A 49497-nucleotide genomic window follows, 5' to 3' on the forward strand; every position below is an offset into this window, starting at 1 on the left:
TCTCCCCCCCCACCTGTACTGTTGGGGGACAAGACAAACCCGTCTGGGGTGTCTCCCCCGATCGGGGAAAAAATCACGCACGGGCGCGAAGCGCATGAAGGAGAAGTGAAGTGGCAGCAGACGAGTCGAACTACCTCGTCGGTCTGAATCTGACCGGCCGCCGGGTGGTCGTGGTCGGTGGCGGCACCGTGGCCCAACGCCGCCTCGGCCTGCTCGTCGCGTCCGGTGCAGCGGTGCACGTGATCGCGCGGACCGTCACGCCCGCGGTCGAGGGCATGGTCACCGCCGGACAGATAACCGCCGACCTCCGCGCCTATCGGGACGGCGACCTGGACGGCGCCTGGTACGCGATCGCCTGCACCGACGAGCCGGAGACCAACGCCGCGATCGTCGCGGAGGCCGAACGCGGCCGCATCTTCTGCGTCCGCGCCGACAGCGCCGTCCAGGGCACCGCCGTCACCCCGGCCAGCGCCTCGTTCGACGGCCTCGAGATCGGCGTGCTCGCGGGCGGGGCACACCGACGGTCGGCGGCGGTCCGCACCGCAATCGTCGAGTCCCTGCAGGCGGGCACCCTCACCGACGAGGAGACCCGCGCCCCCGGCGTCGCGCTGGTCGGCGGCGGCCCCGGCGACCCCGACCTGATCACCGTCCGCGGACGCCGACTGCTCGCCCGCGCCGACGTCGTGGTCGCGGACCATCTGGCGCCGCAGGAACTGCTCGCCGAGCTGCCGCCGCACGTCGAGGTCATCGACGCGTCGAAGCTGCCCTACGGGCGGGCGATGGCGCAGCAGGCGATCAACGAGACCCTGATCGACGGGTACCGGGCGGGTCGGTTCGTGGTCCGGCTCAAGGGCGGCGACCCCTACGTGTTCGGGCGCGGCTACGAGGAACTCGAGGCCTGCGCGGCCGCCGGGGTTCCGGTGACCGTGGTGCCCGGCATCACCAGCGCGATCGCGGTGCCGTCCGCGGCCGGGATCCCGGTCACCCATCGGGGGGTGACGCACGAGTTCGTCGTCGTCAGCGGCCACGTCGCGCCGGACCACCCGGACTCGCTGACCGACTGGTCGGCACTGGCGCGGCTGCGCGGCACCATCGTGATCCTGATGGGCGTCGAGCGGATCGGCGCGTTCGCCACCGCACTCGTCGACGGCGGACGGCCCGCCGACACCCCGGTCACGGTGATCCAGGAGGGCACCACCCGGGGGCAGCGGGAGGTGCGGGCCGACCTCGCGACCGTCGCCGACCGGATCAAGGAGGAGGGCATCCGCCCGCCGGCGATCATCGTCGTCGGTCCGACCGCGGGCTTCTCGGTAAACGATCGGTAACGTGAACGCTTGTGTCTGACTCACGCGCCACCGAAACCGCCACCGCCTCCCCCGCGAAGGCGGCCGCGACGCGGGTGATCGGGCTCGCCATCGTCGTCCTCAGCGGCCTGCAGATGATGGTGGTGCTCGACGGTACCGTCGCCAACCTGGCGCTGGCGCCGCTGCAGCAGGACCTCGGGCTGTCCGACAGCGGCCGGAACTGGGTGCTCACCTCGTACGCGCTGGCCTTCGGTGGCCTGATGCTGCTCGGTGGGCGGCTCGGTGACGCCTTTGGCCGCAAGCGGATGTTCATCGGCGGTGTCGCGGTGTTCACCGTCGCCTCGTTGGCGTGCGGCCTCGCGGTCAACGAGATCACCCTGGTCCTGGCACGGTTCCTGCAGGGTGCCGGCGCCGCGGTCGCCTCGCCGACCGCCCTCGCGCTGGTCGCGACGACGTTCGCCGCGGGACCGGCGCGCAACCAGGCGATCGCCATCTTCGCCGCGATGACCGGCATCGGGTCCATCGCGGGCCTGATCATCGGTGGCGCGTTGACCGAGGTGTCGTGGCGGCTGATCTTCCTGATCAACGTCCCGATCGGACTGCTGATCGTGGCGTGCGCGGTCGTCGCGCTGCGTGAGACGGAGAGTGAGCGCCTGCCGCTCGACGTGCCGGGGGCGATCCTTGCGACCCTCGGCTGCACCGGGATCGTGTTCGCGATGAGCGAGGGCCCCGAACTGGGCTGGACCAGTGCACCGGTGATCGGCACCGCGATCGGCGGCATCGTGCTGCTCGCGGCCTTCCTGCTCGTCGAACGCAGGGCCGACAACCCACTGCTGCCGTTCACCCTGTTCCAGGACCGCAACCGGGTCGCCACCTTCATCGCGATCTTCTTCGCGGGCGCGGTGATGTTCTGCGTTGCCGCCTACGTTGCGCTGTTCGTACAGGACATCCTCGGCTACAGCCCGCTGCGGGCGGGCATGGCGTTCATCCCGTTCGCGTTCGGGCTCGGCGCCGCCGCCGCGATCGCCTCCAAGCTCGTGGTGCGGATCCAGCCGCGCTGGCTGGTGCTCACCGGCGCCGTGATCATGGTCGTCGGACTGCTGTACGGGTCGACGCTCGAGGGGTCCGCGACCTACTGGGCCAACCTGTTCGTTCCGGTCATCGGCATCGGGTTCGGGGTCGGTCTCGCGGTGGTGCCGCTGCCGCTGTGCGCAATCGCCGGTGTCGGGCCGTCCGAGATCGGTCCCCTCGCGGCGATCGCCCAGGTCGCGCAGACGCTCGGCGGACCGCTCGCCCTTGCCGTCGTCGGGGCGATGGCGACATCGCGGACGCTGTCCCTGGGCGGGGTCAAGGGTGCGGTGGCGGACATGACCGCGGACCAGGTCGTCGCCCTCGGCAACGGCTACACCTTCGCGCTCGTTGGCAGCGCGGCCTGCGCGGCGATCGCCGGCATCGCAGCCCTGTTCATCCGGTTCACCCCCCAGCAGGTCGCGCAGGCGCAGGCCGCGGAGAAGGCGGCGCAGCAGGCGTGACCCACCGGGATCGACCGGTCAGTGGTCGTCCGCCGGCTGCAGGTGCGCGCGTTGGCCGTCGCGGTCGAGGATCGACAGGATCTCGGTCGGACCGTCGGCGGCGGTGATCGCATGCGGGGTCATCGTCGAGAACTGGGCGGCCTGACCGGCCTCGACGCGGATCGTGCGGTCGCCGAGCTGCAGGCGCACCGTCCCGGACAGCACCGTGAACCACTCGAGGCCGGGGTGGACGCCGAGCGCGTCCGCGGGCAGCGGTGTCATGTCGGTGATCCGCAGCTTCGCGACGGTGACGCCGGGCAGCGTGTTCTCCCGGGAGAGGAGCCACGTCGTGACGCCGCGCCTGCGTTGCGGTTCGGGCCGGATCACGACGTCCTCGTCGTCGGGGGACTCGACGAGCTGGTCGAGCGTGGTGTCGAGGGCGCGGGCAATCGGCACCAGCTGGTCGAGGGCGATCCGTCGGTGGCCGGTCTCGATGCGGCTGAGCGTGGACGGGCTCATGTGGCAGCGCGCGGCGAGGGCGTCCAGGGACCAGCCGCGGGCCGTTCGCAGGCTGCGGATGCGGCGGCGGACCACGTCCTCTAACACCTGATCTTGCGTCATGGGCAAGAGTGTATGCCGGATAGGCATTGTCCGGCTAGCGTGGGGCCATGGATCGACACTCGCACGCACACCATTCCGACCGTCACGGCCACGGTCACGGCCACACAGATCACGGTCACGACGAGTCCGGGCTCGCGGAGATGCTCGACCTCGACGCCGAGGTGCTCGGATCGTTCCTCGATGACCTCACCGAGTGGGCCGCACGGCGCGCACCGGCCGAGGTGCACCTCGTCGCGGACATCGGAGCGGGCACCGGCACCGGCACCCTCGCGCTGGCGCGGCGGTTCCCGGACGCGGGCCTGGCCGCGATCGACCGATCGGCGGTGATGCTCGACCGGGTCCGGGTGGCCACCGCGGCGGCCGGGCTGGGGGATCGGGTGCGCACCATCCGGGCCGATCTCGATGCGGCATGGCCCGACCTCGATTCCGTCGATGTCGCCTGGGCCGCGCTGGCGATGCACGAGGTCTCCGACCCGGATCGGGTGCTCGCCGATGTCCGGGCCGCGCTGAACCCCGGCGGCCTGCTGGTGGTCGTCGAGATGGAGGGCTTCCCGCGGTTTCTCCCCGACGACCTCGGATTCGGCAGGACCGGACTTGAGGCCCGCTGCCACGCCGCGCTGCTCCGGGCCGGGTGGAACGCTCACCCCGACTGGCGGGAGCACCTCGAGGCGGCCGGGTTCGAGGTCGCCGACCAGCGCACCTTCGCGATCGAGTGCGCCGCGACACCGAACACGGCCCGCTACGCGTCGACCTTCCTGCGGCGCGCCCGCGGCGTCCTCGCGGAGACCCGCGCCGCCGACGACCTGGCCGCCCTCGACCGGGTCCTCGGGGACGGACCGGACGGGTTGGCGGGCCGTGCCGACCTGACCGTCCGCGGCAGTCGCACGGCCTGGGCGGCGCTCCGCCCCCGGTGAGCGGTCCCGCTATCCGCGCCTGCGCAGCAGCACGGCCCCGACGCCGACCGCGGCGATGACCACCGCCGCGATGCCGACCGCGATCGGAGCGATCGGGCTGCCGTCGTCCGCCGGCTCGGCTTCGGTGTCCGCGAGGGTGCGGACCTCGGGTGCGGCCGGGGTGGTCGACGGTGCGGCGGGCGACGCCGACGCCGCGGTCCCGAAGGTCACCGGGGTGCGGGTGTCCTGGCTGCGGTCCGCCGAGCCGTGCGCGGCGACGGTGTAGATCGAGCAGGGGTTGCGGGTGCAGTCCGAATCGCCCCGGACCGCAGTCAGATCCAGTTCGGTCGTCCACCCGCCGTCGGCGATCCGGTCCGGTGTCAGGTAGGCCGTCGTGATCCACGCGGACGCGTCGGTTGCCGAGTAGCGGTCGTCCTGGATCAGCCCGACGTAGATGCCCGCCCCCGCACCGGAGAAGCCGGTCCCGGTGACGGTGACGGTCTCGCTTGCGGCGGCGAGCCCGTCGGTGCGGGACACCGTCACCGCGGCGGTTCCGGTCGGGTCGGGCACTGCGGTGATGGTGGTTGGCGCGGCGCCGACGAACGTGATCGGGGTGGCGGTGTCCTGGCTGCGGTCCGCCGAGCCGTGCGCGGCGAGGGTGTAGATCGCGCAGGCGTTGCGGGTGCAGTCGCTGTCACCGAACGCCCCGGTGACGTTCAGCGTGGTCGACCACGCGCCGCCCGGCATGTCGGCGGCGCGAATGTAGCGGGCGTCCTGGAACGCCGACGCGTCGGTGGTGGAGAACCGGTTCGACTGCGCGACACCGACGTAGATGCCGGGACCGTCGGTCGCGAAGCCGGTGCCCGACACGGTGACGCTGTCGCCTGCGGCGTCGAGTCCGGAGGTGCGGGATGCGGTCACCGCGGGCGTGCCCGCCCGCGCCGACGGCGCCGGGTGGTCGGCGGCGGGCGTCGCGGCGGCGGGCGCGCCTGCCGGGTCGAACGTCACCGGCGTGACCGTGTCCTGGCTGCGGTCCGAGGAGCCGTGCGCGGCGAGGGTGTAGATCGCGCACGGCCGGTCGAGGCAGTCGGTCCCGCCGACCTGCGCCTGCACTGGAAGGTCGACACTCCATGCGCCGCCGGTGATCTCGGCGCTGCGCACGTACACCGTGCTGGCGAACGAGTCCGCGTCGAGCGGGTTGTAGCGGGCTGTTTCGGCGAGGCCGACGTAGAGGCCCGCGCCGGCAGCGGAGAACCCGGTACCCGACACCCGAACGGTCTCCCCGCCGGCGCTGATCCCGGTCGTCTTCGCGACGGTCGTCACCGGACCACCGGTTCCGGGCGCTGCCCCCGACCCCTCGGTCGCCACCTCCGCGTCGGACGCGAACGAAATCGGATTCCACACGTCCTGGCTGCGGTCGGTGAAGATCGACGGGAAGGCCGCGAAGGCTGCGACGAAGCAGTCAGCGGCGAGGCAGTCGACGCCCTTGAAGGTGCGGGCGACCTCGATCTCCGCGGTGAACGTGCCTGCGGCGTCGGTGGTGACCTTCGCCTCCTGCCCGTACACGGTGGGGAACCCGACCACGGGCTTGGTGACGGTCTGCGCCAGGTACAGCGGGGTGTCCGGCTTGAATCCGTTGCCGGAGACGGTGACCCGCTCACCGGTGTGAAGTCCGGTGGTTCGGGACAGCGCCAATGCGCCCGCGCCGGGGGCGAAGTCGATGTCGATCGGGCCGATCGACATCGGACCCCCCGACGACCCGAATGGCAACTCGTTGGCCGCCGCCTGACCGAGCGGCATCGCCGCCGACAGCGCGACGACCGCCGCCGCGACCGCGACTCGACCGAACACCCGCATTCCCAACTCCCTGGCTCGGGTCGCCGACGCGACACCACAAGCGAACAGCAGGTGAGGCTAACCTATGTGCTGGACGGATGTTCAGGCGGACCGGTCGGCGTGGACGCCGCTCAGGTCAGGATGACCAGTTCGTTGGGGGACGCGATCTCGACCGTCAGGCCCGCCTTCGCCGCCACCCGCGCAACCCCCTGCACGTCGGTCGGCTCGGCGCGGGAGACAACGAGGGCGCGCGCGAGCAGTCCCTTGTGGTGCTTGTTGAAATGGCTGACCACCGACCGGCTCCCGTCGGGCTTCTCGGTGAGCACGGTCGCCGTCACCGCGCCGGGGACCGGTCCGAGCTGCTGGTAGGTGCCCGACCGCAGGTCCAGCACCAGGCCCTCGTCCTCCGCCTCCAGCGCCGACGTGAGCTCCGGCTTCCACAGGGACTGCAGGGTGCCCATGCCCGGCAGCCGCGACCCGCCGGAGAGTCGGTACGCGGGAATCGGATCGCCGGCCCGGACCACGCCGAACAGCGCCGAGCCGATCGCCAGCCGGGCCAGCGCCTTCGCCCGCTGGGCGCGGGTGAACGATGTCGCGTCGAGGGCGTCGAACAGGACGCCGGTGTAGCGCTCGAGCGCGGGCCGGGTCGGCGAGGTCCACAGCGCGGCGTTGCGGGCGATCTCGTCGGCCTGGCCCGCGCTCAGGCCGAGAGCCCGGCTCGACGCGTCCACGTCCGCCGCGAGGGCGACGAGGGTGTCGACCAGCAGTTCGCGGGTCGCGGTGAGCTTCAGCAGCGACAGTTCCCCGAGGTCGAGCGGGGCACCCCTGCCGCCGTCGGACTTGGTCTCGGAGGGGGGCAGCAGTACCAGCACGAGCGGTAACGGTACCGGGCCGCGGCGAACGGCAGGCGCCCCGACTATCCTGGTACCCCGTGATCACCCGCCTGTCTCAGCTGTTCCTGCGCACCCTTCGCGACGACCCGGCCGACGCCGAGGTCCCGAGCCACAAGCTGCTCGTCCGCGCCGGCTACGTCCGCCGCATCGCGCCGGGCGTCTATTCGTGGTTGCCGCTGGGCCTGCGGGTGCTGCGCGAGGTCGAACGTGTCGTCCGTGAGGAGATGGACGCCATTGGCGCCCAGGAGATCTCGCTGCCCGCGCTGCTGCCGCGTGATCCGTATGAGACGTCGAATCGGTGGACGGAGTACGGCCCCGACCTGTTCCGCTTGCAGGATCGCAAGGGTAACGACTACCTGCTCGGTCCGACGCACGAGGAGATGTTCGCGCTCACCGTCAAGGGTGAGTACAACTCGTACAAGGACTTCCCGGTCACCCTGTACCAGGTGCAGGCGAAGTACCGCGACGAGCAGCGTCCGCGCGCGGGCATCCTGCGCGGCCGCGAGTTCGTGATGAAGGACTCGTACTCCTTCGACCTCACCGACGAGGGGCTTGCCGACTCGTACCAGGCGCACCGCGACGCCTACGAGCGGATCCTGCAGCGGCTCGACGTCAAGTACGTGATCGTCTCCGCGACCTCCGGGGCGATGGGCGGCTCCGCCTCCGAGGAGTTCCTCGCCGAGTCCGAGATCGGAGAGGACACCTACGTCCGCTGCGTCGAGTCCGGCTACGCCGCGAACGTCGAGGCCGTCACCACACCCGCGCCCGCACCGATCCCGTTCGCCGGGCTCCCTGCGTCCGAGGTTCGGGACACCCCCGACGCCGCGACCATCGCCGCACTGGTGCACTGGGCGAACGAGTCCGGCGTCACGGTCGATGACGGGCGTCCGGTCACCGCAGCCGACACCCTCAAGACCATCGTGGTCAAGACCCAGCTGCCCGGCAGCGAGGAATGGGAACTGCTCGGGATCGGGGTCCCCGGCGACCGTGAGATCGACGACAAGCGGCTCGAGGCCTCCGTCTCGCCCGCCGAGTTCACCCTCCTCACCGACGCCGACTTCGCCGCCCACCCGTTCCTCGTCAAGGGCTACATCGGCCCGAAGGCGCTGCTCGACAACGGGGTCCGCTACCTCGTTGACCCGCGGGTCGCGGAGGGCACGTCCTGGATCGCCGGTGCCGACGAGGCGGGCAGGCACGTCGTCGGCATGGTCGCGGGCCGCGACTTCACCCCGGACGGCACCATCGAGGCCGCCGAGGTCCGCGACGGCGATCCCTCCCCGGACGGCGCGGGGACGCTCGTCGCCGCCCGCGGCATCGAGGTCGGGCACGTGTTCCAGCTCGGACGCAAATACACCGACGCGTTCGAGGTCAACGTGCTCGGGGAGAACGGAAAGCCGGTCCGCCCGACGATGGGCTCCTACGGCATCGGTGTCTCCCGCCTGGTCGCGGTGATCGCCGAGCAGCAGCACGACGACAAGGGCCTGCGCTGGCCCGCCGAGGTGTCCCCGGCGGACGTGCACCTGGTCATCGCGAACAAGGATGACGCCGCCCGTGCCGGCGCCGAGGTGCTCGCCGCGCAGCTCGACAAGGCGGGCCTGTCGGTGATCCTCGACGACCGCAAGGCCTCGCCGGGTGTGAAGTTCAAGGACTCCGAGCTGATCGGTGTCCCGCTGGTCGTGGTCGTCGGCCGCGGCTACGCCGACGGCAATGTCGAACTGCGTGACCGCTTCACCGGTGCGTCCCGCGAGGTGCCCGCCGACTCCGCCCTCGACGAGGTCCTCGCGATCGTCCGCGGCTGACCCGTGGCGTGAACCGTGCGTGATGTGCACCCCGACCGGGGTGCACATCACGCACCGGGCGCCGCAGGCGCGCTCAGTCGGTGGCGATGCGCCGCTCGTAGGCCGCTCGGTCGCTGCTGACCTCGAGGAACACCCGATCGAGGCCGATCCACCGACGCAGCAGCCGGGCGGCGGGGCGCGGAAACAGCTGCCACAGTGCGCTCCCCGCCGACAACCTGCCCGGCACCACCGCGTGCCTGCTGCCGCGGCGCAGCACCCGCACCACCGCGGCCGCGACCTGCTCCGGCGGGATCGGCCGGGTCAGCGGGCCCGGCGTCGTTCCGGCGATCAGTTCGGTGTTGGTGAACGACGGCAGCACCGTCGACACCCGAACCCCGCGGTCGGCGAGCTCGGCGTCGAGCGCCTCACCGAACCCGACCACCGCGAACTTGGTGCCGGTGTACACGGCCATGCCGGGGGCGGGCATCCGCCCGGCGATCGACGCGACGTTCACGATCCGTCCACCGCCGGCCGCGGTCATCCGGCGCGCCGCGGCCCTGGCACCATTCAGCACGCCGAGCACGTTGACCTCGACCGCCCGACGGACGATCGCGTCGTCCTGGTCGAGCAGCGGCCCGATCGGCATAATGCCCGCGTTGTTGATCCACACCGAGACCGGCCCGAGCGTCGACTCGACCTCGTCGAGGAACGCGGCCACCGACACCGGATCGGTCACATCGAGGCGGGCGCCGAGGACCCCCAGGTCGGCGGCCGTCGCCGCGACCCGGGCGGTGTCCACGTCCCCGATCGCGACCCGGGCCCCCGCGGCCTGCAGCGCGGCGGCGACGGCCCGACCGATGCCGCGGGCTCCGCCGGTGACGACGGCGACCCGGCCGTCGAGAACGATTCCCCTCACGCGTGCCCCTCCCGCACCTCGTCGATGGTGCGGCACGCGGTGGCGGCGGCCTCGCCGCGGTCCCGGGCCGCCGTGCCGATCGGACTCATCGTCGTCCCCCTCGGTGCGGGCGCAACGTCAGCCGGGCGCGCAGCGTCATCGCGCGCAGCAGCGTGGCACGGAAGCGGTCGGGGTAGGCGGTGGCGACCCGCTGCGTGGTGACCGTCTGCGGCTCGGTGTGCCGGACGATGCCGTCGCGGCCGTGCCGCCGTCCGACGCCGCTGGCCCGCATCCCGCCCATCGGCGCGTCGAGCGCCGCGATCGCCGACAGGTACCCGTCGTTGACGTTCACCGCACCGGCGACCACCCGCTCCGCGATCCGCCTGCCCCGGTTCAGGTCCCGCGTCCACACACTGGCGCTCAACCCGTAGTCGCCGGCGTTGGCGCGGGTGATGGCCTCGTCATCGGATGCCACCCGGTACAGCGACACCACCGGCCCGAAGGTCTCCTCCGCGCAGACCGCCATGTCGGGGGTGACGTCGGCGAGGACGGTCGGCTCGAAGAACAGCGGACCAAGGTCGGGTCGCGGTCGGCCGCCCGCGAGCACGGTCGCGCCCTTCGCGACGGCATCCTCGACGTGCGCGGCGGTGGCCGCGAGCTGACGCGGCGAGGTGAGCGAGCCCATGTCGATGTCGTAGGTGTAGTCGGCGCCGAGCCGCATCCGCCCGACCCGCTCGGCCAACCGGGTCGCGAACCGTGGATACACCCGGTCGTGCACGTAGATGCGTTCGATGCCGATGCACATCTGCCCGGCGTTCGAGAAGCACGCCTGGACCGCACCCATCACCGCGGCGTCGATGTCGGCGTCGGCGCAGACGATCATCGCGTTCTTGCCGCCGAGTTCGAGGGACGCCCCGATCAGCCGGTCCGCGCAGTGCCGGGCGATCTCCCGGCCGGTGGCGGTGGACCCGGTGAAGCACAGGTGGTCGACGGCATCGATCACCGCGGGCCCGATCCGGCTGCCCGGCCCGGCGACCACCTGCCACACCGCGGGCGGAATCCCGGCATCGGTGGCCAGCTTCCTGGCCAGCAGCAGCGTCAACGGCGCCTGCGAGTCGGCCTTGCTCAGCACCGCGTTGCCCGCGATGAGGGCGGGGATGACGTCGCCGACGGCGAGGAACAGCGGATAGTTCCACGGGGCGATCACCCCGACCAGGCCCTTCGGTCGGTACCCGACCGTGGCGCGCACCACGCCGGGCATCGCGGTGCGGGCAGGCCGGGCGCGCAGATGCCGGGCCCCGGTGCGGCCGTAGTACGCGGCCACCGACACCACGCCCTGCACCTCGACCGCCGCGTGCACGCGGGCCTTGCCGGTCTCCCATTGCATCAGGTCGCACAGCAGGTCGTGGTGGCCCAGCAGCGCCCGCCCGAACCGCAGCACCGCCCGCTCCCGGTCCCGGATCGGGGTCTGTGCCCACGCGGTCTGCGCGGCGCGTGCGGCCGCGGCCGCGGCGGCGATGGCGGCCGGGGTGGACTGCGGGACCGCCGGAAGCGCGCGACCGGTGAACGGTGCTCGGGCCCGGTGCATCTCGTCTCCGGGTGGCAGCTGACCGCGCAGCGCGGTGAGCAGGTCCGCCCCGACGCGCGGGGGCGGCGCTTCCTGGTTGGGGTCGGTGGCGCGCTCGCCGGTGGGCGAGGGGGACGGCAGCGGTGCGGATCTCATGGTCTCCTCGGTTCGGGAGAGCGGAGCGACGGGGTTGCGTGGACGGGACCGAGACGCGGGTCGGTGAACGCGGTGGATCGGCGGAGCGTCCCGGTCAGCGGTGGGTGCGGGTCACCAGACCAGCCGGACGAGGTAGCGCTCGGCGTACCTCCGTACCGCATCCTGGTCCGAGATATCCAGTTGGCCTTGTGGATTGAGCATCAGCGACACCGCGATCCGAACCAGGATCTCCGCGACCGCGTGCAGGTCCCCGTCCGACATCGTGACGCCGCTGCGTCGCAGCGTCGTCGCGACCTGCGCGGCGGCCTGGGCGATCGGGGCGCCGTCGGTGCGGTTGGTGAGCCCGAGGATCAGCTCCGGCTCGCTCTCGAGGATCCGCGTGACCAGCGGCATCTCTTGGGTGAGCCGGACGCCGCGGGTGAAGCACTCCACCACCGCGCTGCGCGGATCCCGGTCCGCGGCAACCCGGTCCAGTTCGGCGAAGAAGGCCGTGGTGTCGCGAAGGACGAGGGTCTCGACGAGGGCGTCCTTGTTCGGGAAGCGCCGGTAGAGGGTGCTGCGGGAGATCCCCGCCCGGCGGGCGATGTCGTCCATGTTGGTGCGCCGGATCCCGTACCGCTCGAACTCGTCCCGCGCGGCGTCGAGCATCGCCGTCTCGGGGGACGCGGACCGCGGACCGGGTTCGACTGGTGTTGGCATCGTGTGCAGCATATCCGTCGCCTGCGCGCATGTCGGTGTCCGCCTACAGTGCGCGAAGGCGCACCGGCAGACCGTCCTTCGGCACCGGGAGGGTGGAGTTGTCGAGTGTCCACCGGTACTCCTCAGGGGTGGACCACTCGTACCGGAGCAGCATGTTGTGCATGATCGTCTTGACCTCCATCTGCGCGAAGTACAGGCCGATGCACTTGTGCACCCCGCCGCCGAACGGCATCCAGGCGTAGCGGTGCACCCGGTCCTCCGCGCGGTCGCTCGCGAAGCGATCCGGGTCGAAGCGCTCCGGGTCGGTCCACAGCGCCGGGTTGTGGTGATTGACCAGGCCGATCGCGGCGACGTAGGTGCCGGCCGGGATGTGATGCCCGCAGATCTCGGTGTCCTTGATCGCCCGGCGCGGCAACCCGGGGACGGGCGAGTTCAGTCGCAGCGACTCCCGCATGACGCGGTCGAGGACGGTGAACTCGTCGAGGGTGTCGTAGGAGATCTCGGTGGGGAGGGCGCGGGACTGCGCCCGCGCCGTCTCCTGCCATTGCGGGTGCCTGGCCAGGTAGTACGCCATCGTGGTGAGCGTGATCGTCGAGGTGTCGTGCGCGGCCATCAGCACGAAGATCATGTGGTTGACCACGTCCTCGTCGGTGAACGTGTGCCCCTCCTCGTCCTGCGCGTGGCAGAGCACCGAGAACAGGTCCGGGGTCGGGGTGGCGCGCTTGGCGGGCAGGTGCTCGTGGAAGAAGTCCTCGAGGACCCGGCGTCCCGCCAGCCCACGGGCCCAGCGGGTGCCCGGGATGTTCTTCCGCACGATCGACAGCCCGGCGCCGACGCAGTCGACGAACGCCCGGTTGATCCGGTCGGCCTCGTCGCGCGGTAGGTCGAGGCCGAGGAAGATCTCCAGCGCCAGGTCCAGGGTGATCTGCTTGAACTCGTCGAGCAGGCGCACGGCGCCGGTGGCTCCGCCGTCGCCGAGCGGCAGCTGGGCAACCCGCTCGGCGAGCATCGGTTGCATGTCCTGCAGGTAGCCCTTGAGATGGGTGTTGCTGAAGGCCTGCTGCATGATTCGCCGGTGGTGGCGGTGCTCCTCGAAGTCCATCAACAGGATGCCGCGGCGGAAGAACGGTCCGATCAGGAAGCCCCAGGCGGGCTCGTTCGCGAACGCCCTGTCCCGGTTCATCGCGACGGCCTCGCAGCCGTCGGCGTCGAGGGGGATCACGAATCGGAGGCCGAACGAGTTGATGTAGGTGATGTCACCGTAGGCGGCGCGGCGTTTGGCGACCATGGCGACGGGGTCCCGGAAGAACCGGAGCACCTCGATCACGCCGGGGTCACCGGTGCCGTGGATCGGTTTCAGCCCGCTGCCCGTGGGGACGGTGGCCAACTGCTTGCGACGCATGGCAACTCCTGGGATGTCGGTCGGCGGGGGACGGTCAGACGGGCGTGTTGTGCAGCGGCCGCGGGTCGACGCCGACCCGTCGCCAGGCCTGGCTCGCCCACGGCAGGTACAGCACCCGCACCGGCAGCCGGTTCAGCAGCGGGTTCAGTGCCCGCATCGCCGCGGCGAAGCGCTGAAAATGCTTCTCCTTCCTGTCATCCCAGTCGAGACCGCACACCGCACGCATCTGCGGGGGGACGGTGCCGACGACGATGGTCCGGGTGAACGCGTTGAGCGGCGCGGACAGCACCCGCCAGACCGGCCTCGGGATCCGCCGGGGTCCGGGGATGCCCCTGCGGATATACCCGGTGGCGTAGACGATCGTCCGGGTCGGAACGAACCGGTCCAGCATCGCGTCCCAGTACTCGACGAACTCGGCGTAGGTGTGCGGCTGGCTGCGATCGCTGACCCCGTACAGCCGGTACCAGGCCTTGCTCTCCTCGAAGATTCGCGCCTTCTCGGCGTCCGAGAGACGGCGGATGAACGTGTCGGTGATGTAGAGGACCTGGTCAACGAACGTCGCGTGCGCCCAGTAGAACAGCTCCGGGTTCAGCGCGTGGTAGCGCGAACCGTCGGCGATGGTGCCCTTGATCGGCGTGTGGAAGTCGCGGACCGTGCGGCCCCAGCCGTGCGGGTCCGCGCTGTAGACCGTCTTCATGATCGGTGGCCCGCTGCGCCGCGCCCGGCCGAGGGTGTCGGCGAAGATCACCGAATGGTCCTCGACGGCCTTGCCGAGCTGTTCGATGCAGTTCTCGGTGCCGGCGAGCCGTTGGAAGCCGAGCAGTCCGCGCACGTCGCCGTAGTACTTCCACACCAGCGAGTCCGGGCCGAGCGGCGTCACCGGCTCCGCGGACCCGTCGTCGACGGGCATTGGCAGGGCCTCGCGGATGCCGTCCTCGAAGGTGGGTCGCCCCGGCGCGGTCGGGCCTGCGTCGCCGACGGGCGCGCGGAGTGGCGTCATGCGAACTCCTGTCGCCTGGAACGTTGGAACAAAACAATGTTTGTGTGTCATGACCGTACCTGCGTGGCCCCGGTCACACAAGTAGCTTGGGTGGGGGACGCCGACGAAAGGGCCGCGCCGTGACCGAGCTGTTCAATCCGAGCACCTACGACCCGCAGGAATTTGATCCGGAGACCCGTCGACTGCTGCGTGCGACCGTCGACTGGTTCGAGGCCCGCGGCAAACGGCAAGTGCTGCATGATGATTTGAACGCGGTCTGGGCGGAGGACTTCCTGGACTTCGTCCGCAGGGAGAAGCTGTTCGCCACCTTCCTGACACCGGCCGCGTACGGCGACGGCGACGAGAACCGACGCTGGGACGCGGCCCGCAACGCCGCGCTCAGCGAGATCCTCGGCTTCTACGGCCTCCCGTACTGGTACGCCTGGCAGGTCACCGTCCTCGGCCTCGGGCCGATCTGGATGAGCACGAACACCGAGGCTGGCCGCCGGGCCGCCGCGCAACTGGTGCACGGCGGCGTCATGGCGTTCGGGCTGTCCGAGCGGGATCACGGCGCCGACGTCTACTCCACCGACATGGTGCTCACGCCCGCCCCGCCCGGCGGCGAGCTGGCCTTTCGGGCCACCGGCGACAAGTACTACATCGGCAACGGCAACGTTGCGGGCATGGTGTCGGTGTTCGGGCGTCGCGCCGACGTCGACGGCGCCGACGGGTACGTCTTCTTCGTCGTCGACAGTCACCATCCCGGCTATCACCTGATCGACAACGTGCTGCACAGTCCGATGTACGTGAGCGCCTTCCGGCTCGAGGAGTATCCGGTGCGGGAGGCGGACGTCCTGCACACCGGCGTCGCGGCGTTCGAGGCAGCACTGAACACCGTCAATGTCGGCAAGTTCAACCTGTGCACCGGATCGATCGGCATCTGCGAGCACGCCTTCTATGAGGCGATCACCCACGCGCACCACCGGGTTCTGTACGGCAGGCCGGTCACCGAGTTCGCGCACGTGCGGGCGAGTTTCGTCGACGCGTATGCCAGGACGGCCGCGATGAAGCTGTTCAGCGCCCGCGCCGTCGACTACTTCCGGAGCGCGTCGCGGGACGACCGGCGCTACCTGCTGTTCAACCCGATGACCAAGTCGAAGGTGACGATGGAGGGGGAGAAGGTCGTTGGGCTGCTGCATGACGTGATCGCCGCGAAGGGCTACGAGAAGAGCACCTACTTCCAGGAGGCGGTCCGGTACATCGGGATGCTGCCCAAACTCGAGGGCACCGTGCACGTCAATGTCGGGCTGGTTCTCAAGTTCATGCCGAACTACCTCTTCGCGCCCGCCGAGCGTCCGGAGGTCGGGACGCGGCAGGAGGCCGCCGACGACATCTTCTTCTGGGATCAGGGTCCGACCCGCGGCGCCGCCACGGTGACGTTCCACGACTGGACCACCGCCTACCGTCGGTACGCGGACGTCCCCAACGTGGCCCGGTTCTTCGAGCAGGCGCGGGCGCTGACGGTGCTGCTGACCACCGCACCGCCGGATGAGGGGCAGCGCGAGGACCTCGATTTCATGCTCGCCGTCGGGCACCTGTTCTCGCTGATCGTGTACGGCCAGCTGATCCTCGAGCAGGCCGCCCGCACCGCGCTCGACCACGACGTGCTCGACCAGATCTTCGACTTCCAGGTCCGGGACTTCTCCGGCCACGCAACCGTGCTGCACGGGAAGGCGTCGTCGACGCCCGCGCAGCAGCAGTGGGCGCTCGGGGCGATCCGCAAGCCCGAGGTCGACGCGGCCCGCTTCGACCGGATGTGGGAGCGCGTCGTCGCCAACGACGGTGCGTACGAGATGCGCCCGTAGCGGGGCGTCCCGCGCCGCGCGTGGGTCCTCCCTGCGTTCCGGACGCCCTGCGCCGGACACCGTGATAAACAGGTGTCCGGCACTGAGGGTCTGGGCCTTCGAGCGACGGCATGAGGAGACGACGGTGGAGTTTGGCATCACCCTGTTCACGAGCGACCGCGGCATCACCCCCGCGGCCGCGGCGCGCGCGGTGGAGCAGTTCGGGTTCGACTCGTTCTATGTCCCCGAGCACACCCACATCCCGGTGCGCCGCGATGCCGCCCACCCGCAGACCGGTGACGAGTCGCTCCCCGACGACCGCTACATGCGGACCCTCGACCCGTGGGTCTCGCTCGGCACCGCGGCCTCGGTGACGTCGCGGATCCGGCTCGGCACCGCCGTCGCGCTGCCCGTCGAGCATGACCCCATCACCCTCGCGAAGACGATCGCGTCCCTCGACCACCTGTCCGGTGGCCGCGTGACGCTCGGCGTCGGCTACGGCTGGAATCTGGACGAGCTCACCGACCACGGCGTCCCGACGAACAAGCGCCGCACGATGCTGCGCGAGTACCTGGAGGGCATGCAGGCGCTGTGGTCGCAGGAGGAGGCGTCCTACGAGGGCGAGTTCCTCTCCTTCGGTCCCAGCTGGGCGTGGCCGAAACCGATTCAGCAGCCGCGGGTTCCGATCATCGTCGGCGCGGCGGGGAACGAGAAGAACTTCAAGTGGATCTCCCGATCGGCGGACGGCTGGATGACTACCCCGATCGAGCGGGACATCGAGGACAACGTGTTGCTGCTGCGCAAGACTTGGGAGGCCGCGGGCCGGGACGGGGCACCGCGGATCGTGGTCCTGGACCGCAAGCCGGTCCCCGAGACCCTGTCGCGGTGGCAGGATCTCGGCATCGACGAGGTCGTGTACGGCATGCCCGACGCCGACGAGGACACCGTCACCGCCTACCTGGAGAAGCTCGCGGGCAAGCTCGGACGCTGACCGGTCGCGGGGGTCGGCGGGCACCCGGGCGGAGAATGCGCCCGTCGTCGAGTGTGGGCAGGGGAGCGGTGTGACGGACTATCTCGCGCCACGGTGGGATCGGGCCGCTCTGGTCGTGATCGACCTGCAGCGTGACTTCCTCGACGGCGGACACGCCGCGGTGCCGGGAACGACGAACGTCGTGCCGAATGTCTCATCGTTGGTGCGCGCGTTCCGGCTCGCCGGTCGCCCCGTCGTTCATGTGGTTCGTCTGTACCCGCCTGGGGGTTCGGATGTCGACGTGCTTCGGCGCGAGTCGATCGAACGCGGCGCCGAGATGGCGGCTCCCGGAACCGACGGATGCCAGATCGCCGACGGGATCCTGCCGCCGGGGTACCGATTGGATGAGGATCTGCTTCTCGCCGGGCGTAGTCAGGCCGTCGGGCCGAACGAGATTGTGCTGTTCAAACCGCGATGGAGTGCCTTCTATCGCACGGAATTGGAGTCGCTGCTGCGTGCGCAGGGATGCGACACCGTGGTGGTGGCTGGCTGCAATCTGCCCAACTGTCCGCGAGCGACGCTGTTCGATGCCAGCGAGAGGGACTTTCGCACCGTGCTGGTCATCGACGCCGTGTCGCAGGCGAGCGCCGAACGGGTGGGGGATCTCGATAGGATCGGAGTCAACCTCTGCGCGACAGCCGAGGTCGTTGCTGCGCTTTCCGCGGCAGATCGGGGTCGGTGAGGCGCCAGAAGGTTCACGGCCGCGGCCGAAGAGTGGGATCGTGTTTACTGAAGAGCGTTGTAGCGCAGAAGAATTCCACGGGCATCCAAGTCCACACCCTGGGAGGGCTGGTTGCGTCGCCGCGCCGGTCTTCAACTGCTTCTCGAAGAAGGTCGTTGGGTACGCGTTGGTCGATCACATGCAATGCGTGGGAGGAGTCATTCCAACGCTGCATTGAAGAATGAACGAGTGTCGCGTCGACTGGACTTCTGCGGCGGGCGGCCGCCCAGGCCGCGACCTATCCGGTCGTGGCCTCGGCGGCTCCGTGGTTCTATTGTGTTTCAGGGTGTTTCAGGTGCTGAACAGCAGCTGTTTTCGATTGTGTGCCGGGATGGGTTTGCGGTCGGGGTCGATCCAGTGTGGGGGTGTGAACCTGGGGGTACCCCCTGCACGGAGTGCTTGGGGGAGGGTGGCCGTCGTCTCCGATGTGCACAGTCCATTTGCCTTTGTGGATGTATCGGTGGTGAAAGCGGCAGAGTAGCACCAGGTTCGACAGTTTCGTTTCGCCTCCGTTAGCCCAGTGATGAATGGGGGCACCTCCCTGCACGAAGTGCTTGGGGGAGGGTGGGCGTCGGTCCAGGCGGTGGGTCGGCCGCATCCTGGGTAGGCGCAGCCGCAGTCGCGGGCGTCGAGGGCGCGGCGGAGTCGGCGGGGGATGATGCGGGTGGTGTGGCCGATGTCGAGTGGGTTGCCGTTGTCGTCCATGACGATGGGGGTGATGGTGGCGTCGCAGGAGATGATGGCGGCGGTGTTGATGCTGATGGGTCCCATCCATGGCATCCACGCCGGACCCCTGCGGATGTAGCTGTGGCCGGAGCCTTGGACGGTGTCTCGGCGGTCGTTCCCGTACGAGTGGCCGCCGGCGTTGTTGTCGTCGGTGGGTGTGCCGTTGCCCCTGCTGCTTTCGTTCGGGGGTTTCGTTGCGGGGGTGTGGCGTGCGGTGGCGGTGGTGAGGTCGCCGAGGCCGACGAAGACGGTCATGTGGGGTTGTTCGCTGCCTTCGCTGGGGGCGTCGCCGGAGTTGAGGTAGTGGCGGATGATGTCGGCGAGGGCGTCGGCGCGGCGTTGGGGTGCGGGGCGTGGGTCGGGGTCGGGTTCGCCGTGGGTGTTGTCGCGTCCGGGTTGCGGCTTCGATAGTGCGGACAGGGCGGTGAGGACTTGTTCTCCGGTGGTTTTGTCGAAGTGGCCTTTGATTCGGAGTCGTCCGCCGGTGGTGGGGGTGGTGAAGAGTTCGTTGAGGGTGGTGTTCTCGTCGTCGGGTGGAACGCCGTCGTCGTCGTTGGTGAGCATGGTGCGGAGGGCGGCGACGCGTCGGGCGGTGTCGGCGCTGTGTTCGTGTTCGGCCGCTGCGAGGAGGTAGGTGGTGCATTGTTGGCGGCATTCGGCGATGGGGTCGATGTGCTCGCCGTTGATGTGGGTGGGGTCGAGGTCGGCGATGAGGTGGGGGATGTCATCGAGGAGGGCGGTGATGGACCGGATCTGGTCGATGTCCGCTGTTCCGGCGGTGAAGGCGTCGGAGATGGCTTTCCTGTCGCGGAGGTTTCGTCCGGTGGCGATGATTGTTTTGGCGACTGCGGGGGTGAGTTTGCTGGTGTCGGAGAGCCAGGTTTGGGTGGAGGATGCGCCGAGTGTGTGGGTGGTGCCGCGTTCGTCGATCTCGTGGACGAGGTGGACGCGGAGGGCGTCGAGTTGGCGCAGTCGTTGGGATAGTTCGGGGATGAGTGTGGGCAGTGTGTTTTCGTCGAGTTGCCACGCCTGTACCCGGTTGGGTGTGGTGAGTAGCTCGTCGAGGTCCATGTCTTGACGTTACTCGTATGTGTGTTCGATAGCAAGGGTGTTCGAGTGTGGATGCGATTGATGCGCAACAATATTCGCGTTTGCTTGACCATCCGAGTCCCGTCGCTTTCGGAATGTCGGGCGAAGATCAGCGGCGTGGCGTGATGAGGGATGCGCCCGCTACTCCGATGATCACGAACGCAACCGCGACCGCGACGGTCCACTGGCCGAGGAATGGCGCGCCGTACAGGATGGAGCCGAGCGTTCCGGCGCTGCCGACAACGAGCAGGAGTGCCCCGATCAAGGTCATGGGTCCGATTCTTGCGGTTGGGTATTTGCTTCGCCGGTTGGTTCGTTCGGGAGGTGATCGCTACGTCGGCGACGGTCTGACTCCGGGCTTCCGGCGGATGCCAGCTGCTCGGTGCGGCGACCCGGAACGGTGGGTGCCCAGGTCGTCGAGGCTCACTTTGCGGCTTGGTCGGCATTTCACGCCGGTGGCAACGGAGTGGATCGGGAAGTGATTGATACGCAGCAATGTTCATCGCCAATCGGGGCGCCTTGGTCGGATGGTGGCAGTGACTCGACGCTTGACAGTGACTGTCATCTAGGCAGATACTCGCATCAATGCTTGATGTCGACGGAAGGTCTGCAATGTCATTGAGGGAGCGTCAGCGGGCGCTGGTCCGTGCGGAGATCCAGCGGGCCGCGTTCGTGCTGTTCGCCCGCGACGGGTTCGACGCGGTGACGACCGATCAGATCGCCGCCGAAGCCGGAATCTCGCCGAGCACCTACTTCCGGCACGTGCGCAGCAAGGAGGATCTGCTGCTCGACCCGGTCCGGGAAGGCGGCGCAGGCATCGTCTCGCTGCTCGAACAGCGGCCCGCCGATGAACCCGCGGACGTTGCACTCCTGCAGTCGATCCTCGCCCGCTCCACCACCTTCGCGGCGACGGAGGTCGAGCAATGGCGGGCGGCCTTCCGGACCGCACCGCATCTGCTGGATCGCGTCGCGCTCATCACCCCGGAACACCGCGCCAGGCTGGTCGACCTGGTGGCGCAGCGGATGGGCCGGGACGCCGAATCCGACAGCAACCCCGGCCTGCTCGTGCATCTCATGCTCGCCGCCGCCGAGTTCGGTTACCTGCGGTGGCTGCGCAGCCCACGCACCCGGGGCGCGTCCCTCCCGGTGTGCGTCGAGGGCGCGCTGGACGCGGTCCTCGGTGAGCGATGGAGCACTCAGCAGATCGTGACGCCACGGAAGTCGAAGAACCGCAGCAGGACATCGTGATGGACATCGAACGTAGGGAGGGAACGACAATGGCACAGGATTCCGCCAGCGTGACGGACGAGGTCGACCTCGTCATCGTCGGCTCGGGTGCGGCGGGGATGGCGGCCGCGATCACCGCCGCACGCAACGGCCTCGAAGCCGTGCTCGTCGAGAAGTCCGAGTACTGGGGCGGATCGTCCGCGCGGTCCGGTGGCGGCGTCTGGATCCCGGGCAACTCGGTGTTGCGGCGGGACGCGCCGTCCGACGATCTCGCCGCGGCCCGCACCTACCTGACCAGCATTGTCGGCGACGACGCCGACGCCGACCGGATCGCGACGTACCTTGAGCGGGGGCCAGAGGCGCTCGACTTCCTGATCGCGAACTCGGGGCTCGACCTCGAATGGGTGAACGGCTACTCGGACTACTTCCCCGAGGCCCCCGGTGGCCGCGCCACCGGACGGTCCTGCGAACCGCGCCCCTTCGACGCCAGTGCGCTCGGCGCCGACCTCGCGACCCTGCATCCCTCGTACACCAAGGCGCCGCTCGGCGTCGTGGTCAAGCAGTCCGACTACCGCTGGCTGAGCACCGGATTGCGGCACTGGCGGGGGCCGCAGCGGATGCTGCGAGTCGGGGCCAGGACGGCGATGGGACGCATCCGACGGAAGAAGCTGGTCGGCCTCGGATCGGCATTGATGGGGCAACTGATGCTCGGGGTGCGCGCCGCCGGTGTTCCGGTGCGGCTGGGCACCGCGATGACCGAGCTGGTCACCGACGGTGACCGCGTCATCGGCGTCGTCGTCGACGACGGCACGGGACCAACCACGGTCCGCGCCCGGCGTGGTGTCGTGCTCGCGTGCGGTGGGTTCGACCACAACGCCGTCATGCGGCAGCGATACCAGCGGGAACCGGTGGACACGTCGTGGAGCCTCGGCGCACCGACCAACACCGGTGACGGGATCACCGCGGGCATGAGCATCGGCGCCTCCGTCGCCTGCATGGACGATGCGTGGTGGGCTCCGTCGATCCCGCTGCCGAACGGACCGTGGTTCGCGCTGGCCGAACGATCGTTGCCGCGCAGCCTGATGGTCAACGACCGCGGCGTCCGGTTCATGAACGAATCCCTGCCCTACGTCGAGGCGACCCACCGAATGTTCGGCGGCCCCTTCGGGCAGGGCGACGGTCCGGCGGACAACCTCCCCGCCTGGCTGATCTTCGACCAGACGTACCGCAACCGCTACATGTTCGCAGGCGTTCCCGCCAGGCAGCCGCTGCCGCGGTCGTGGCAGCGGTCCGGCGTCATCACCAGTGCCGGCTCGATGCGTGAGTTGGCCGAGAAAATCGGCATTCCCGCCGACGCGCTGGCCGGTACCGTCGACCGGTTCAACGCGCACGCCCGGTCGGGCACCGACCCCGACTTCGGCCGCGGGCAGAGTCGCTACGACCACTACTACGGCGACATCACCAACAGGCCGAACCCCAGCCTCGGGGAACTGACCAAGCCGCCGTTCTACGCGGCGCAGATGGTGCCCGGTGACCTCGGAACCAAGGGTGGTGTGGAAACCGATAGCGTCGGAAGGGTTCTCCACGCCGACGGCACCGTGATCGGCGGACTCTACGCGGCGGGCAACACCAGCGCGCCGGTCATGGGACATACCTATGCGGGCCCAGGGGCGACCATTGGACCGGCGATCGTCTTCGGGTACCTCGCCGCGCTCGACGCCGCGCAGCCCGGCTGATCCCCACCGGGAGCCACGCGGTCACGGCGGATCAGGATCGGCGGGGTCGCGGGGCGGGCGTGGCTCTCGACTGCGCGATGCATCGAGGAGTGCGGCGACGTCGAGCACCTCCGGCCACCGCATCGTGGCGTCGGGGATTGACCGAACCCCCTCGGCCACGACCCACACGGCGCCGTCGTCGTCGACCGTGACCGATGGCCGGGTCGCGAGGATTGGGGTGCTGCGTACCGGTTCCAGCGTGTGCGGGTCCAGCAGGGTGAACAGCCAGAACTGTCGCCCGCGGTCGTAATCCACCGGACCGGGCAGCGGCCACCATCCCGATCGTCCCGACCCGTCCGGTGGGTGATTGACGGTCCACGCGTACGGCCCGACCTGTCCGCCGACCATCACCGTGCTGGGCAGCCGTCGCGGCGTTCCGAGCGTCAGGTCCGGAAGCACCGGCACCGCGTGGTCGCCCAGGAAGAGGAGTGACGGTGATCCGGCGAGGAACAGGCGGCTGCTCCGTCCGGAGTGCCGCAGTTCCGGACCGATCGTCGCCGCGCCGGTCGGGTCGACCCGAACGAGTCGGATAGTCGAATTATCCAGTGCAACAGCGGCAATGGCCACCGCCCTGTCGCTGGCGATCGCGGCGACATGGCCATGCGGAGCGTCAATCTCGACGGGGTCGGCGTCCGGTCGGTGCAGCACCCAAGCGCCCTCCGCTCGGCACACCAGCAGCGCGTCGCCCAGGACTACTGCCGTGTGTGCTGCCCCGTCACCGACGCGACGTGGCTCCGCGTCGTCGGCACACCGGAAGAGGCCGTCGCGGCCGCCGACCCAGCAGCCCGTCGGTGTCGCCCAGACGCGGCGGGACGGGCCGATCGGTGCGGGCAGCACGTGTTCACGAACGGTGCGGTCACGGTCGATGCTCACCACTACGGGCAGGGTGCAGTCCGACACCCACAGCCGTCCGCCAGCCGCCGAGACGCCGCCGGGGACGATGCTCGGTCGGGTCGGCAGCGTGGGCACGTCGTCGAGTTCGAGGTCGATCAACACGCCGACATCGGAGTCCGCCTCGTCCCGGTCCTGCGCGTACAGCGCCTCACGGTCGAAGAACCGCGGCGAGACGTCGACGTCCCGGAGTCTCCGGTGCCCCGCCGACATGTTCCATGCGGTACCGGGTCCGGGTCGGCGTCGAAAGCGCTCGCTCACGATCCGAACCCGGGTGACGCGCCCCCGCACGCGTCCGGCGTCGTCGCCGAGGACGCAGTGGAAGCGGCCGGTGAGTTCGACCTGCCCGGTGCGGGGACGGAAGCCGCGCCAGGACGCCGTCCAGCCGTCCCCGCGGAGCAGCCCCGACCACTGCGTGCGCCGTGGGGTGTCCTCGCCGGCGTACGCCTGGATAGGGGGTCCCGGATCAGGTTCCAGCGGAGCGCACATCGTCACCACGTCATCGGTGGCGGGTGGGAGCTCGACAAACCTGAGCGACAGTGCGATGACCGACCCGACCCGGGGGAGCGGGGCCTCGCCGTCCTCGATGGCGATGTTCTCAACCTCGACGGCGAGAGTGCGACGGCCCGTCATGAGCCTTTCTGCGCGGTGGACATGCTGGCGACGCTACCAGCATCGAGCGCTTCGGGGTGGCCGGTGATCCGCACGGGCCACCCCAAAGCGGTCAGCCCTTCGCCGCCGAGATGCCCGCGCGGCGGCCGTAGAAGCTGCCATCGCCGAGCGAGGTTCCGGACGCGTACCCGCCCGCGCACACCCCGGATGTGCAGCGCCCGGCGGCGAACAGGCCGGGGATCGGCTCACCGGAGACGTGCAGGACCTCGGAGTTGATCGTGGTGCGCAGGCCGCCGAGGGTGAAGCCCGCGGTGCAGTTGCGCAGATCCAGTGCGGCGATGGGGGAGCCGATCGGCTTGCACCATTCCGGCTTCTTCCCGAGGACCGGATCCTCGCCGTTCGCGGCGTGCCGGTTGTACACCTCGACCGTCGACTGCAGGGTGCCCGCGGGCAAGCCCATCTCGGATTCGAGTTCCTCGACGGTCTCGGCAACCCACTTCGGCTGGAAGCGGAAGTACGGAGTGGAGCTGTCGCCTGCGCAACCCTCCTCATATGCCGCCTCGTCGATGATCAGATACGCCTGGTTTCCGTTGCGCAGCAACGTTTCCTGTCCGATCCGCCCCGGGTAGGTGTCCTCGTTGACGTAGCGCTGACCGCGGCCGTTGACGAGGATGCCGCGGGCCATCAGCTGCGGATCACCGAAGAACGCGACCTCGGTGGCGTCCATGTGGGAGAGGTCGGCACCGATTGCCTGCGCCATCTGGATGGCCTTGCCGTCGTGCTCCTCGATGGACGCGCCCGGCTTGCCGATCAGCCGCGGTGCGTAATTCTGCACCATCTCCTTGTTGTAGGCGAAGCTGCCGGTGGCGAGGACGACGCCGCGACGCGCCCGGATCGCGAGCTCCTTGCCGTACTGCTTGGCGACGATGCCCACGACGCGGCCGGACTCGTCGGTGATGAGTCGCTGCACGCGCATGTCGTACTCGGCGGTGACGCCGAGCTTCTCGGCGGTCTCGACGAGCGGCTTCATCAGCATGTAGCCGCCGCCCTTCTCGCCGGTCCGCTTGCCCGTCATCTGCGGGACGTGCCCCCGCGGCGCGGGGGCGGCGACGGTGTTGAACGGCGCGGCGTTCTCGCCGCCGGAGTACATCAGGCCGTCGTCGAACGGGGTCTCCCAGCCGGGCTGGCCATAGAAGCTCTCCTTGAACGGCACCCCGTTCTCGACCAGCCAGTTGTAGTGGTCGACGCTGCCGTCGCAGTAGTCGGTGATCTTCTCCTCGTCGGCGCCAGGGCCGAGGGCGGCCATCATGAACGCCTTCATGTTCTCGGGGGTGTCGTCGAACCCGAGGGCCTTCTGCAGCGGGGTGCCGCCACCGAGATAGATGAACCCGCCGGCAAGGGCGGCCGCCCCACCCCATCCGCTGGTCCGCTCGAGGACCAGGACGTCGGCGCCCGCGCGGGCGGCCTCGATCGCGGCGCTGACCCCGGCGATGCCGTAGCCGGCGATCACCACGTCGGCCTCGTGGTGCCAGGTGTCGATGCTCGATGCGGGCAGGGGACGGATGGGGGTGGCCTCGGCCATGGGTGATCGGGTCCTTCGTGTCGGGTGCAGTGTGCGGGTCCCCGCACTGTGCGTGATTTTCCCCCCAACCGGGGTGAAAATCACGCACGGGCGGCGGAGACGCGCATCAGAGCAGTATTTCCGGTCCGGGTGGGGTTCGGGGCCGAATTGCGTTACGGAGCGGAACCGTTTTCGGCGGCCTGTGCGGCCGCCGCCTTCTCCGCGGCCCGGGCGGCCTTCCGTCGATCCGACTTCACCGAGATCAGGGCGTTGTTCAGTCCGGTCCCCAGCGGCCAGCCCACGTAGTGGCAGAGGAAGATCGCGGCCTCCTCCACCTGCTGCTCGGTCAGCTCCTCGTTTCCGATCGCCGCGTTGATTTGAATCTTCGCGACCTCCGTCTGCCCCTGTGCCGCGATCGCGCCGAGCAGCAGCAGGCGTCGGTCGCGCAGGCTCAGTCCCTGGCGGGTCCAGATATCGGCGAACAGGTGATCGGCGGTGACGGCGAAGAAGTCGCCGGGCACGTCGGCGGGCATCTCCCACCCGTAGACCTGGTTCATCATCGCGACACCGCGACGCCGGGCCTCACTGGTGACGCCGTCGGCTGCGTTTCCGTTCTCGCTCATGCGGGCTCCTTCGATGGTACGGATTGGGCGAGGGTGCCGGGACCCACCCCGAGCCCGGGACCGAGTCCGGTGAGCGCGGCGGTGGCGAGCGGCAGGTCGACGTCGAGCCGATCGCCGAGATCGAGCGCGAGCGACAGGTCCTTCTCTCCGAGGGTGCGGACGTGCCCGAGGATCGAGTACCACCCGTCCGATTCGGCGACCCGTGCGGTGGTGTCGCGGAGCATGATCGCGCCGGGCCCGCCGGTGATCGCGTCGGTGTGCCGCACCACCTTCCCGAGCTCACGTATATCCAGGCCCGCCGCCTCGGCAAGCCGCTGCGCCTCGGTGGCCGCGGTGAACGAGATGAAGTGCAGGAGATTGCGGGCCAGTTTCATGCGGGTACCCGCGCCGACCTCGCCCGCCCGCACGACCAGTTCGGCGAACCGGGCGAAGGGTTCGCGCACCGCCTCGAACGCCTCCTCGGTGCCACCGACCATGACCGCGAGCCGACCCTGCTTGGCGCCCATCGCGCCGCCACTGATCGGGGCGTCCACCAGATGCACCCCCGCCTGCAGGCAGGCCTGCGCCAACTCCACCGCGGTGGTGTCCGCAATCGTCGAGTGCACCGCGACGACGGTGCCGGGCGTTGCGGTGGACAGGATGCCGTCCTGGCCGGTGACGACGTCGCGGACCTGGGTGTCGTCGAGGACGGTCACCGAGATCACCGTGGCCTGCGCAGCGACGGCGGCCGGGGTGGCGGCCGCGGCGGCCCCGTCGGCGACGAACGGTTCCACGGCCTCGGGGCGGGCGTCGCACACCACCAGCCCGCCCGGCCAGTCCAGCAATCGCTTCGCCATCGGCGCACCCATGTTGCCGAGACCGATGTATCCGACGGTCACCGCCGTTGCGTTCGGCGTGCCCGTGCTCATGACCGGTACACCTGTCCGCCGTCGACGTTGAAGATCTGGCCGCTGATCCAGCTCGCCTCGTCGGACAGCAGGAACAGGCACAGGCCGGTGAGGTCCTCGGGAGTGCCCATCCGCTGCAACGGGATCCGTTTCACCATGTCGGCGACGATGGCCTGTGGTGTGGACGTCCGGGTGGCTTCGGTGTCGATCGGGCCGGGGGCGATCGCGTTGATCCGAATCTTTGACCAGCCGAGTTCGGTCGCCAACTGCTGGGTGAGGCTGTTGATGCCCGCCTTGGCCAGACCGTAGTAGTTGGAGTAGGTCCATGCGGCGGTGGAGGACTGGTTGACGATCGAGCCGCCGGTTGCGCGCATGTGCGGGACCACCGCCCGGCAGACCTGCAGCGCGCCATCCATGTTCACCGACATGAACCGACGGTAGTAGTCCCAGTCCACGGTCAGCAGTGAATCGATCTTCATCCCGCCGTAGATCGCGGCGTTGTTGACCAGGTGGTCGATGCCGCCGAACCTCGCGATCGTCGCGTCGGCCAGGGCCTGCGCCGACGCGCCGTCGGCGACATCGACCTGTACGAAGATCGCCGAGCCGCCGTCGGCTCCGATCTGCTTGGCGACCTGCTCACCGAGTTCCGCGTTGAGGTCGGCGACCACCACGTTGGCCCCGTCCGCGGCCAGCGCCTTCGCGTACCCCTCGCCGATGCCCTGTGCCGCACCGGTGACGATCGCGGTGCGTCCGTCGAAACGTCCCATGTGAAATGTCCTGCTTTCTGGTCGAGTTCGAGTGGCCGAGCTGAGTGGAGCGGGTGGATCCGCTCAGGTGGTGGCGGGATAGGCGACGAGCTTGGTCTCGAGGTACTCCTCGAAGCCAGCGACGCCCATCTCGCGGCCGATGCCGGACTGCTTGTAGCCGCCGAACGGGGCGTCGGCGGAGTACCAGAGGCCGCCGTTGACGCCGAGGGTGCCGGTGCGAACGCCGCTGACAACCCGGTCGATGCGATCGGGGTCGGTGCCCCACACCGCCCCGGACAGTCCGTAGGGGGAGTCGTTCGCGATCCGGATCGCGTCGTCGTCACCATCGTGCGGCAGCACCACCAGGACCGGGCCGAAGACCTCCTCCTGCGCAACCCTTGACGAGTTGTCCAGGCCGGCGATGAGAGTCGGTTCGATGAAGAAGCCGCGTTCCAGGGAGGCGAGCCGCCCGCCGCCGGTGACGACGGTGCCGCCCTCCTCCACGGCCAGCCTCAGGTAGCCCTCGACCCGGTCGCGTTGCTTCGCGGAGATCAGCGGGCCGCACACGGTGCCGGGGTCGGTGGGGTCGCCGGTGCCGACCCCGGCCATTGCCCGCGCCGCGGCCGCGACCGCCTCGTCGTACCGTTCGCGGGGCACCAGCAGCCGGGTGCACAGCGCACAGCCCTGGCCGGCGTGCACGGCGACCGAGAACGCGGCGTAGGAACTGGCGCCCGCGATGTCGGCGTCGTCGAGGACGATGAACGCGGACTTGCCCCCGAGTTCGAGGAACACCTTCTTCAGCGACCGTGAGGCCGCCGCCATCACCGCGCGGCCGGTGCCGGTGGACCCGGTGAACGAGATCAGGTCGACGCGGGGATCGGTGCACAGTTGCTCGCCGAGCCGGTGGTCGGTGGAGGTGACGATGTTGACGACGCCGGGCGGGATGTCGGTCTCCTCGGCGATCACCGTGCCGACCAGGGCCGCGCACCACGGCGTGTCGGGGGCAGGCTTGAGGACCACCGTGTTGCCCGCGGCGAGGGCCGGGCCGAGCTTGGCGAAGTTGATCTGGTGCGGGAAGTTCCACGGGGTGATCGCGCCGACCACGCCGATCGCCTCCTTGAGCAGGCGGCGGTGGGTGGGGATGCCCATCGGGGTTGCACTGCCGAGATCCTGCTCCCACGCATAGTTTTCGGCGAGATCGGCCCAGTACCGCAGGTCCTCGATCGGCCCGGCGAGCTGCGGCCCGTTGGTCAGCATGGCGGGCGCACCGACCTCGGCGATGGTGATCTCGCGCAGTTCCTCAAGGTGCGACTGCAGCGCGTCGCGGAGTTGGCGGAGGCAGTGGGCGCGGAAGGCGTGGTCGCGGGACCAGTTGGTGGTGTCGAAGGCCGTGCGTGCGGCCGCGATCGCCGCGTCCATGTCGGCGGCGGTGGCCTCCGCGGCGCGGCCGACGATCTCCTCGGTTGCGGGATTGACGATCTCGAAGGTGCCGCCGGATCCGGGAATCAGCTTGCCGTCGACGAGCAGTGCCGAGCTGTCGGAAGGTCGAAGCGTCATTGCGCAAAACTCCTTTCTGGACAGGTGTCTGGACTATAGTTTGCACAAATGTCGCGTGCAACGGGTTTCGGGTACATCTCCGCTCGTCGCATAGAAGGGAGTTCGGTCATGGCGCGTTTGACTCGGGCCGGGTTCGTTCGGCTGCGCGACCGGCGATGCCGGTCGGCGATGATCGTGTGCGACACGGTGCGGCCGGCTGTCCGGGGCGATGGTTGCGCTTCGCGAACTGTAGTAATGTCTGGACACGTGTCTAGTAGTGATCGCGTTCCCAGCAGTTTCGAGTCAACCCGACGCCGTCTCACCCCCAAGCAGGCGGACACCGTCGACCGCCTGTGCGTCGCGGCGGTCGACGTCCTGCGGGAGGAGGACTTCGCTGGCCTCACCGTCCGCGCCGTCGCGGCCCGTGCCGGTGTCGGGCCCGCGACCGCGTACACCTACTTCTCGTCGAAGGAGCACCTCGTCGCCGAGGTGTTCTGGCGGCGACTCTCGCGGTCGCCGCGTCCGGCGACCGACGGCCACGATCGAACCGGCCGCGTGGTCGCCGTCCTGCGTGACATCGCGCTGCTGCTCGCCGACGAACCCGGACTCTCGGCTGCCGTGACCAATGCCCTGCTCGGCGGCGACCCGGACGTGGAGCACCTGCGGGTGCGGATCGGCATCGAGATCCGCGACCGCCTCCTCGACGCGCTCCGCGGGGACGAGTCGACCCCGTCCGGCCGCGACCCCGACCCCGATGTGCTCGAAACCCTCGAACTTCTCTACGCCGGAGCGCTGCTCAGGGCCGGGATGGGCTACGGGTCCTACGCGGACCTCGCCGACCGACTGGAGCGTTCCGCCACAATGATATTGGAGTAACGCATGACGGATTCGAACGGCGCGACCCTGCTCGACCCGCTGGTGTTCAACCCGTACGACTACCACTTCCACGACGACCCGTACCCGACCTACCGGCGCCTGCGCGAGGAGTCGCCGCTGTACCACAACACCGACCTCGGGTTCTGGGCGTTGTCCCGGCACGCTGACGTGATGGAGGCGTTCAAGGACAACACCCGGCTCTCGAGCGCCAACGGCGTCTCGCTCGACCCGGCGGCGTACGGTCCGCACGCCCACCTGGTGATGTCGTTTCTCGCGATGGACGATCCCCGGCACATGCGGCTGCGGCAGCTGGTGTCCCGCGGCTTCACGCCGCGGCGCGTCGCCGAACTCGACGGCCGGATCCACGAACTTGCCAGGCAGTACCTGGATCCGGCCCTCGCCGCCGGCGAGTTCGATTGGATCGCCGAGGTCGCCGGACGGCTGCCGATGGACGTGATCTCCGAGCTACTGGGGGTGCCGCAGGCCGACCGCACCGAACTGCGCCGGATGGCGGACCTGGTGGTGCACCGCGAGGATGGCGTGCTGGACGTCCCGCAGGCTGCGGTGGAGTCCTCGATGGCGCTGATGACCTACTACAAGGACATGATCGCCGAACGCAGGCGCTCACGCACCGAGGACCTCACCTCGGCACTGCTCGACGCCGAGATCGATGGCGACAAGCTGACCGACCAGGAGATCCTGGGGTTCATGTTCCTGATGGTCGTGGCGGGCAACGAGACCACAACCAAATTGCTCGGGAACGCGCTGTACTGGGGTGCACGGCATCCGGATCAGGTCGCGCCGGTCCTCGGCAATCCGGATCGGGTCCCCGACTGGGTGGAGGAGACCCTCCGCTACGACACCTCCAGTCAGATCGTTGCCCGCACCAGCGCCGTCGACCTCGAGTATCACGGCGCGGTGGTGCCCGCCGGGGAGAAGGTGCTGCTGCTGATCGGCTCGGCCAACCGCGACGACGAGGTGTTCGAGGACGCCGACGAGTTCCTGATCGGTCGCGGCGCCTCCACCAGGTTGGCGAGTTTCGGTGGCGGCGTGCACTTCTGCCTCGGTGCGCACCTGGCGCGACTCGAGGCGAACATCGCGCTGGCGGAGTTCGCTCGGCAGGTTCGGGCCTACGACGTCGACGAGTCCGGAATCGAACGTGTCCATTCGACGAACGTGCGGGGCTTCGCGGCCCTGCCGGTGAAGGTGCAGGTGCGCTGATGCCCCGTTTCGAACCCAACCCCGACCGCAGACCAGCCCTGATCAGTGGCGCATCCTCCGGGATCGGTGAGGCGACCGCCTACGCGCTCGCCGAACTCGGTCACCCCGTCGCGCTCGGTGCTCGCCGGGTTGCGCAGACCGAGGCGATCGCCGACAAGATCCGGAGCAACGGGGGAGAGGCGTTCGCGCACCTCCTCGACGTGACCGACAACGACTCCGTTGACGCCTTCGTCACGGCGGCCGAGGCGGCGATCGGTCCGGCCGAGATCGTCGTCTCCGGTGCCGGTGACCTTGAGTTCGGGATGGCCGACGAGATGGACCCGGTGCGGTTCGCCAAGCAGATCGATGTGCACCTGGTCGGTGCGCAGCGGCTGGCGCACCGGGTGCTGCCCGGCATGCGGGCGCGACGCCGCGGGGACTTCGTGCTCATCGGCTCGGACTGTGCGGACCGGCAACGGCCCGGAATGGGTGCCTACGACGCGGCAAAGGCAGGCCTCGAGGCGATGGGGCGGCAGATGCGGATGGAGCTGGAGGGCACCGGGATTCGAGCATCGATCGTCCGGCCCGGACCGACGTTCACGGGGATGGGCATGGACTCGACACCCGAGATCCTCGCCCCGGTCGCGGAGCTGTGGACCAGGTGGGGCTTCGCCAGGCACGGCTACTTCCTGCGCGCCTCCGACATGGCAAACGCCATTGTCGCCGTGGTGAGCGCCCCGCGCGGCGCCCACCTCGTCCTGGTCGAGGTGCAGCCGGAAGCGCCCCTCGCCCCCGTCGGCGCAGAGGAGACCGACCGATGACACTCCCCACCCCGCCCCGGGTGTCCGGCGGCGAACACGAACACGGCCACCTCGAGGAACTGCGGACCGATCCGATCGCCCTGATGCGCCGGGTGCGGGAGCAGTGCGGCGACGTCGGCACCTTCCGGCTCGTCGACAAGACCGTGGTGCTGCTCTCCGGCGCCGAGGCCAACGAGTTCTTCTTCCGTTCCGACGACGAGGACCTCGACCAGCAGGCCGCCTACCCGTTCATGAAGCCGATCTTCGGCGAGGGTGTGGTCTTTGACGCCAGCCCCGAGCGCCGCAAGGAGATGCTGCACAACTCGGCGTTGCGCGGTGAGCAGATGAAGGGACACGCGACGACGATCGGCGTCGAGGTCGAAAACTTGGTCGCTGGCTGGGGCGACGACGGGGAGATCGACCTGCTCGAGTTCTTCGCCGAGCTGACCATCTACACCTCCTCGGCGTGCCTGATCGGCAAGAAGTTCCGCGACCAGCTGGACGACCGCTTCGCCAGGCTCTACCACGAGCTGGAGCAGGGCACCGACGCGATCGCGTTCGTCGACCCGTACGCGCCGATCGAGAGCTTCCGCAGGCGGGACGCGGCCCGGCTGGCCCTCGTCGAGTTGGTGCAGGAGATCATGACCGGACGGATCGCGCACCCGCCCGTCGGCAGGGAGGACCGGGACATGCTCGACGTCCTGGTCTCGGTCCGCGACGAGGATGGCAACCTGCGCTTCTCCGCCGACGAGATCACCGGCATCTTCATCTCGATGATGTTCGCCGGTCACCACACCACCTCCGGGACCGCCGCCTGGTCGTTGATCGAGTTGCTCCGGCATCCGGAGACGATGGAGCGGGTCACCACCGAACTCGACGAGCTGTACTCCGACGGCGCCGACATCAGTTTCCACGCGCTGCGGCAGATCCCGGTGCTGGAGGCGGTGATCAAGGAGACCCTGCGGCTGCATCCGCCGCTGATCCTCCTGCTCCGGGTCGCCCGCGGCGACTTCGAGGTCGGCGGCTTCGCGATCGACGAGGGCAATCTCGTTGCCGCGACCCCGGCGATCTCGAACCGGATCGCCGAGGACTTCCCGAACCCGGACCGGTTCGATCCGGGTCGCTACCTCGACCCGAATCAGGAGGACATCGTTAACCGGTGGACCTGGATCCCGTTCGGTGCGGGCAGGCACCGGTGCGTCGGTGCCGCCTTCGCGCAGATGCAGTTGAAGGCGATCTTTTCAATCCTGTTGCGGGACTTTGAGTTCGAGATGGCGCAACCCGCGGACAGTTACCGCAACGATCACAGCAAGATGGTGGTCCAGCTGCAGCAGCCGTGCACGGTGCGCTACCGCAGGCGCCCCGGTCGCGTTCCGGCAGGCGCGGCGGCGGCGCCCACCGAGACCGGACTCCCGGTCTCGCACAGCCCGAGCGAGGCATGACGATGCGCGTCGAGGTGGACCCGGATCTGTGCCAGGGGCATGCCGCCTGCGAGATGGAGGCGCCGGACGTGTTCACGGTGCCGAAGCGGGGAACCGTCGAGATTCTCGACCCGACCCCGCCCGAATCGTTGCGCGGCGATGTGGAGAACGCGATCCGCTACTGCCCGACGCGGGCACTGCGGGTCACACCCGACTGAGCACCCCGACCGCGCCCCCGCCCGGTCGACCCCGTACCGAGCAACATCCGCACGACGAGACTTCGAGGAGAGAGAGCATGACCGGATTCGACCGCGCCGAACTCGACGAGATGGTGCAGCGCTGGGTGGACGGAAACAAGAGCGCCGAGGCCGCGGGCGACTGGACGCCGTTGGCCGACTTCTACACCGACGACGCCACCTACGGCTGGAACTACGGCCCCAAGCAGGACTTCATGGCCGTCGGGCGGGACGAGATCCGCGAGGTCGCGCTCGGCCTCGAGATGCAGGGGCTCGACGGCTGGCAATACCCGTACCAGGAGTTCGTCGTCGACGAGCGCAGCGGCAACGTGATCGGGCTGTGGAAGCAGGTCGCCGATGCCACCCGCGCCGACGGCGGCAACTACTCCGTGTACGGCATCGGCGGCAGCTGGTTCCGCTACGGCGGCAACTTCCAATGGTCCTGGCAGCGCGACTTCTTCGACTTCGGGAACGTGTCCGCGCTGTTCATGGAGATGATCAAGGACAACGCGCTGTCGACGGGCATGCAGGGCCGGATCCAGCGCTCGGTGTCCGGCAAGGAACTGCCGGGCTGGTACCGGGTCGGCACCGCGCCGGTGCCGCTGTGGTGAGCACCGAGGCGAGGCGGTCGTTCGAGGCGCTTTCCCGCGCGGACCTCGCCACCGTGGTGCCCGAGCTACTGCTGTGCGGGCAGCTGATCGACCGGTCCGGCATGGCACACCTGATCGCCCGGTTCGGCCGGGACGGCATGGCGCAGGTCGCGATCGAGGAATGGCAGGCGTCGAGCCCCTGGTACACCCGGCGGATGCAGCGGGCGCTCGGCTACGAGGGCGACGACGTGGTGACCATCTTCAAGGGACTGCAGCTCGACATCGGCGCACCGCCGCAGTTCATGGACTTCCGGTATCGGGTGGACACTCCGCGCCGCGGCGAGTTCTGGCTGGACCACTGCGGGGCGCTGATGGACGTCGAGCCGCTCGGCGACGAGTACGTCACCGCGATGTGCCACGACATCGAGGACCCGACCTTCGACGCGACCGCGCTGGCGACCAACCCGCACGCCCAGGTGCGTCCGATTCACCGGCCGCCGCGCAGGCCAGCGGACCGGCATCCGCACTGCGCGTGGACGGTGATCATCGACGACGCGCACATCCCGCCGGTGATGGAACCACACACCGAGCAGATCGGACGCACCGAGGCATACGCCCTCGAGCTCACCCCGATCGACCACTCCGACGAAGGGGCACACGACTATTCGGGGCCACTCCTGTCGGACCTGCGGTTCGCCGACTTCTCCCGGTCGACGCTGGTGCGGATCGCGGAGGAGGTGTGCCTGCAGCAGCACCTGCTCGTGCTCGGGTTCCAGCTCGCGGTGCGCAAGCGGGCCGACGCGGACGCTGCCGCCGAGATCACCCGCAAGCAACTGACCGGAATCGCCGGGGTCGCCGCGCGGCGGATCCGAGACGCGTTGGGGCTGCCCGACGACCTGGAGGGACTGGCCACCGTGCTGTCGGTGCATCCGCTGCTGGCGCCGAAACAGTACGTGCACAGCGAGATCCGGTTCGACGGAACACGGCTGGACCTGTGGCTGGGCCGCGGCGGACCGGTCGACACCGACGGCGGCTGGCCGACCCTCATCGACGGGGCCCACCTCGAGCCGTTGCAGGCGCTGGTGCGTGGGGTGAACCCGCGCTTCACGGTCCGGGTCCTCGGCGAGGAGGCCTCGGGGCTGCTGGTCACCGTCGACCTCACCGACGAGTCAGCACCGGAGTGCGTTGAGGTGGCGATCACCAAGGTCAGCACCGGTGCCGCCTTTGTTTTCGAAGATCGCGGAATTCCCCTGCCGCTCTATGTAGTGTGAGCGCCCACATCCGACGAAGGACATGCACATATGGCCTACACGTTCGCTGATCTGTTCGAGCACTCCGTGGATGCAATGCCCGACCGTCTCGCAATGATCGTCTCCGGCGAGAAGGTCACCTACCGCGAGCTGGACGAGCGGGCCAACCGGTTCGCGCATCACCTCGCAGACGCGGGCTTCGGTGCCGGCGCGCACATCGGTGTGCACATGCACAATTCGATCGAGACGATGGTCGCGATCCTTGCCGCGTTCAAGCTCCGCGCGGTCCCGCTCACCGTCAACTACCGGTACACCGCAGACGAGTTGCAGTATCTCTACGACAACGCCGATCTCGACGCCCTGGTCTTCCATCAGGGTTTCGCGGATCGGATCGCCGAGGTGCTGCCCGCCGCGCCGCGGATCCGGCACCTCGTTGCGGTCCCGGACGCACTGGCAACCGGTGCGGCGGAGCGGGTCCCTGGCGCGATCACCTACGCGGACGCGCTCGCCGCCGGATCCCCGGAACGGGGCTTCGGTGAACGCAGTCCGGACGATCGGTACATCTTCTACACCGGCGGAACCACCGGACGGCCGAAGGGGGTGGTGTGGCGGCACGAGGACATCTGGCGGGTCCTCGGCGGAGGGTACGACTTCTACTCCGGTGCGCCGATCACCGACGAGTACCAACAGTCCCGGACCGGGGCCGCGGCAGCGGAGGCGATGCGGTGGCTGATGCTGCCGCCGCTGATCCATACCTCTGCGTTGATGCCCACGTTCACCGCCTTCTTCTCCGGGAACACGGTGATCATGGAACCCCGATTCGACGCCGAGCAGGTCTGGGAGGTCGTGGCCGAGCACCGTCCGCAGGTCATGGTCATCACCGGGGACGCGATGGGCAGACCCCTGGTGGATGCGTACCGCCGACAGGACCGGGACACCTCGAGCCTCGGTGTGGTTGCGTCCGGCGCCGCGTTGTTCTCGGCGGCCGTCAAGGACGCCTTCTTCGAGGCGATGCCGAACCTGATGATCACCGATTCGGTTGGTTCGTCCGAAACAGGCTTCGGCGGAATCGGTTTCGCGACGAAGGGGTCGCAACAGCGGGGTGGGCCGAAGGTCGCCGCGAATCGGTTCTCGGTGGTGGTGGACGACGATGATCGGATCCTGCCTGCCGGGTCGGGTGCCGAGGGCTGGCTCGCCAAGCTCGGGAACGTGCCGGTCGGCTACTACAACGATCCGGCCAAGTCCGCCGAGATCTTCCGGATGGTCACCGGCGCCGCCGACGGGGCCTCGGGCGGGGCCCCGCAGCGGGCGGTGGTGACCGGGGATCGGGCGCGGATCGAGGACGACGGGTCCATCACCCTGCTCGGGCGCGGCAACATGGTCGTCAACACCGGCGGCGAGAAGGTGTTCGCGGAGGAGGTCGAGGCCGTCGTGAAGGCGCACCCCGACGTGTACGACGCGATCGTGATCGGCGTCCCCGACGATCGGTGGGGCAGCCGGGTGGCGACGGTGCTGCACGGCCGCGACGGCACCCCTATCGACTTCGATTCCCTCGAGAAGCACACCCGCACGCAGCTCGCGGGGTACAAGATCCCCCGCACCTTTTGGGTGGCGGAGGAGATCGCCCGAACACCCAGCGGCAAACCCGATTTCGGTTGGGCGAAGGCGTATGCGGCGGCCAACGATCCCGATCACCACATCGACTGAGTGCCCTCGCGCACGTTCATCCGGCGCGCCCACTTCCCTGAGGAGTCACTGCAATGGCAGACAGTGCCGATCTGGATCTACCCGCGGGCTTCGACTTCACCGATCCCCGACTGCACGGCGAGCGGATCCCGTTCGAGGAGTACGCGAGGCTCCGCGCGTGTGCACCGGTGTGGTGGAACGCGAAGGAACCGGGGGTGGACGGCTTCCCCGACGACGGCTTCTGGGTCGTCTCCCGGCATGCGGACATCCGGGACGTGTCGCTGCGCTCGGACGAGTTCTCCTCCAACGCCAACGGGGCAATCCCCCGGCACGAGGCGGCGATCACCCCGGAGGAACTCGAGGTCACCAAGCACGTCCTGATCAACAAGGACGCCCCGGAGCACACCCAGCTGCGCAAGCTGGTCTCCCGGCTGTTCACGCCCCGGTCCGTCGAGTCGATGCGCGAGAAACTCGACGCACGGGCCGAGGACATCGCGACCGCGGCCGCGGCAGCCGGGCACGGTGACTTCGTGAACCAGGTGGCCAGTGAGCTGCCGATGCAGGCGATCTCGGAACTGCTCGGTGTCCCGCCGGAGGCACGCCAGCAGCTGTTCGAGTGGTCGAACCAGATGACCGGCTACGACGACGAGAGCCTTGCCGGCGAGTCCAGGATGGCGTCCGCCCAGATCCTCGGCTACGCCTACCAACTCGCGGAGGCACGGCGGGCGGAGCCGCTCGAGGACATCATCTCGAAACTCGTGCACGCCGACGTCGACGGCGAGGTCCTCACCCCGGAACAGTTCGGGTTTTTCGTGATCATGCTCGCGGTCGCGGGCAACGAGACGACTCGCAACGCGACAACGCTGGGGATCCTCGCCTTCCTCGACCATCCGGAGCAGTGGGAGCTATTCAAGCGGGACCGCCCGAGGACGGCGGCCGACGAGATCCTCCGCTGGGCGTCGCCGCTGATCGCGCAGCAGCGCACCGCGCTGGTCGACACCCAGATTGCGGGGACCCCGATCGGGGCCGGGCAGCGGGTGGTGCTGCTGTACGGGTCCGCGAACTTCGACGAGGACGTGTTCGAGAATCCGGCCACCTTCGACATCCGTCGGGATCCGAACCCGCACCTCGCGTTCGGGGGCACCGGACCCCACTACTGCATCGGCGCGAATCTGGCCCGGATGGAGATCGACCTGATCTTCAGCAAGATCGCCGATCACCTGCCCGACATCAGCAGGCTCGGTGACCCGATCCGGTTGCAGTCCGGATGGATCAACGGCATCAAGGAGTTTCGGGTTGACTATGGCCGCCCGGCAGCGGGCGCCGCCGCGGCCGCCGCCGAGTGTCCCGTGGTGCACTGACCGTGACCGGCCAGGGGGGTTCGGTGGTCTCGCAGGAATCCGGGCGGGGGGGCTCGCGGGAACTCGGGCGGGGGATGCTCCGGGGTCTCGGTGAGTTCTACCGGATGACGGCCGAGGTCGCGGTCGGGTTGGTACGCACCCGCTTCCAGCTGCGCGAGTTCCTCGAGCAGAGTTGGATGATCGCCCGCGTGTCGATTGTCCCGACGATCCTGGTCGCGGTGCCGTTCACCGTGCTGGTGAGTTTCACCCTCAACATCCTGCTCCGGGAGATCGGTGCCGCCGACCTGAGTGGTGCCGGCGCCGCGCTCGGAGCGGTGACCCAGGTCGGTCCCGTCGTGACGGTCCTCATCGTCGCGGGGGCGGGGGCCACCGCCATCTGCGCGGACCTGGGCTCCCGGACCATCCGGGAGGAGATCGATGCGATGGAAGTCCTCGGCATCGACCCAGTCACCCGCCTCGTGATCCCGCGGGTGGTGGCGTCGACGGTGGTCGCGCTGCTGCTCAATGGCCTGGTCTGCGTGATCGGCATCGCGGGCGGATTCGCGTTCTCGGTGTTCCTGCAGGGTGTCAACCCGGGCGCGTTCGCCGAGGGGATCACCCTGCTCACCGGGCTTCCCGAGGTGGCGATCTCGATGGTGAAGGCGGCGTTGTTCGGGCTGCTCGCCGGCCTGGTTGCGTGCTATCGGGGTCTGGCGGTGCGTGGTGGTCCGAAGGGCGTTGGGGAGGCGGTCAACGAGACCGTCGTGTACGCGTTCATGGCGCTGTTCGTGGTCAACACGATCGTGACCGCGGTCGGGATCCGGTTGGCGGCGGGGTGAGGGGACGTCGGTGGCACTGACCGAGACCGGAAAGTTCGGGCCGACCCGGGCGCGGGTGGCGCGGGCGTCCAGGTCGATCGACGACCTCGGACGTCAGGCGGTGTTCTTCGCCCGCGCCGTCGCGCACATCCCGTCGGCACTGCGCAGGCACCCGAAGGAGGTGCTGCGCCTGATCGCCGAGATCAGCATGGGCACGGGGGCGCTCGCCCTGATCGGCGGCACCGTCGCCGTCGTCGGCTTCCTGACCCTCGCATCCGGAGGCACCATCGCCATCCAGGGTTTCAGTTCGCTCGGCAACATCGGCGTCGAGGCGTTGACCGGGTTCTTCTCCGCGTTCATCAACGTGCGCATCGCGGCACCGGTGATCGCGGGAATCGGGTTGTCCGCCACTATCGGAGCCGGCTCCACCGCACAGCTGGGCGCAATGCGGATCAGCGAGGAGATCGACGCACTCGAATCGATGGCGATCAGCTCGGTGCCCTACGTCGTCAGCACCCGGGTGGTGGCCGGAATGCTGTCGATCCTGCCGCTGTACTCGCTCGCGCTGGTGGCGTCGTTCCTCGCCGGACGGTTCACGACGGTGGTGATCTTCGGGCAGTCGCCGGGCCTGTACGACCACTACTTCTCCACGTTTCTCAACCCGCTCGACGTCGCGTGGTCGTTCGTCCAGGTGCTGGCGATGGCGATGCTGGTGATGCTGATCCACACCTACTACGGCTACCACGCCGCAGGCGGGCCGTCCGGGGTCGGAACCGCGGTCGGGCGGGGGGTACGGCTGTCGCTGATCTGTGTCGTCGCGGTGACGCTGCTCGTCTCGCTTGCGATCTACGGCGGCTCGGGCAACTTCAACCTGTCCGGTTAGGGGGACGCGTGCACAGGTATGGGTACAAGATCGCCGCGGTCGCGCTGATCGGCACGGTCGCCGGGGTGGTGGCGCTGTCGGTGGCGCTGTTCACCGAGTCGTTCACGCAGCGGGTTCCGGTGACGGTGCTCGCCGAGCGTGCCGGACTGGTGATGGAGCCGGGAGCGCGGGTGAAGATGGCGGGCGTCACGATCGGCACCGTCGACGCGATCGGGCGGGGCGACGGCGACACCGCCCGTCTTGCGTTGTTGCTTGACCCGGACGCCCTCGCCGCGGTCCCGGCGAACGTGCACGTCGAGATCACCTCGAACACGGTGTTCGGCGCCAAGTTCGTCAGCATGACGGCGCCGCCGGATCCGGCCGAGGCGCGGCTGTCCGGCGGCGCCACCATCGACGCGTCCCAGGTCACGGTCGAGATGAACACGGTCTTCGAGAACCTCACCGAGGTGCTGCGGGCGGTGCCCCCGGAGCAGCTCGACGCCACGCTTGGCTCACTCGCCGGTGCCCTGCAGGGACGCGGCGACCGGCTGGGAGATGCCCTCGTCCAGGCGGATTCGTCGCTCGTCGAGTTCCTTGGTGCCCGGCCCGAACTGGAGCGGGTGCTGACCGACCTGCCGCCGGTCACCCAGACCTACGCGGAGGTCGCCCCCGACCTGATGCGCACCCTCGGCTCGCTCACCACCACCGGAACCACCCTCGTCGATGGGCAGCGCAACCTCGACCTGCTGCTGCTGAACGTGACCGGGCTGGCGAACACCGGCGCGGAGGTGCTGGCGCAGAACAGCGACACGTCCGCCGAACTGTTCGCCTCGCTGCGGCCGACGACCGAACTGCTCCGCGAGTACTCCCCGGTGATCCCGTGCATGTTCCGGGGTCTTGAGGAGAGCAAGGCGATCGGCGACGGGGCATACAACGGTCAGCCCGGGCTGAAGATGTCGATCAGTCTGGTCCCCGGCGCCGAGCCGTACCGCTACCCGGATGATTTGCCGAAGGTCGCGGCGACCGGCGGTCCGCACTGCATGGGTCTGCCGCTGCGGGACCCGAACGTCAATGCGCCCTTCCTTGTGACCGACATCGGTGTGAATCCCTTTGCACCGGAACGGCAACCGAACGGCGGGCAGCCGATGAACACGACGGGGGACCTGATGAGCTACCTGTTCGGGACTCCGCGATGACGGGCCGGACGGTGCCCGGCTATGCCGTGAAGTTCGGCGTCTTCGCGGTGGTCATGCTGCTGGTGAACGCAGGCCTGATCCTGGTGTTCGGCCAGATCCGCGGCGGCGGGTCGGCGACCTTCGCCGCCGAGTTCACCAGCGTCTCGGGCCTGCGACCGGGCGATCGGGTGCGGGTCGCGGGCGTCCCGGTCGGCGCCGTCGACTCGGTCGAACTCGGCGCGAACCGTCGTGCCCGCGTCGAGTTCAGCGTCGACGAGGCGGCCGTGCCGACCGTCGAGACGCGGGCCGCGGTCCGCTACCAGGACCTCGTCGGCAACCGTTATCTCGAGTTGCTCGACGCCCCTGGCGCCGCGCGGCCACTGGCTGCGGGCGAGACGATCCCGGTGCGGCGCACCGCGCCTGCTCTCGACCTCGATGCCCTGCTCGGCGGATTCAAACCGCTGTTCCGGGCACTGGACCCGGTCCAGGTGAACCAGCTGTCGATGTCGCTGCTCAAGGTCTTCCAGGGGCAGTCCGGCACCGTCAGCTCGGTACTCGCGCACACCGGGTCGATCACCACCACCCTCGCGGACCGGGACCAGCTGATCGGCCGGGTGATCGACAACCTCGACGCGGTGCTGAGCGAGCTGCGGGGCCGCGGTGACCAGTTCGGTGACACCCTCGACCATCTGCAGCAACTGGTGAGTGGGTTGGGGGCGGATCGCGAGCTGATCGGGGACGCGGTGTCGAGCGTGACGACCGCGACGGGGACCTTCGCGGACCTGCTCACCGACACCCGCCCCGACATCGCGGGGACGATCGCCGAACTCGACGCGAGCCTGGTCCCGGTGGTTGAGCAGCAGGACGAGCTGAACCGGATCGTGGCCTCGATGCCGTCGAACTACCGGCAGCTGATCCGGATCGGCGCGTACGGCTCCTTCTTCAACTTCTACCTGTGCGGGATCGCGATGAAGGTCGACGGAATCGACGGAAAGCCGATGACCGTTGACCTGATCGACCAGACGACGGGGAGGTGCGCGCCGCGATGAGAAGTGCGACGGAAGGCCGCTCGGTGCGGGTCGGGGTGGTCGGCCTGGCGGTGACGGTGGCGGCGGTGCTCGCGGCACTGCAGTACCAGAATCTGCCGTTCGTGGAGTCGGGGGTGCCCTACCACGCGGTGTTCGAGGACGCGAGCGGTCTCGCCACCGGGGACGAGGTCAACGCGGCGGGGGTCGCGGTCGGGACGGTCACCGGAATCGCGGTCGAGCGGGGGCGTGCCCGGGTCGACTTCACGCTCGACGAGTCCGTCGACCTCGGCGCGGCCACCTCGGCGGCGGTGACCACGATGTCGCTGCTCGGAAAGCGGGCCGTCACCCTCGATCTCGACGGTGCCGGGCGGATCCCGGTCGGCGGCGAGATCCCCCTCGACCGCACCAGGTCGGCCTACTCGCTGCCCGACGTGCTCGGTGACCTGACCACCACGGTGGAGGACATCGACCTGGACCGGCTGTCGGCGTCCCTCGACGAGGTGGGAACCGTGCTGACCGACAGCGCGCCGAATCTGCGACCCGCGCTCGATGGTGTCGCCCGCATCTCGGACAGCCTCAACCGCAGGGACGAGACGCTGCGCGCCCTGCTCGCGGACGCCGACCGGGTCGCCGGGATCCTCGCCGAGCGCGGCCCCCAGGTGAATTCGCTGCTGGTGGACGGCAACGCGCTGCTCGGCGAGTTGACCCGCAGGCAGGCCGCGCTGGCGGAGTTGCTCGACAACGTCTCGGCGGTGTCGACGCAGCTGAGTGGATTCGTGCACGACAACGAGGCGCAGCTGACCCCCGTGCTGGACAAGCTGAACACCGTCGTCGGCGTGCTGCAGCGGAACAAGGACAGCATGGCCACCGGCATCGATGGCCTCGGCACCTACGTCGGAACGCTCGGCGACACGGTGGCCAGCGGTCCCTTCTACTACGCATACATCCAGAACCTGGTCCCCGGCCAGTACACCCAGGTGCTGGTGAACCCCGCGGTCGGCTTGCCGCCCGCACCGCTGCCCATCCCGGAGGTCCGATGACGATCCCGTGGCCGACGGTCGGTCGGCGCAGACTCCTGCTCGGCGGCGCCACGGTGGTCCTGGTTGCCGCGATCGCCGCCGCCGGATACCTGACCGTGCAGCACCTTCGGTACTACCGGATCACCGCGTACTTCACGTCGACCACCGGCCTGTACGTCGGTGACGATGTCCGCGTCGTCGGTGTCGACGTGGGCCGGGTGACGGGCATCGACCCGGACGGCGACCGGATGCGGGTCCGGCTGACGCTGGAGCGCTCGGTCCCGGTCGCCGCGGACGCGAAGGCGGTGATCGTCGCCCAGTCGCTGGTGTCCGCGCGATTCGTGCAGCTCACCCCCGCGGTCATCGAGGAGGGGGCACCGGCGCTCGGCGACGGCGCCGAGATCGGTGTCGACCGGACCGCCGTCCCGGTCGAGTGGGACCGGATCAAGGCCGAACTGGGACGCGCCGCGGACGTGCTCGGGCCGAGCGGCGACGATCCCGGACCGGCCGCGAACCTGCTGAACGGCGCCGGATCCGCGTTGCAGGGCAACGGCGCCGCGCTGGGGAACTCGGTCGCCGAGCTGTCCAGGGCGATGAGCACCCTGTCCGACAGCGGTGACGACCTGTTCGGCACCGTTCGTGGACTCCAGGCGTTCACCACCGCACTCGCCGCGAGCAACGAGCAGATCGTGCAGTTCCAGGGACGGCTCGCGACGGTCTCCGGACTGCTTGCGGAGGGCCGGACCCAGCTCGCGCCCGCGCTCGCCGACCTGGACGCCGCCGTCGCCGATGTGCAGCGGTTCGTCGCGCAGAACCGGACCGGGCTGACCGAGCAGGTCGCGAAGCTCGCCGACGTCTCCCGGGTACTCGTCGACAAGAAGGACGGGCTGGAGCGGGTGCTGCACCTGGGCCCGACGGCACTGGCCAACTACTACAACATCTATCGGCCCGCACTGGGATCGATGATCGGCGTCCCGGCATTCCAGAACATCGGGAATCCGATCAACTTCATCTGCGGTGGCATCGCGGGGCTGGCCAACGAGACGTCCGAGAGGGGGGCGGAACTGTGCGCGCAGTACCTGGGTCCGCTGCTGAACACCGTCAAGGCCAACTACCCGGACCTGACCGTCAACCCGAGCCGCGCGCTCGGCGCGGCGCCGGAGCAACTGATCTACAGCGAGCCGCAGCTGCGCCCGCCGGCTCCGGCCGCCGCCCCGGGGGCCGCGTCGATGCCCGCGCTGACGATGCCGACCGTCCCGGTTCCGGATCTCGGTGCGCTGCTCGCGCCGTGGACGGGGACACGGTGAGCCGCCGCGGCTGGGCGGTCGGTGCCGCGGCGCTGTCGGCGACCCTGGTGCTGTCCGGGTGCGAGTGGGGCGGCCTGAACTCGCTGCCGCTGCCCGGGGCCGCTGGCCGCGGTGACGGCAGTTTCGCCGTGGTGATCGAGATGCCGGATGTGACCACGATCAGCCCGAACTCGCCGGTGCTGGTCGACGATGTCACGGTCGGCAGCATCAGCTCCATCGAGCCAGACAACTGGCACGCGAAGGTGACGGTGTCCTTGGACAAGTCGGTGCGGTTGCCCGCGAACGCGACGGCCCGGATCGGGCAGACGAGCCTGCTCGGATCCACCCATATCGCCCTCGCGCCCCCGACCGACGTTCCCCCCGAGGGCCAACTTGCCGACGGCTCGCTGATCCCGCTGGACCGCGCCGGGGTGTACCCGACAACGGAGGAGGCGCTCACCGCGCTGTCGGTGGTGCTCAACGGGGGCGGGCTCGCGCAGGTGCAGACCATCACCACGGAACTGAACAAGACCCTCGGCGGCCGGGAGGCGTCGGTGCGGGACCTGCTGACACAGTTCGATTCGCTCGCCGAGACGCTGGATCGGCAGCGGGACGCGATGGTGACCACGATGGCGAACCTGGACGGGTTCGCAGGCGAGATCGCCACCGAACGGGACGTGCTGCGCCGGGCACTGGACGTGCTGGACCCGGCGATGGCGGTGCTCGCGGACGACCGCGCCGAGCTGACCTCCGCGCTCGATTCGGTTGGCCGATTCGGTGCGGTGGGTACGGACCTGGTGACCCGGACCAGGGACGATCTGCGGGCCAACCTCGAGGCCCTGGAACCAACCCTCGAACAGGTCGTCGCCGCCGGTCCGGACCTGATGAACAACCTGGGGAACCTCAGCACGTTTCCGTTCCCGCAGACCACCATCGACCAGGGGATGCGGGGCGACTACGCGAACCTGTGGGTGCTGGTCGACCTGACCGGCGAGCGGCTGCGGGAGAGCCTCGGATTCGGCACCCCGCTCGCGCCGGCGACGGCGGTGTCGACGGGGGAACCGGTGAATCCGGTGACCGCACCGCTCGATCCGCCCACGCGGGGGAGTGGCCGATGATCCTGACGAAACTGGTCCGCATCCAACTGGCGATCTTCGCGGTCATCGCGGTCATCGGGATGACCGCGGCCGCGGTCGCCTACCTTCGGGTGCCGACGATGCTGGGAATCGGGCGGTACACCGTCACCGTCGAAATGGCCGACGCGGGCGGCCTCTACCGCAACGCGAACGTCACCTATCGCGGCGAGACCATCGGCCGGGTCCGTGACGTCCGGGTCGACCCGGACGCCGTCCGGGCTGAGCTGTCGCTGGTCGCGTCGGTGCCGGTGCCGACCCGCGACCTGGCCGTTGCGGTGCGGAGTGTGTCGGCGATCGGCGAGCAGTACGTCGATCTGCAGCCGGCAACCGCCGACGGGCCGTACCTGACCGACGGCGACGTGATCGAGGCGGCGCGGGTGACAACCCCGCAGGAGATCGGTCCCGTGCTCGATCGCGCGCAGCAGATGCTCGCGTCGATACCGCAGGACACGCTGCGGGCCGTCCTCGACGAGTCGGCGGCGGCGTTCGCCGGGCGGGGACAGGACCTGGCGCGGCTGCTCGACGCGACCACCTCGTTCGTCGACCAGGCCGCCGACGCCACGACCTCGGCGACGACGCTGGTGCGGCAGCTGGCGCCGCTGCTGGACACCCAGGTCGTCACCGGCGACCAGATCCGGCAGTGGACCGCACACGTCGCGCACCTGAGCGATCAGCTCGCCACCGCGGACGGTTCGACGCGGGGGCTCCTCGATCGGGGGCCGGGTTTCGCCGCCGAGGCGGACACCCTGTTCCAGCAGCTGCGGCCCACCCTGCCACTGATGCTGGCGAATCTGACCAGCACCACGCAGGTCGCCCTCACCTACAACGCGGCCCTCGAGCAGGTCTTCGTGATCCTGCCGCCGCTCGTCGCCGCCCAGGAGACGGTGGTGCAGAAGGGGCAGGCCGACGGTGCGGCGTACGTGAACTTCCACCTGCAGGCCCAGGACCCGGCCGCCTGTTCCACCGGGTACCTGCCCGCCGACCAACGCCGCGACCCGCGGGACATGAGCGTGCCCGCCACCCCGCCCGACCTGTTCTGCAAGGTGCCCCAGGACTCGACGTTCGCGGTCCGCGGTTCCAGGAACATTCCCTGCGCGGAGGTCCCGGGGAAGCGGGCGCCGACACCGCAGATCTGCAATAGCCCGGAGCCGTTCGTCCCGTCCGGCACCAATGCACCGGACGAGCTGTACTCCGGGCCGGACGGCACGCGATACGGGCACACCGACATTGCGCCTGCGGCAGGGGGAGGTGACGACCGATGGCAGCAGCTGCTGGGCCCGACACCGTAGCGGAGGCGCCGGTCGCCGGGGACGCGCCGGCCCGAGGGGACGCCGCAGCCGCGTCCCCTCCGGCCGGGCGTCGGAGGCGAACGATCCTGGCGGGGATCGCGGTGCTGCTCCTCGCCGGTCTCGGCGTCGGGGCGGTCGCGGTGATCGGCCGGTACCTTGACGATCGGAGCCGCGACGCGCACCGGCAGGCGCTCGTCGCCGCCGCCACCGCAGGGGTGGTGGCGATGATCGACGTCGACACCGACTCCGCGGACGCCGACCTCGACCGTCTCCGCGATCTCAGCACCGGACCCTTCGCGGACGAGCTCGCCGACGGCCGCACCGGGCTGGCCGCCGCGATCCGGGAGTTCGCGGTGCGCTCGGACGGATCGGTGGACTCGGCGGCGCTGGCAACGGATGCGGGCGGTGGCGGTGTCGTGCTCGTCGCGGCGTCGGCCAGCGTCGCGAACAGCGACAGTCCGACGGCGACACCGCGCAGCTATCGGCTGCGCGTCACGGTCGAGGACGTCGGCGACCGCCTGCTGATGTCGGGGATGGAGTTCGTGCCGTGAGGGGGCGACGGATCGCGCTGGTCGTGGCCGCGCTCATCGTCGTGGTGCTGGTCCTCGCCGTTACCGCGCTCGCGTGGCTGAGTCGCGGATCCGCGGCGAGGGAGGCGGCGCGGGCGGACGCGCTCGCCGAGGGGCCGGCGGTGGTGGAAGCGGTGTTGAGCTACAACGCGCAGACCGTCGACGCCGACCTGGACCGGGCCGGGCAGGACACCACCGGGGACTTTCGTCGTGAGTTCGTCGACTATGCATCGACAACCGTTGCCCCACAGTCGAAGGAACGGGGCATCAGCACCCGGGCACGGGTGGTCGAGGCGGGCTACCTCGACGGCACCGCGGATCGGGCACGGCTGCTGATGTTCATCGACCAGATCACCACGTCGACCGCGCAGCCCGCGCCGGCTGCCACCGCCTCGCGCGTGGAGGTGACCCTCGAACTGGTCGACGGTCGGTGGCGAATCGGCGCGCTGACCCCGGTGTAGGGCAGCGCGCGCGGGGGTGGGCAGGGTCGCCACCTTGGGTGCCTGTCGGGGCGCGCCGCGGTGGCGGAGTCTTGATGTCACAAGCAAGACCAACCCCCACCGATTCAAGGAGAGTCACCATGTCGAACACCATCACGCGAGTCCTGGCCACCGCGGCGATCGCCGCGTTCGCTGTCGCTGGCGGCGCCGGGATCGCCTCCGCCCAAGGCGGAGACGCGAACGGCGGCAACGCGAACGGCGGCAACGCCACCTCGACCGGCGGCAGCGGCTGCAACGGAGGCAGCCTCAATGCCGGTGTCGGTGGGGTCGGGATCGCCGGTGGCACCGGTGGCGCCGCGACCGTCGGCAACGGGGGCAACGGCTGCAACGGCGGGCCCGCCAATGCCAACGGCGGCAACGCCAGCGGCGGCACCGGTGGCTCCGACAACGACACGACCAACACCAACAGCAACAACACCACCAACGACAACGACACCACGACCACCACCACCGAGGACGGCGGACTGTTCGACCTCTTCTGGTGACCGACCGCGGCCCACGGGGGGGGGGGCGTTGGGGGGGGGGGGGGGGGGGGAAAGAAAGGAGGCTGGGGGGGAGAAGTGTGGGAAAAACAATCTCGGTTTTTTCTTCCGCCGGCACGGTTGTCCCCCCCG

Annotated in this window: 45 protein-coding genes; 29 read left to right on the forward strand and 16 right to left on the reverse strand. The window is 69.6% G+C overall.

The features are described from left to right. Positions 1 to 110 precede the first annotated feature (110 nt). Together cobA and ACFWQG_RS06145 are read left to right on the forward strand one after the other, a co-directional pair. On the forward strand, positions 111 to 1325 hold the full coding sequence (gene cobA / locus ACFWQG_RS06140) for a uroporphyrinogen-III C-methyltransferase (RefSeq protein ID WP_378506690.1): 1215 nt from the start codon (positions 111 to 113) through the stop codon (positions 1323 to 1325). 11 nt (positions 1326 to 1336) lie between these two features. Continuing rightward, positions 1337 to 2836: an MFS transporter gene (locus tag ACFWQG_RS06145; protein ID WP_378506691.1), complete on the forward strand. Its 1500-nt coding sequence runs from the start codon at positions 1337 to 1339 to the stop codon at positions 2834 to 2836. Positions 2837 to 2854: 18 nt separating this feature from the next. On the opposite strand, the gene ACFWQG_RS06150 is transcribed toward ACFWQG_RS06145, so the two are convergent. Further along, positions 2855 to 3436, reverse strand: a complete 582-nt coding sequence (locus tag ACFWQG_RS06150; RefSeq protein ID WP_378506692.1) for a helix-turn-helix domain-containing protein — start codon at positions 3434 to 3436, stop codon at positions 2855 to 2857. A 47-nt stretch (positions 3437 to 3483) separates the two neighbouring features. Here ACFWQG_RS06150 and ACFWQG_RS06155 point away from each other — a divergent pair, with 47 nt between their 5' ends. Further along, the gene (locus tag ACFWQG_RS06155; RefSeq protein ID WP_378506693.1) at positions 3484 to 4350 is read left to right on the forward strand and encodes a class I SAM-dependent methyltransferase; all 867 of its coding nucleotides are present in this window, start codon (positions 3484 to 3486) and stop codon (positions 4348 to 4350) included. 9 nt (positions 4351 to 4359) lie between these two features. On the opposite strand, the gene ACFWQG_RS06160 is transcribed toward ACFWQG_RS06155, so the two are convergent. Then, the gene (locus tag ACFWQG_RS06160) at positions 4360 to 6186 is read right to left on the reverse strand and encodes a neocarzinostatin apoprotein domain-containing protein (protein WP_378506694.1); all 1827 of its coding nucleotides are present in this window, start codon (positions 6184 to 6186) and stop codon (positions 4360 to 4362) included. A 110-nt stretch (positions 6187 to 6296) separates the two neighbouring features. After that, complete coding sequence (gene yaaA, locus ACFWQG_RS06165) at positions 6297 to 7037, reverse strand: peroxide stress protein YaaA (RefSeq protein ID WP_378506695.1); 741 nt, start codon at positions 7035 to 7037, stop codon at positions 6297 to 6299. Positions 7038 to 7096: 59 nt separating this feature from the next. Here yaaA and ACFWQG_RS06170 point away from each other — a divergent pair, with 59 nt between their 5' ends. After that, positions 7097 to 8857 carry a proline--tRNA ligase gene (locus ACFWQG_RS06170; RefSeq protein WP_378506696.1) on the forward strand — a complete coding sequence of 587 codons (1761 nt, stop codon included), beginning with the start codon at positions 7097 to 7099 and terminating at the stop codon, positions 8855 to 8857. 73 nt (positions 8858 to 8930) lie between these two features. Here ACFWQG_RS06170 and ACFWQG_RS06175 read toward each other — a convergent pair whose 3' ends face one another. The 5 genes from ACFWQG_RS06175 to ACFWQG_RS06195 form a co-directional block, all read right to left on the reverse strand. Continuing rightward, on the reverse strand, positions 8931 to 9752 hold the full coding sequence (locus ACFWQG_RS06175; RefSeq protein WP_378506697.1) for an SDR family NAD(P)-dependent oxidoreductase: 822 nt from the start codon (positions 9750 to 9752) through the stop codon (positions 8931 to 8933). A gap of 85 nt (positions 9753 to 9837) precedes the next feature. After that, entirely contained in the window at positions 9838 to 11454 is a 1617-nt protein-coding gene (locus tag ACFWQG_RS06180; RefSeq protein WP_378506698.1) for a succinic semialdehyde dehydrogenase, read from the reverse strand. Between the two features lie 111 nt (positions 11455 to 11565). Continuing rightward, positions 11566 to 12165, reverse strand: a complete 600-nt coding sequence (locus ACFWQG_RS06185; protein ID WP_378506699.1) for a TetR/AcrR family transcriptional regulator — start codon at positions 12163 to 12165, stop codon at positions 11566 to 11568. A 31-nt stretch (positions 12166 to 12196) separates the two neighbouring features. Next, a complete protein-coding gene (locus ACFWQG_RS06190) occupies positions 12197 to 13555 on the reverse strand; it encodes a cytochrome P450 (RefSeq protein WP_378506700.1) in 1359 nt (452 codons plus the stop codon). A 34-nt stretch (positions 13556 to 13589) separates the two neighbouring features. Beyond that, positions 13590 to 14555 (reverse strand): oxygenase MpaB family protein, encoded by a 966-nt coding sequence (locus ACFWQG_RS06195; RefSeq protein ID WP_378506701.1) that lies wholly within the window; start codon positions 14553 to 14555, stop codon positions 13590 to 13592. Between the two features lie 119 nt (positions 14556 to 14674). Between ACFWQG_RS06195 and ACFWQG_RS06200 the strand changes: the two genes are divergently transcribed. From ACFWQG_RS06200 to ACFWQG_RS06210, 3 genes are all read left to right on the forward strand, one after another. Then, positions 14675 to 16399, forward strand: coding sequence for an acyl-CoA dehydrogenase family protein (locus ACFWQG_RS06200; RefSeq protein WP_378506702.1), 1725 nt, complete (start codon positions 14675 to 14677; stop codon positions 16397 to 16399). A 124-nt stretch (positions 16400 to 16523) separates the two neighbouring features. Next, positions 16524 to 17369 (forward strand): LLM class F420-dependent oxidoreductase, encoded by an 846-nt coding sequence (locus ACFWQG_RS06205; protein ID WP_378506703.1) that lies wholly within the window; start codon positions 16524 to 16526, stop codon positions 17367 to 17369. Between the two features lie 70 nt (positions 17370 to 17439). Continuing rightward, positions 17440 to 18090: a cysteine hydrolase family protein gene (locus ACFWQG_RS06210; protein WP_378506704.1), complete on the forward strand. Its 651-nt coding sequence runs from the start codon at positions 17440 to 17442 to the stop codon at positions 18088 to 18090. A gap of 330 nt (positions 18091 to 18420) precedes the next feature. On the opposite strand, the gene ACFWQG_RS06215 is transcribed toward ACFWQG_RS06210, so the two are convergent. Together ACFWQG_RS06215 and ACFWQG_RS06220 are read right to left on the reverse strand one after the other, a co-directional pair. After that, positions 18421 to 19926 (reverse strand): DUF222 domain-containing protein, encoded by a 1506-nt coding sequence (locus ACFWQG_RS06215; protein ID WP_378506705.1) that lies wholly within the window; start codon positions 19924 to 19926, stop codon positions 18421 to 18423. 127 nt (positions 19927 to 20053) lie between these two features. Beyond that, positions 20054 to 20215: a hypothetical protein gene (locus ACFWQG_RS06220; RefSeq protein WP_378506706.1), complete on the reverse strand. Its 162-nt coding sequence runs from the start codon at positions 20213 to 20215 to the stop codon at positions 20054 to 20056. 341 nt (positions 20216 to 20556) lie between these two features. Here ACFWQG_RS06220 and ACFWQG_RS06225 point away from each other — a divergent pair, with 341 nt between their 5' ends. Continuing rightward, a complete protein-coding gene (locus tag ACFWQG_RS06225) occupies positions 20557 to 21192 on the forward strand; it encodes a TetR/AcrR family transcriptional regulator (protein WP_378506707.1) in 636 nt (211 codons plus the stop codon). A 29-nt stretch (positions 21193 to 21221) separates the two neighbouring features. Further along, positions 21222 to 22907 carry a 3-oxosteroid 1-dehydrogenase gene (gene kstD, locus ACFWQG_RS06230; protein ID WP_378506708.1) on the forward strand — a complete coding sequence of 562 codons (1686 nt, stop codon included), beginning with the start codon at positions 21222 to 21224 and terminating at the stop codon, positions 22905 to 22907. 21 nt (positions 22908 to 22928) lie between these two features. Here kstD and ACFWQG_RS06235 read toward each other — a convergent pair whose 3' ends face one another. The 6 genes from ACFWQG_RS06235 to ACFWQG_RS06260 all read right to left on the reverse strand — a co-directional run bounded on the left by ACFWQG_RS06235 (position 22929) and on the right by ACFWQG_RS06260 (position 29823). Then, positions 22929 to 24470, reverse strand: a complete 1542-nt coding sequence (locus ACFWQG_RS06235; protein WP_378506709.1) for a hypothetical protein — start codon at positions 24468 to 24470, stop codon at positions 22929 to 22931. A 91-nt stretch (positions 24471 to 24561) separates the two neighbouring features. Next, positions 24562 to 26031 carry an FAD-dependent oxidoreductase gene (locus ACFWQG_RS06240; RefSeq protein ID WP_378506710.1) on the reverse strand — a complete coding sequence of 490 codons (1470 nt, stop codon included), beginning with the start codon at positions 26029 to 26031 and terminating at the stop codon, positions 24562 to 24564. A 152-nt stretch (positions 26032 to 26183) separates the two neighbouring features. Then, on the reverse strand, positions 26184 to 26633 hold the full coding sequence (locus tag ACFWQG_RS06245; protein ID WP_378506711.1) for a carboxymuconolactone decarboxylase family protein: 450 nt from the start codon (positions 26631 to 26633) through the stop codon (positions 26184 to 26186). Continuing rightward, positions 26630 to 27541: an NAD(P)-dependent oxidoreductase gene (locus ACFWQG_RS06250; protein WP_378506712.1), complete on the reverse strand. Its 912-nt coding sequence runs from the start codon at positions 27539 to 27541 to the stop codon at positions 26630 to 26632. Before ACFWQG_RS06250 ends, ACFWQG_RS06245 begins: the two co-directional genes overlap by 4 nt. Continuing rightward, positions 27538 to 28287 (reverse strand): SDR family oxidoreductase, encoded by a 750-nt coding sequence (locus ACFWQG_RS06255; protein ID WP_378506713.1) that lies wholly within the window; start codon positions 28285 to 28287, stop codon positions 27538 to 27540. The genes ACFWQG_RS06250 and ACFWQG_RS06255 overlap by 4 nt, the downstream gene beginning before the upstream one ends. Positions 28288 to 28350: 63 nt before the next feature. Beyond that, the gene (locus ACFWQG_RS06260; protein WP_378506714.1) at positions 28351 to 29823 is read right to left on the reverse strand and encodes an aldehyde dehydrogenase; all 1473 of its coding nucleotides are present in this window, start codon (positions 29821 to 29823) and stop codon (positions 28351 to 28353) included. 234 nt (positions 29824 to 30057) lie between these two features. On the opposite strand from ACFWQG_RS06260, the gene ACFWQG_RS06265 reads away from it, so the two are divergent. The 20 genes from ACFWQG_RS06265 (at position 30058) to ACFWQG_RS06360 (ending at position 49368) form a co-directional block, all read left to right on the forward strand. Continuing rightward, on the forward strand, positions 30058 to 30678 hold the full coding sequence (locus ACFWQG_RS06265) for a TetR/AcrR family transcriptional regulator (RefSeq protein ID WP_378506715.1): 621 nt from the start codon (positions 30058 to 30060) through the stop codon (positions 30676 to 30678). Positions 30679 to 30681: 3 nt separating this feature from the next. Further along, complete coding sequence (locus tag ACFWQG_RS06270; protein WP_378506716.1) at positions 30682 to 31899, forward strand: cytochrome P450; 1218 nt, start codon at positions 30682 to 30684, stop codon at positions 31897 to 31899. Beyond that, positions 31899 to 32699: an SDR family oxidoreductase gene (locus tag ACFWQG_RS06275; protein ID WP_378506717.1), complete on the forward strand. Its 801-nt coding sequence runs from the start codon at positions 31899 to 31901 to the stop codon at positions 32697 to 32699. Before ACFWQG_RS06270 ends, ACFWQG_RS06275 begins: the two co-directional genes overlap by 1 nt. Next, positions 32696 to 34120 (forward strand): cytochrome P450, encoded by a 1425-nt coding sequence (locus ACFWQG_RS06280; protein WP_378506718.1) that lies wholly within the window; start codon positions 32696 to 32698, stop codon positions 34118 to 34120. Before ACFWQG_RS06275 ends, ACFWQG_RS06280 begins: the two co-directional genes overlap by 4 nt. A gap of 2 nt (positions 34121 to 34122) precedes the next feature. After that, complete coding sequence (locus tag ACFWQG_RS06285) at positions 34123 to 34317, forward strand: ferredoxin (RefSeq protein WP_378506754.1); 195 nt, start codon at positions 34123 to 34125, stop codon at positions 34315 to 34317. Positions 34318 to 34394: 77 nt separating this feature from the next. Then, entirely contained in the window at positions 34395 to 34946 is a 552-nt protein-coding gene (locus ACFWQG_RS06290; protein WP_378506719.1) for a nuclear transport factor 2 family protein, read from the forward strand. After that, positions 34940 to 36196, forward strand: coding sequence for a hypothetical protein (locus ACFWQG_RS06295; RefSeq protein ID WP_378506720.1), 1257 nt, complete (start codon positions 34940 to 34942; stop codon positions 36194 to 36196). Before ACFWQG_RS06290 ends, ACFWQG_RS06295 begins: the two co-directional genes overlap by 7 nt. A 30-nt stretch (positions 36197 to 36226) precedes the next feature. Beyond that, the gene (locus ACFWQG_RS06300; RefSeq protein ID WP_378506721.1) at positions 36227 to 37882 is read left to right on the forward strand and encodes an acyl-CoA synthetase; all 1656 of its coding nucleotides are present in this window, start codon (positions 36227 to 36229) and stop codon (positions 37880 to 37882) included. 53 nt (positions 37883 to 37935) lie between these two features. Continuing rightward, the gene (locus ACFWQG_RS06305; RefSeq protein ID WP_378506722.1) at positions 37936 to 39222 is read left to right on the forward strand and encodes a cytochrome P450; all 1287 of its coding nucleotides are present in this window, start codon (positions 37936 to 37938) and stop codon (positions 39220 to 39222) included. Positions 39223 to 39296: 74 nt separating this feature from the next. Beyond that, the gene (locus tag ACFWQG_RS06310) at positions 39297 to 40040 is read left to right on the forward strand and encodes an MlaE family ABC transporter permease (RefSeq protein WP_378506755.1); all 744 of its coding nucleotides are present in this window, start codon (positions 39297 to 39299) and stop codon (positions 40038 to 40040) included. A 10-nt stretch (positions 40041 to 40050) separates the two neighbouring features. Then, complete coding sequence (locus ACFWQG_RS06315) at positions 40051 to 40902, forward strand: MlaE family ABC transporter permease (protein ID WP_378506723.1); 852 nt, start codon at positions 40051 to 40053, stop codon at positions 40900 to 40902. 8 nt (positions 40903 to 40910) lie between these two features. Beyond that, a complete protein-coding gene (locus ACFWQG_RS06320; protein ID WP_378506724.1) occupies positions 40911 to 42077 on the forward strand; it encodes an MCE family protein in 1167 nt (388 codons plus the stop codon). Continuing rightward, entirely contained in the window at positions 42074 to 43105 is a 1032-nt protein-coding gene (locus ACFWQG_RS06325; RefSeq protein ID WP_378506725.1) for an MCE family protein, read from the forward strand. The genes ACFWQG_RS06320 and ACFWQG_RS06325 overlap by 4 nt, the downstream gene beginning before the upstream one ends. After that, positions 43102 to 44124 (forward strand): MCE family protein, encoded by a 1023-nt coding sequence (locus tag ACFWQG_RS06330; RefSeq protein ID WP_378506726.1) that lies wholly within the window; start codon positions 43102 to 43104, stop codon positions 44122 to 44124. Before ACFWQG_RS06325 ends, ACFWQG_RS06330 begins: the two co-directional genes overlap by 4 nt. Further along, complete coding sequence (locus ACFWQG_RS06335; protein WP_378506727.1) at positions 44121 to 45410, forward strand: MCE family protein; 1290 nt, start codon at positions 44121 to 44123, stop codon at positions 45408 to 45410. The genes ACFWQG_RS06330 and ACFWQG_RS06335 overlap by 4 nt, the downstream gene beginning before the upstream one ends. Beyond that, on the forward strand, positions 45407 to 46507 hold the full coding sequence (locus ACFWQG_RS06340) for an MCE family protein (protein ID WP_378506728.1): 1101 nt from the start codon (positions 45407 to 45409) through the stop codon (positions 46505 to 46507). Before ACFWQG_RS06335 ends, ACFWQG_RS06340 begins: the two co-directional genes overlap by 4 nt. Next, positions 46504 to 47814 carry an MCE family protein gene (locus tag ACFWQG_RS06345; protein WP_378506729.1) on the forward strand — a complete coding sequence of 437 codons (1311 nt, stop codon included), beginning with the start codon at positions 46504 to 46506 and terminating at the stop codon, positions 47812 to 47814. The genes ACFWQG_RS06340 and ACFWQG_RS06345 overlap by 4 nt, the downstream gene beginning before the upstream one ends. Then, on the forward strand, positions 47784 to 48365 hold the full coding sequence (locus tag ACFWQG_RS06350; protein WP_378506730.1) for a hypothetical protein: 582 nt from the start codon (positions 47784 to 47786) through the stop codon (positions 48363 to 48365). Before ACFWQG_RS06345 ends, ACFWQG_RS06350 begins: the two co-directional genes overlap by 31 nt. Continuing rightward, positions 48362 to 48844, forward strand: a complete 483-nt coding sequence (locus ACFWQG_RS06355; RefSeq protein ID WP_378506731.1) for a hypothetical protein — start codon at positions 48362 to 48364, stop codon at positions 48842 to 48844. The genes ACFWQG_RS06350 and ACFWQG_RS06355 overlap by 4 nt, the downstream gene beginning before the upstream one ends. A gap of 119 nt (positions 48845 to 48963) precedes the next feature. Next, positions 48964 to 49368, forward strand: a complete 405-nt coding sequence (locus ACFWQG_RS06360) for a hypothetical protein (protein ID WP_378506732.1) — start codon at positions 48964 to 48966, stop codon at positions 49366 to 49368. The last annotated feature ends 129 nt before the right edge of the window (positions 49369 to 49497 follow it).

Origin of the sequence: Rhodococcus sp. NPDC058532 (assembly GCF_042719255.1) — a bacterium.
GTDB lineage: Bacteria > Actinomycetota > Actinomycetes > Mycobacteriales > Mycobacteriaceae > Rhodococcus_G.

What these genes read in the sequence shown, in the direction of transcription:
- ACFWQG_RS06150 (WP_378506692.1), bottom strand. Translation starts at nt 3,436, where the DNA reads ATGACGCAAGATCAGGTGTTAGAGGACGTGGTCCGCCGCCGCATCCGC.
- ACFWQG_RS06155 (WP_378506693.1), top strand. Translation starts at nt 3,484, where the DNA reads ATGGATCGACACTCGCACGCACACCATTCCGACCGTCACGGCCACGGT.
- ACFWQG_RS06160 (WP_378506694.1), bottom strand. Translation starts at nt 6,186, where the DNA reads ATGCGGGTGTTCGGTCGAGTCGCGGTCGCGGCGGCGGTCGTCGCGCTG.
- ACFWQG_RS06180 (WP_378506698.1), bottom strand. Translation starts at nt 11,454, where the DNA reads ATGAGATCCGCACCGCTGCCGTCCCCCTCGCCCACCGGCGAGCGCGCC.
- ACFWQG_RS06185 (WP_378506699.1), bottom strand. Translation starts at nt 12,165, where the DNA reads ATGCTGCACACGATGCCAACACCAGTCGAACCCGGTCCGCGGTCCGCG.
- ACFWQG_RS06190 (WP_378506700.1), bottom strand. Translation starts at nt 13,555, where the DNA reads ATGCGTCGCAAGCAGTTGGCCACCGTCCCCACGGGCAGCGGGCTGAAA.
- ACFWQG_RS06195 (WP_378506701.1), bottom strand. Translation starts at nt 14,555, where the DNA reads ATGACGCCACTCCGCGCGCCCGTCGGCGACGCAGGCCCGACCGCGCCG.
- ACFWQG_RS06215 (WP_378506705.1), bottom strand. Translation starts at nt 19,926, where the DNA reads ATGGACCTCGACGAGCTACTCACCACACCCAACCGGGTACAGGCGTGG.
- ACFWQG_RS06220 (WP_378506706.1), bottom strand. Translation starts at nt 20,215, where the DNA reads ATGACCTTGATCGGGGCACTCCTGCTCGTTGTCGGCAGCGCCGGAACG.
- ACFWQG_RS06225 (WP_378506707.1), top strand. Translation starts at nt 20,557, where the DNA reads ATGTCATTGAGGGAGCGTCAGCGGGCGCTGGTCCGTGCGGAGATCCAG.
- kstD (WP_378506708.1), top strand. Translation starts at nt 21,222, where the DNA reads ATGGCACAGGATTCCGCCAGCGTGACGGACGAGGTCGACCTCGTCATC.
- ACFWQG_RS06235 (WP_378506709.1), bottom strand. Translation starts at nt 24,470, where the DNA reads ATGACGGGCCGTCGCACTCTCGCCGTCGAGGTTGAGAACATCGCCATC.
- ACFWQG_RS06240 (WP_378506710.1), bottom strand. Translation starts at nt 26,031, where the DNA reads ATGGCCGAGGCCACCCCCATCCGTCCCCTGCCCGCATCGAGCATCGAC.
- ACFWQG_RS06245 (WP_378506711.1), bottom strand. Translation starts at nt 26,633, where the DNA reads ATGAGCGAGAACGGAAACGCAGCCGACGGCGTCACCAGTGAGGCCCGG.
- ACFWQG_RS06250 (WP_378506712.1), bottom strand. Translation starts at nt 27,541, where the DNA reads ATGAGCACGGGCACGCCGAACGCAACGGCGGTGACCGTCGGATACATC.
- ACFWQG_RS06255 (WP_378506713.1), bottom strand. Translation starts at nt 28,287, where the DNA reads ATGGGACGTTTCGACGGACGCACCGCGATCGTCACCGGTGCGGCACAG.
- ACFWQG_RS06260 (WP_378506714.1), bottom strand. Translation starts at nt 29,823, where the DNA reads ATGACGCTTCGACCTTCCGACAGCTCGGCACTGCTCGTCGACGGCAAG.
- ACFWQG_RS06265 (WP_378506715.1), top strand. Translation starts at nt 30,058, where the DNA reads ATGTCTGGACACGTGTCTAGTAGTGATCGCGTTCCCAGCAGTTTCGAG.
- ACFWQG_RS06270 (WP_378506716.1), top strand. Translation starts at nt 30,682, where the DNA reads ATGACGGATTCGAACGGCGCGACCCTGCTCGACCCGCTGGTGTTCAAC.
- ACFWQG_RS06275 (WP_378506717.1), top strand. Translation starts at nt 31,899, where the DNA reads ATGCCCCGTTTCGAACCCAACCCCGACCGCAGACCAGCCCTGATCAGT.
- ACFWQG_RS06280 (WP_378506718.1), top strand. Translation starts at nt 32,696, where the DNA reads ATGACACTCCCCACCCCGCCCCGGGTGTCCGGCGGCGAACACGAACAC.
- ACFWQG_RS06285 (WP_378506754.1), top strand. Translation starts at nt 34,123, where the DNA reads ATGCGCGTCGAGGTGGACCCGGATCTGTGCCAGGGGCATGCCGCCTGC.
- ACFWQG_RS06290 (WP_378506719.1), top strand. Translation starts at nt 34,395, where the DNA reads ATGACCGGATTCGACCGCGCCGAACTCGACGAGATGGTGCAGCGCTGG.
- ACFWQG_RS06300 (WP_378506721.1), top strand. Translation starts at nt 36,227, where the DNA reads ATGGCCTACACGTTCGCTGATCTGTTCGAGCACTCCGTGGATGCAATG.
- ACFWQG_RS06305 (WP_378506722.1), top strand. Translation starts at nt 37,936, where the DNA reads ATGGCAGACAGTGCCGATCTGGATCTACCCGCGGGCTTCGACTTCACC.
- ACFWQG_RS06310 (WP_378506755.1), top strand. Translation starts at nt 39,297, where the DNA reads ATGCTCCGGGGTCTCGGTGAGTTCTACCGGATGACGGCCGAGGTCGCG.
- ACFWQG_RS06325 (WP_378506725.1), top strand. Translation starts at nt 42,074, where the DNA reads ATGACGGGCCGGACGGTGCCCGGCTATGCCGTGAAGTTCGGCGTCTTC.
- ACFWQG_RS06330 (WP_378506726.1), top strand. Translation starts at nt 43,102, where the DNA reads ATGAGAAGTGCGACGGAAGGCCGCTCGGTGCGGGTCGGGGTGGTCGGC.
- ACFWQG_RS06335 (WP_378506727.1), top strand. Translation starts at nt 44,121, where the DNA reads ATGACGATCCCGTGGCCGACGGTCGGTCGGCGCAGACTCCTGCTCGGC.
- ACFWQG_RS06345 (WP_378506729.1), top strand. Translation starts at nt 46,504, where the DNA reads ATGATCCTGACGAAACTGGTCCGCATCCAACTGGCGATCTTCGCGGTC.
- ACFWQG_RS06350 (WP_378506730.1), top strand. Translation starts at nt 47,784, where the DNA reads ATGGCAGCAGCTGCTGGGCCCGACACCGTAGCGGAGGCGCCGGTCGCC.
- ACFWQG_RS06360 (WP_378506732.1), top strand. Translation starts at nt 48,964, where the DNA reads ATGTCGAACACCATCACGCGAGTCCTGGCCACCGCGGCGATCGCCGCG.